The sequence below is a fragment of the Tsukamurella tyrosinosolvens genome (assembly GCF_900104775.1).
In the GTDB taxonomy this organism is placed as follows: Bacteria; Actinomycetota; Actinomycetes; order Mycobacteriales; family Mycobacteriaceae; genus Tsukamurella; species Tsukamurella tyrosinosolvens.
This window is the reverse complement of sequence record NZ_FNSA01000003.1, coordinates 3,700,812-3,756,011: the sequence shown is the minus strand read 5'-3', so window position 1 is coordinate 3,756,011 and position 55,200 is coordinate 3,700,812. Positions and strand designations below refer to the sequence as shown.

At 72.2% G+C, this 55,200-nt stretch carries 55 protein-coding genes (2 of these 55 running past the window's edge); 38 read left to right on the top strand and 17 right to left on the bottom strand.

The window, feature by feature from the left end:
* A protein-coding gene (locus tag BLW32_RS20555) for a sensor histidine kinase (RefSeq protein WP_068739541.1) crosses the window boundary here: on the bottom strand, positions 1–539 show its start. 577 nt of this gene lie to the left of the window's left edge; 539 of the gene's 1,116 nt are visible here — the first part of the coding sequence; its start codon is at positions 537–539; the stop codon falls past the left edge of the window.
* A gap of 160 nt (positions 540–699) precedes the next feature.
* Here BLW32_RS20555 and BLW32_RS20550 point away from each other — a divergent pair, with 160 nt between their 5' ends.
* The 4 genes from BLW32_RS20550 to BLW32_RS20535 all read left to right on the top strand — a co-directional run bounded on the left by BLW32_RS20550 (position 700) and on the right by BLW32_RS20535 (position 4,848).
* The gene (locus tag BLW32_RS20550) at positions 700–2,313 is read left to right on the top strand and encodes a multicopper oxidase family protein (RefSeq protein ID WP_068739539.1); all 1,614 of its coding nucleotides are present in this window, start codon (positions 700–702) and stop codon (positions 2,311–2,313) included.
* Positions 2,314–2,442: 129 nt separating this feature from the next.
* On the top strand, positions 2,443–2,886 hold the full coding sequence (locus tag BLW32_RS20545; RefSeq protein WP_068739537.1) for a hypothetical protein: 444 nt from the start codon (positions 2,443–2,445) through the stop codon (positions 2,884–2,886).
* A 46-nt stretch (positions 2,887–2,932) separates the two neighbouring features.
* Entirely contained in the window at positions 2,933–3,430 is a 498-nt protein-coding gene (locus tag BLW32_RS20540) for an HXXEE domain-containing protein (RefSeq protein ID WP_068739536.1), read from the top strand.
* Complete coding sequence (locus tag BLW32_RS20535; protein WP_068739535.1) at positions 3,427–4,848, top strand: MFS transporter; 1,422 nt, start codon at positions 3,427–3,429, stop codon at positions 4,846–4,848. Before BLW32_RS20540 ends, BLW32_RS20535 begins: the two co-directional genes overlap by 4 nt.
* Here BLW32_RS20535 and BLW32_RS20530 read toward each other — a convergent pair.
* Positions 4,833–6,143 carry an oxygenase MpaB family protein gene (locus tag BLW32_RS20530; protein ID WP_068739534.1) on the bottom strand — a complete coding sequence of 437 codons (1,311 nt, stop codon included), beginning with the start codon at positions 6,141–6,143 and terminating at the stop codon, positions 4,833–4,835. The genes BLW32_RS20535 and BLW32_RS20530 overlap by 16 nt on opposite strands.
* Positions 6,144–6,211: 68 nt before the next feature.
* Here BLW32_RS20530 and BLW32_RS20525 point away from each other — a divergent pair, with 68 nt between their 5' ends.
* The gene (locus tag BLW32_RS20525; RefSeq protein WP_231857283.1) at positions 6,212–6,796 is read left to right on the top strand and encodes a TetR/AcrR family transcriptional regulator; all 585 of its coding nucleotides are present in this window, start codon (positions 6,212–6,214) and stop codon (positions 6,794–6,796) included.
* A gap of 12 nt (positions 6,797–6,808) precedes the next feature.
* Here the strand turns inward: BLW32_RS20525 and BLW32_RS20520 are convergent, their stop codons facing one another.
* Positions 6,809–7,237: a MarR family winged helix-turn-helix transcriptional regulator gene (locus tag BLW32_RS20520; protein WP_068521647.1), complete on the bottom strand. Its 429-nt coding sequence runs from the start codon at positions 7,235–7,237 to the stop codon at positions 6,809–6,811.
* 96 nt (positions 7,238–7,333) lie between these two features.
* On the opposite strand from BLW32_RS20520, the gene BLW32_RS20515 reads away from it, so the two are divergent.
* The 10 genes from BLW32_RS20515 to abmR all read left to right on the top strand — a co-directional run bounded on the left by BLW32_RS20515 (position 7,334) and on the right by abmR (position 16,109).
* On the top strand, positions 7,334–7,699 hold the full coding sequence (locus tag BLW32_RS20515) for a hypothetical protein (RefSeq protein WP_068739532.1): 366 nt from the start codon (positions 7,334–7,336) through the stop codon (positions 7,697–7,699).
* A gap of 54 nt (positions 7,700–7,753) precedes the next feature.
* The gene (locus tag BLW32_RS20510) at positions 7,754–8,572 is read left to right on the top strand and encodes an NUDIX hydrolase (protein ID WP_068739531.1); all 819 of its coding nucleotides are present in this window, start codon (positions 7,754–7,756) and stop codon (positions 8,570–8,572) included.
* Positions 8,573–8,687: 115 nt separating this feature from the next.
* On the top strand, positions 8,688–9,488 hold the full coding sequence (locus BLW32_RS20505) for a GNAT family N-acetyltransferase (RefSeq protein ID WP_068521644.1): 801 nt from the start codon (positions 8,688–8,690) through the stop codon (positions 9,486–9,488).
* A 2-nt stretch (positions 9,489–9,490) separates the two neighbouring features.
* Positions 9,491–10,363: a lysophospholipid acyltransferase family protein gene (locus tag BLW32_RS20500; RefSeq protein ID WP_068739530.1), complete on the top strand. Its 873-nt coding sequence runs from the start codon at positions 9,491–9,493 to the stop codon at positions 10,361–10,363.
* 66 nt (positions 10,364–10,429) lie between these two features.
* Complete coding sequence (locus BLW32_RS20495) at positions 10,430–11,635, top strand: cysteine desulfurase family protein (protein WP_068739529.1); 1,206 nt, start codon at positions 10,430–10,432, stop codon at positions 11,633–11,635.
* Positions 11,635–12,732, top strand: coding sequence for a tRNA 2-thiouridine(34) synthase MnmA (gene mnmA / locus BLW32_RS20490; protein ID WP_068521638.1), 1,098 nt, complete (start codon positions 11,635–11,637; stop codon positions 12,730–12,732). Before BLW32_RS20495 ends, mnmA begins: the two co-directional genes overlap by 1 nt.
* Entirely contained in the window at positions 12,725–13,738 is a 1,014-nt protein-coding gene (locus BLW32_RS20485; protein WP_068739528.1) for a uroporphyrinogen decarboxylase/cobalamine-independent methonine synthase family protein, read from the top strand. The genes mnmA and BLW32_RS20485 overlap by 8 nt, the downstream gene beginning before the upstream one ends.
* A gap of 17 nt (positions 13,739–13,755) precedes the next feature.
* The gene (locus BLW32_RS20480) at positions 13,756–15,084 is read left to right on the top strand and encodes an ammonium transporter (RefSeq protein ID WP_068739527.1); all 1,329 of its coding nucleotides are present in this window, start codon (positions 13,756–13,758) and stop codon (positions 15,082–15,084) included.
* A gap of 26 nt (positions 15,085–15,110) precedes the next feature.
* Complete coding sequence (locus BLW32_RS20475; RefSeq protein ID WP_068739526.1) at positions 15,111–15,494, top strand: hypothetical protein; 384 nt, start codon at positions 15,111–15,113, stop codon at positions 15,492–15,494.
* Between the two features lie 93 nt (positions 15,495–15,587).
* Positions 15,588–16,109: an ATP-binding transcription factor AbmR gene (abmR, locus tag BLW32_RS20470; RefSeq protein WP_068739525.1), complete on the top strand. Its 522-nt coding sequence runs from the start codon at positions 15,588–15,590 to the stop codon at positions 16,107–16,109.
* A 7-nt stretch (positions 16,110–16,116) separates the two neighbouring features.
* Here abmR and BLW32_RS20465 read toward each other — a convergent pair whose 3' ends face one another.
* Positions 16,117–16,518: an MmcQ/YjbR family DNA-binding protein gene (locus tag BLW32_RS20465; RefSeq protein ID WP_068521629.1), complete on the bottom strand. Its 402-nt coding sequence runs from the start codon at positions 16,516–16,518 to the stop codon at positions 16,117–16,119.
* A gap of 60 nt (positions 16,519–16,578) precedes the next feature.
* Between BLW32_RS20465 and BLW32_RS20460 the strand changes: the two genes are divergently transcribed.
* Positions 16,579–17,442, top strand: coding sequence for a TIGR03619 family F420-dependent LLM class oxidoreductase (locus tag BLW32_RS20460; RefSeq protein ID WP_231857282.1), 864 nt, complete (start codon positions 16,579–16,581; stop codon positions 17,440–17,442).
* 1 nt (position 17,443) lies between these two features.
* Here BLW32_RS20460 and BLW32_RS20455 read toward each other — a convergent pair whose 3' ends face one another.
* Positions 17,444–17,869 (bottom strand): hypothetical protein, encoded by a 426-nt coding sequence (locus BLW32_RS20455; RefSeq protein ID WP_139286274.1) that lies wholly within the window; start codon positions 17,867–17,869, stop codon positions 17,444–17,446.
* Between the two features lie 123 nt (positions 17,870–17,992).
* Here BLW32_RS20455 and ligA point away from each other — a divergent pair, with 123 nt between their 5' ends.
* Together ligA and BLW32_RS20445 are read left to right on the top strand one after the other, a co-directional pair.
* The gene (ligA, locus tag BLW32_RS20450) at positions 17,993–20,095 is read left to right on the top strand and encodes an NAD-dependent DNA ligase LigA (RefSeq protein WP_068739523.1); all 2,103 of its coding nucleotides are present in this window, start codon (positions 17,993–17,995) and stop codon (positions 20,093–20,095) included.
* A 10-nt stretch (positions 20,096–20,105) separates the two neighbouring features.
* The gene (locus BLW32_RS20445) at positions 20,106–20,882 is read left to right on the top strand and encodes an IclR family transcriptional regulator (RefSeq protein WP_068739522.1); all 777 of its coding nucleotides are present in this window, start codon (positions 20,106–20,108) and stop codon (positions 20,880–20,882) included.
* A gap of 6 nt (positions 20,883–20,888) precedes the next feature.
* Here BLW32_RS20445 and hutC read toward each other — a convergent pair whose 3' ends face one another.
* The gene (gene hutC / locus BLW32_RS20440; protein ID WP_068521621.1) at positions 20,889–21,638 is read right to left on the bottom strand and encodes a histidine utilization transcriptional repressor HutC; all 750 of its coding nucleotides are present in this window, start codon (positions 21,636–21,638) and stop codon (positions 20,889–20,891) included.
* A gap of 158 nt (positions 21,639–21,796) precedes the next feature.
* Here hutC and hutU point away from each other — a divergent pair, with 158 nt between their 5' ends.
* From hutU to hutG, 3 genes are read left to right on the top strand one after another with little or no spacing between them, the layout of a single operon-like run.
* On the top strand, positions 21,797–23,464 hold the full coding sequence (hutU, locus tag BLW32_RS20435) for a urocanate hydratase (protein ID WP_068739521.1): 1,668 nt from the start codon (positions 21,797–21,799) through the stop codon (positions 23,462–23,464).
* Positions 23,464–24,642, top strand: a complete 1,179-nt coding sequence (gene hutI, locus BLW32_RS20430; RefSeq protein WP_068739520.1) for an imidazolonepropionase — start codon at positions 23,464–23,466, stop codon at positions 24,640–24,642. The genes hutU and hutI overlap by 1 nt, the downstream gene beginning before the upstream one ends.
* Positions 24,639–25,571: a formimidoylglutamase gene (gene hutG / locus BLW32_RS20425; RefSeq protein ID WP_068739519.1), complete on the top strand. Its 933-nt coding sequence runs from the start codon at positions 24,639–24,641 to the stop codon at positions 25,569–25,571. The genes hutI and hutG overlap by 4 nt, the downstream gene beginning before the upstream one ends.
* A gap of 295 nt (positions 25,572–25,866) precedes the next feature.
* Here the strand turns inward: hutG and hutH are convergent, their stop codons facing one another.
* From hutH to BLW32_RS20410, 3 genes are all read right to left on the bottom strand, one after another.
* Positions 25,867–27,402 (bottom strand): histidine ammonia-lyase, encoded by a 1,536-nt coding sequence (gene hutH, locus BLW32_RS20420; protein WP_068739518.1) that lies wholly within the window; start codon positions 27,400–27,402, stop codon positions 25,867–25,869.
* Entirely contained in the window at positions 27,402–28,778 is a 1,377-nt protein-coding gene (locus tag BLW32_RS20415; RefSeq protein WP_068521612.1) for an amino acid permease, read from the bottom strand. Before BLW32_RS20415 ends, hutH begins: the two co-directional genes overlap by 1 nt.
* A 113-nt stretch (positions 28,779–28,891) precedes the next feature.
* Positions 28,892–29,545, bottom strand: a complete 654-nt coding sequence (locus BLW32_RS20410; RefSeq protein ID WP_068739517.1) for an ACT domain-containing protein — start codon at positions 29,543–29,545, stop codon at positions 28,892–28,894.
* A gap of 143 nt (positions 29,546–29,688) precedes the next feature.
* Here BLW32_RS20410 and BLW32_RS20405 point away from each other — a divergent pair, with 143 nt between their 5' ends.
* On the top strand, positions 29,689–30,297 hold the full coding sequence (locus BLW32_RS20405; RefSeq protein ID WP_068521608.1) for an antibiotic biosynthesis monooxygenase: 609 nt from the start codon (positions 29,689–29,691) through the stop codon (positions 30,295–30,297).
* Here the strand turns inward: BLW32_RS20405 and BLW32_RS20400 are convergent.
* Together BLW32_RS20400 and BLW32_RS20395 are read right to left on the bottom strand one after the other, a co-directional pair.
* Positions 30,272–30,961, bottom strand: a complete 690-nt coding sequence (locus BLW32_RS20400) for a transporter (RefSeq protein WP_068739516.1) — start codon at positions 30,959–30,961, stop codon at positions 30,272–30,274. The two genes, BLW32_RS20405 and BLW32_RS20400, sit on opposite strands and share 26 nt — an antisense overlap.
* Before the next feature lie 20 nt (positions 30,962–30,981).
* Positions 30,982–32,280: an NAD(P)/FAD-dependent oxidoreductase gene (locus BLW32_RS20395; RefSeq protein ID WP_068739515.1), complete on the bottom strand. Its 1,299-nt coding sequence runs from the start codon at positions 32,278–32,280 to the stop codon at positions 30,982–30,984.
* Between the two features lie 223 nt (positions 32,281–32,503).
* Here BLW32_RS20395 and BLW32_RS20390 point away from each other — a divergent pair, with 223 nt between their 5' ends.
* From BLW32_RS20390 to BLW32_RS20330, 13 genes are all read left to right on the top strand, one after another.
* Positions 32,504–33,160 carry a TetR/AcrR family transcriptional regulator gene (locus BLW32_RS20390; RefSeq protein ID WP_068739514.1) on the top strand — a complete coding sequence of 219 codons (657 nt, stop codon included), beginning with the start codon at positions 32,504–32,506 and terminating at the stop codon, positions 33,158–33,160.
* A 186-nt stretch (positions 33,161–33,346) separates the two neighbouring features.
* Entirely contained in the window at positions 33,347–34,726 is a 1,380-nt protein-coding gene (locus BLW32_RS20385; RefSeq protein WP_068739513.1) for a flavin monoamine oxidase family protein, read from the top strand.
* Between the two features lie 49 nt (positions 34,727–34,775).
* Positions 34,776–35,705 (top strand): helix-turn-helix domain-containing protein, encoded by a 930-nt coding sequence (locus BLW32_RS20380; RefSeq protein ID WP_068739512.1) that lies wholly within the window; start codon positions 34,776–34,778, stop codon positions 35,703–35,705.
* Positions 35,702–36,247 (top strand): dihydrofolate reductase family protein, encoded by a 546-nt coding sequence (locus BLW32_RS20375; protein ID WP_068739511.1) that lies wholly within the window; start codon positions 35,702–35,704, stop codon positions 36,245–36,247. The genes BLW32_RS20380 and BLW32_RS20375 overlap by 4 nt, the downstream gene beginning before the upstream one ends.
* 129 nt (positions 36,248–36,376) lie before the next feature.
* Positions 36,377–37,885 carry a flavin-containing monooxygenase gene (locus BLW32_RS20370; RefSeq protein WP_068739510.1) on the top strand — a complete coding sequence of 503 codons (1,509 nt, stop codon included), beginning with the start codon at positions 36,377–36,379 and terminating at the stop codon, positions 37,883–37,885.
* Complete coding sequence (locus tag BLW32_RS20365; protein WP_068521591.1) at positions 37,878–38,777, top strand: alpha/beta fold hydrolase; 900 nt, start codon at positions 37,878–37,880, stop codon at positions 38,775–38,777. The genes BLW32_RS20370 and BLW32_RS20365 overlap by 8 nt, the downstream gene beginning before the upstream one ends.
* Positions 38,774–40,198 carry an APC family permease gene (locus BLW32_RS20360; RefSeq protein WP_068521589.1) on the top strand — a complete coding sequence of 475 codons (1,425 nt, stop codon included), beginning with the start codon at positions 38,774–38,776 and terminating at the stop codon, positions 40,196–40,198. Before BLW32_RS20365 ends, BLW32_RS20360 begins: the two co-directional genes overlap by 4 nt.
* A 70-nt stretch (positions 40,199–40,268) precedes the next feature.
* Entirely contained in the window at positions 40,269–40,913 is a 645-nt protein-coding gene (locus tag BLW32_RS20355; protein ID WP_068739508.1) for a hypothetical protein, read from the top strand.
* The gene (locus BLW32_RS20350; RefSeq protein ID WP_068739506.1) at positions 40,906–42,270 is read left to right on the top strand and encodes a glutamine synthetase family protein; all 1,365 of its coding nucleotides are present in this window, start codon (positions 40,906–40,908) and stop codon (positions 42,268–42,270) included. Before BLW32_RS20355 ends, BLW32_RS20350 begins: the two co-directional genes overlap by 8 nt.
* On the top strand, positions 42,267–43,028 hold the full coding sequence (locus BLW32_RS20345) for a gamma-glutamyl-gamma-aminobutyrate hydrolase family protein (protein WP_068521583.1): 762 nt from the start codon (positions 42,267–42,269) through the stop codon (positions 43,026–43,028). The genes BLW32_RS20350 and BLW32_RS20345 overlap by 4 nt, the downstream gene beginning before the upstream one ends.
* Positions 43,025–45,481: an AMP-binding protein gene (locus BLW32_RS20340; protein ID WP_082791171.1), complete on the top strand. Its 2,457-nt coding sequence runs from the start codon at positions 43,025–43,027 to the stop codon at positions 45,479–45,481. The genes BLW32_RS20345 and BLW32_RS20340 overlap by 4 nt, the downstream gene beginning before the upstream one ends.
* Positions 45,478–46,629: a Zn-dependent alcohol dehydrogenase gene (locus BLW32_RS20335; protein ID WP_068521579.1), complete on the top strand. Its 1,152-nt coding sequence runs from the start codon at positions 45,478–45,480 to the stop codon at positions 46,627–46,629. The genes BLW32_RS20340 and BLW32_RS20335 overlap by 4 nt, the downstream gene beginning before the upstream one ends.
* A complete protein-coding gene (locus tag BLW32_RS20330) occupies positions 46,626–48,089 on the top strand; it encodes an aldehyde dehydrogenase family protein (protein ID WP_068521577.1) in 1,464 nt (487 codons plus the stop codon). Before BLW32_RS20335 ends, BLW32_RS20330 begins: the two co-directional genes overlap by 4 nt.
* Before the next feature lie 17 nt (positions 48,090–48,106).
* Here the strand turns inward: BLW32_RS20330 and BLW32_RS20325 are convergent, their stop codons facing one another.
* Complete coding sequence (locus tag BLW32_RS20325) at positions 48,107–49,327, bottom strand: helix-turn-helix domain-containing protein (RefSeq protein ID WP_068523212.1); 1,221 nt, start codon at positions 49,325–49,327, stop codon at positions 48,107–48,109.
* Positions 49,328–49,391: 64 nt separating this feature from the next.
* Complete coding sequence (locus BLW32_RS20320; RefSeq protein ID WP_068521575.1) at positions 49,392–49,796, bottom strand: winged helix-turn-helix transcriptional regulator; 405 nt, start codon at positions 49,794–49,796, stop codon at positions 49,392–49,394.
* A gap of 117 nt (positions 49,797–49,913) precedes the next feature.
* On the opposite strand from BLW32_RS20320, the gene BLW32_RS20315 reads away from it, so the two are divergent.
* Genes BLW32_RS20315 through gatA form a run of 3 tightly spaced genes read left to right on the top strand, consistent with a single transcriptional unit; the run spans position 49,914 to position 52,617 of the window.
* Positions 49,914–50,783: a zinc-binding dehydrogenase gene (locus tag BLW32_RS20315; protein ID WP_068739504.1), complete on the top strand. Its 870-nt coding sequence runs from the start codon at positions 49,914–49,916 to the stop codon at positions 50,781–50,783.
* Between the two features lie 44 nt (positions 50,784–50,827).
* Positions 50,828–51,124, top strand: coding sequence for an Asp-tRNA(Asn)/Glu-tRNA(Gln) amidotransferase subunit GatC (gene gatC, locus BLW32_RS20310; protein ID WP_068521571.1), 297 nt, complete (start codon positions 50,828–50,830; stop codon positions 51,122–51,124).
* A gap of 2 nt (positions 51,125–51,126) precedes the next feature.
* Positions 51,127–52,617 (top strand): Asp-tRNA(Asn)/Glu-tRNA(Gln) amidotransferase subunit GatA, encoded by a 1,491-nt coding sequence (gatA, locus tag BLW32_RS20305; protein ID WP_231857281.1) that lies wholly within the window; start codon positions 51,127–51,129, stop codon positions 52,615–52,617.
* A gap of 105 nt (positions 52,618–52,722) precedes the next feature.
* Here gatA and BLW32_RS20300 read toward each other — a convergent pair whose 3' ends face one another.
* The 4 genes from BLW32_RS20300 to BLW32_RS20285 all read right to left on the bottom strand — a co-directional run.
* Positions 52,723–53,628 (bottom strand): DUF559 domain-containing protein, encoded by a 906-nt coding sequence (locus tag BLW32_RS20300; protein WP_170181035.1) that lies wholly within the window; start codon positions 53,626–53,628, stop codon positions 52,723–52,725.
* A 149-nt stretch (positions 53,629–53,777) separates the two neighbouring features.
* A complete protein-coding gene (locus tag BLW32_RS20295; RefSeq protein ID WP_068521564.1) occupies positions 53,778–54,209 on the bottom strand; it encodes a carboxymuconolactone decarboxylase family protein in 432 nt (143 codons plus the stop codon).
* A gap of 77 nt (positions 54,210–54,286) precedes the next feature.
* Complete coding sequence (locus tag BLW32_RS20290) at positions 54,287–54,766, bottom strand: RrF2 family transcriptional regulator (protein WP_068739498.1); 480 nt, start codon at positions 54,764–54,766, stop codon at positions 54,287–54,289.
* 35 nt (positions 54,767–54,801) lie between these two features.
* On the bottom strand, positions 54,802–55,200 hold the 3' portion of the coding sequence (locus BLW32_RS20285) for an alpha/beta-hydrolase family protein (RefSeq protein ID WP_068739496.1). Its footprint extends 798 nt past the window's final position; the window shows 399 of its 1,197 coding nt (coding positions 799–1,197); the start codon falls outside the window, past its right edge — the gene reads right to left on this strand; its stop codon occupies positions 54,802–54,804.

Below are 55,200 nucleotides of genomic sequence, written 5' to 3'. Positions count from 1 at the left end.
AGTTCGCGGGCGAGGGCGGCGCGCTCGTCGCGGCGGGCCTGCCGCGCCTCCTCCGCGAGCGCGCGCCGCTCCCGTTCCGCCTGGGCGAACCGCTCCCGCATGTACAGCCCGCCGACGACGGGGAGTCCGACGAAGCTGAGCGTCTCGGCCAGCACCCGGATCAGCGTGTGCTGCTCGTCGTCGAACAGCGATCCGGTGATGTAGCAGGCCGCCCACACGAGCGTCGCGGTGACCACCTGCCACCGCGGCCGCTGCGAGGCTGCGAGTTCGGCGAGGGCGAGAGCGGCGAGGTACGGCACGAGCCCGGCGGGACCCCAGGCCTCTGCGGAGAGCAGACCGCCGCACAGCACGGACAACGCGAGCGAGACGGCGAACGGCGCGCGCCCCCCAAACGCGAACAGGGCCGCGGCGAGCATCGATCCGGCGATGTAGGCGGGCGAGGCGTGGAACCTCCCGGGGTACACGCTCACCGCGAGCAACACGGGCACCACCACGAGGGGAGCGACCCGCACCCCGACGGTCCAGCTGGTGCGCGACATGGCAGCACCGTACGACACCGCGGGGCCGGGAGAGAAGCCGTGACCAGCGCACATAACGCCGGAATCAGGGAATGTCAACCCCCTCCCGGCCAGTCCTGGGCGCGGATTCCGTGTCCGAAGGGCGGAGTCGCACCGTTCCGCCGCCGACGACGCTGGAGGCATGATCACGAATACCGCCGCGCGGCCACGAGCCGGCGCAGGCACGAACCGCCGCCGTTTCCTCGCTGCCCTGATCGCCGCACCGCTCGCGGGCGCCGCCGTCGCCGGATGCCGCGCGACGGCGGCACCGTCGACCCCCGGCGCGTCCGTCCTGCCGGGCGGCCGTCGCGCCCTGCCGATCCCGCCGCTCGCACGCTCGGTCGTGGGCGCAGACGGGGTGCGCCGGTTCGACCTCGCGACGCGGGCGGGATCCACGGAGATCGTCGCGGGCCGGCGCAGCGCGACGTGGGGCTTCAACGGCGACATCCTCGGCCCCACCCTGCGCGCCCGCGACGGCGAGAAGGTCGCGGTGACCGTGCGGAACGGTCTCACCGAGGCGACCAGCGTGCACTGGCACGGCATGCACGTCCCCGCCCGCGCCGACGGCGGCCCGCACCAGATGGTCGAGCCGGGCGCGACGTGGAAGGCGGAATGGACGGTGCGGCAGCGCGCCTCGACGCTCTGGTACCACCCGCACCCGCACGGGGTGACCGAGAAGCACGTCTACCGGGGGCTCTCCGGCTTCTTCCTCGTCGACGACGACGCGCAGGCCGCGCTGGGCCTGCCGTCCGAATACGGCGTCGACGACGTCCCCGTCGTCGTGCAGGACCGGAAGTTCACGCCCGCGGGCGAACTCGACGAGACGGCGCCCGGCGAGACGGGGCTCATCGGGCCGACCGTGATCACGAACGGCATCGCCGGCGCGAGCCTCGTCGCACGCCGCGACCGGATGCGCCTGCGCCTGCTCAACGGCGCGTCCGCGCGCTGCTTCGAATTCGGCTTCGCCGACGGCCGCCGGTTCGAGATGATCGCCTCCGACGGCGGGCTGCTCGCCGCACCGGTGTCCCTGGACCGGCTCATGCTCAGCCCGGGCGAGCGGGCCGAGATCGTCGTCCGGGTGAGCGCCGGCGAGCGCACGATGTTGCGCTCCTTCCCGATCACGCAGCGCGGCAGGATCTCCGGCGAGACGGCCCGGGAGTACGGACAGGACGACACCCTGGACGTGCTCGAGCTGGTCGGTGCCGGCGCGCTCGAGACCGGGGCCGGTGCCGTGCCCCGCGATCTCGGCGTCATCGCGCCGCTCGCCGCGGGGGCCACGGCACCGTCGCCGAAGGCGCGCGCCTTCGACCTGCAGTGGTACATGATCAACGGTGAGCGGATGGACATGAGTCGCATCGATCTCGCACCCGTCGTCGACACGACCGAGGTGTGGACGGTGCGCAACAAGGACAACTGGCCGCACAACTTCCACATCCACGACGTGCAGTTCCAGGTCGCGTCGTTCAACGGGAAGACCCCGCCGGCGCACCTGCGGGGCTGGAAGGACACCGTCTACCTAGCGCCCGGCGACACCTGCGCCCTCGCGATGCGGTTCACCGACTACACCGACCTGACGATGCCGTACATGTACCACTGCCACCTCCTCTACCACGAGGATCGCGGCATGATGGGCCAGTTCGTCGTCGCGGAGAAGGGGCAGACCTCGCCCACCCGCTTGGAGATGCCGGGAATGGCGATGGCGATGCCCGCGTCGGGCGCCCCGTCCGCGCCCGCCGGATCGCACGGCGGGCATTGATCGCAGCGGTGTCCACGGCGCGCGACGGGGCCCACCGGTGTAACGATCGCAAGGCCGGGGCCGACCTCACGTCTGAGGAACCTTCGCGCCGCAACTCCTGTGGCTCGGACGAATCGGAGGAGGACGCACATGCTGAGGAAGACGCTCGTCACCGGGATCGCCGCGGCGGGGCTGGTCGCCGGGATCGCCGCGCCGGCCCAGGCGGCGCCGCTCGCCGTGCCCCAGGTGCCGCTGACCGCGACCCAGGTCGCCGGACTCGGTATCCCGCAGCCCTTCACCACCAGGATCGGCGCCGACACGACGGGCCGTCCGGGCGAGGTCCGGCTGGCCGCGCACAGCTCCGTCGGCTACAACTCGTACATGTCGCTGGTGCGCATCGACTTCCGCAACCTGCGGACCGGCGCCCGGGGTTCGGTCACCGTGAAGCCCTTCACTCTGGGGCAGGTCCCGGACACGGCCGTCGCGCAGACGGGAACCGGCCGGGTCGCCTACACCGCGCGCTTCGTCAGCTCCGGCACCGTGGCGGTCGTGCTGGCTCCGACGCCGGGCAGCGGTTCCTTCGACGTCCGCTGACCCGGGCCCGCCGCGCGCGAGTCCGGGCCGGTTCGGTCTAGTTTCGTTGTATGACGGAACGCAGTGGAGCCGTGCCCGCGCGGCGACGGTCGGCCTGTTCGTCGCGTGGGCGATCCACGACACGGAGGAGTGGTTCACGATCGGGCCGTGGGCGCGCGAGCGCGGGCTGCCGGTCTCGGACGGTCTGGCGCGCACGGCGATCGGCGCGATGGGCGTGGCGGTCGGCGCCGCAGCCCTCGACGGCGCCCGCACGGGCGGGCGATCGGCCTGGTACCAATCCGCGCTGCTGGCGTACGGGCTGCACGGCGTCTCCCACCTCGCGATGGCGGCGCGGTGCGGCGGCTACGCGCCCGGCGTCGCCACGACGCCGATCGCGGTGCTGCCGTTCTGGCTGTGGGCATCCTCGCGGCTCGCCAGGGAGGGCGTGCGGCGTCCCGCGGCCGGGCTGCTGCCCGGCGCTGCGGCGATGCTCGCCGGTGGGCTCGCCGGATCCTTCGGCGTGGCAGCCCTGGTGCAGCGCGGCGCGCGCGGTCGCGCGACATGACGGCGGCAGGTGACGGCGCGACCCCGCGCCTGGCGCTGGCGTCCGCCTCCGGTCGATGGCTCATCGCCGCCGCGGCACTCGGATCGGGCGTCGCGTTCCTCGACGGCTCGGTCGTCAACGTCGCGCTGCCGGCGATCGGACGCGATCTCGGTGGCGGGCTCTCGATGCTGCAGTGGGTGCTCGACGGGTATCTGCTCACCCTCAGCGCCCTGCTGCTGCTCGGGGGCGCGCTCGGCGACCGGTACGACCGGCGCCTCGTCTTCCTGGTCGGCCTGGTGGTCTTCACCGTGGCCTCCGTCGGGTGCGGCCTCGCCCCCACCGGCGAGGTGCTCATCCTCGCGCGCGTGGTGCAGGGCATCGGCGGCGCGCTGCTGGTGCCGAGCAGCCTCGCCATGATCGAGACGGTCATCCGGGCGGAGGACCGCGGCCGCGCGATCGGGGTCTGGGCAGGGCTCAGTGGTGTCTCGTCGGCGATCGGGCCGTTCGTCGGGGGCTGGCTGGTCGACGCCGCGTCGTGGCGGTGGGTCTTCCTCATCAACGTCCCGCTGGCGGCGGTCGCCCTGGTGCTCACGGTCCGGCACGTCCCGCGGATCCGGGACGCGCGCGTGCGGGGGCCGCTCGACGTGGCCGGCGCGGTGAGCGTGACGATCGGCCTGGGCGGGGTGACCTTCGCACTGATCGAGGCCCCGGTCCAGGGGTGGACGCCGACCGTCGTGGCGGCGCTGGTCGTCGGGGTGCTCGCTGTGGCGGCGTTCCCGTTCGTCGAGCACCGCGCGGCGGATCCGCTCGTCCCGCTGAGGCTGTTCCGGTCGCCGCAGTTCAGCGGGACGAACGTCGTGACCCTCGCCGTGTACACCGGACTCGGCGGCGCGCTGTTCCTGCTCTCGCTGCACCTGCAGGCGAACCTGGGCTACAGCGCGCTCCAGGCCGGCCTGGCGTTCGTGCCGTTCACGGCGATCATGCTGGTCCTCTCCGGCCGGATGGGTGCTCTGGCGCAGCGGACCGGGCCCCGTGCACTGATGACGGCGGGTCCACTGGTCGCCGGGGTGGGGCTCGCGCTGCTGGTCCTGGTCGTCCCCGGCGCGACCTACTGGGGCGGGGTGCTCCCCGGCATCCTCGTCTTCGGTCTGGGCATGGCCATGACCGTCGCGCCGCTCACGGCGACGGTGCTCGCGGCGGTGCCGGCGGAGTACGTCGGTGCGGCGTCCGGGGCGAACAACGCGATCTCGCGGTTCGCGAGCCTGCTCGCCGTGGCCGTCCTCCCGCTCGCCGTGGGGATCACGGACCCGAGTGGAGCCTCGCTCCAGGACGGCTTCGGCCGGGCGATGCTCGTCTCCGCAGCGCTGTGCGTCATCGGCGGCGCGGTCGCCTGGGCCACCGTCCGCAATCCGGCGGAGACGGCTCAGGCCCTCGCGTAATCGGCACCGTCGGAGACGAATTCCGGGTGGCCGTAGGTGGCGAGGCGCTGATGGATGAGCCTGGTCAGGTAGCGGTCGACCCCGTCGCGCACGAGGGGGATCCGGACGCCGATCTCCGCGGCGATCGTGCGGCCCCCGATGAACGGCGCGGTGAGCGCTACCAGCGCCACGTCCACGGGTGTGAAGTCCACGCCCATCCGCGCGGCCTTCGACGGCCTGCCGTCGCAGAAGGCGATCGCGAACGAGGTCTTGCTCCAGGCCTTCTCGACCAGGCTGGCGACCTCGTCGACGGGGCCGCGGTCCGGCCGCAGGTACGCCTCCATCGACGACCGGACGAGCGCGCCGCAGGTCTCGTCGTCGAAGTCGTCGCGGAGCAGGGCCGCCCGGGCGAGGAAGACCCGCACGATGTCCTTCGGCGTGGTGGGCAGCAGCTCCTCGGGGAGTCCCAGCAGGAAGCAGCGGTAGCGGTTGAACTCGACGATCGCGCGCTCGTGGGCGTCGAAGTCGCGCTTCTCCTTCACCGCCCGGATCGCCAGGAGGTAGCTGCCGATGGTGCCCGCGGGCATCTGGTCGACCTGGGGGATGGGGATGCCGTAGACCTCGCGGTTCCAGGCGCCGGGCCGGGTGAGCGCGTGGTACCGCACCATCGAGTGCATCAGGCGCACCATGGCGGCGGCCTCGAAGCCCTCGCGGTGCCGCTGCAGCGCGCCGGGCAGGGTGGTCACGGCGAAGAAGTTCGCGGTCTCGTTGATCCGCCGCGCGGCGCGTTTTCCCGAGAGCGCGCCGGTCAGGGCCATCGGCAGGGCGGCGTAGGTGTTGAGGAAGGTGGCGAGGAAGACGCCGCGGGTGATGAACGGCGAGGTCAGGGCGGAGCCGACGCGCGCGAGGCGAGCACCCTCCTCGACCAGGCGCATGTCGACCCAGGCGGGTGTGTCCTCCATCGCGGCGAGGAAGGCGCGCAGTTCCTCCGGGGCGTCGGGCACGGCGTCGATCCCCTCTCGGCAGGCCTCGCGCAGCATCGCGACCAGCGTCTTCGTGCCGAAGCGGGGTTCGAGCGAGGCGTAGGGGTCGGCGACGACGTCACCGAGGAGCGTGGTGGTGGCGATCAGCTCGACGGTCCGCTCGTCGTCGAGCGTCGCGGCGCGGCGGCCCATCCGGGGGTGCAGCGCGGACGGGACGTCGGGGTCGGCGGTGTGCCGATGGGGCGGGGTCTCGAAGTCGACGTCGCCGTACAGATCCGGTTGCAGGGCCGCCTGGGAGCGCACCCGCTCGGCGAGTCCGGGGTAGTGCCGCATCGTGAACGCTCCTTAACTTTCATCGCGTAAGTATCACGATGACAGGGTGTAAGTTAGCCTGTCAAGGGATGACGAGAACCCGGATGACCGCCACGGAGCGGCGCGAGCAGATCCTCGACGTGGCGCACGACATCGTCGCCGCCGAGGGGTTCCACGCGGCCACGCCGCGGCGCATCGCCGACGACGCGGGCGTCACGCGGACGGTGCTCTATCAGCAGTTCGGCGATGTCGCGGGGTTGCTCGTCGCGCTCATCGACCGCGAGGCCGACCGGATCGGGTCGCAGTACCTCGACGCCGTCGCGGAGGTCGCGCCGGAGTCCGACAACGATCCCTTCGTCTCGGCCTTCGAGGGGGCGGTGCGCGCCATCGACGAGAACCCGGCGGGGTGGCGCCTCTTCCTCCTGCCGCCCGAGGGCGCGCCGCCCGCCCTGCACGAGCGCCTCGCCGAATCGCGGGACGCCGTGGTCGCGTTCATGGAGCTGAGCCTGCGCAGCACCTTTCCCGGGATCGAGGATCCGGAGTACCTCGCGCGGGTGGTGCACGCGACCGCGCGCGAGCTGCTGTGTCTGCATCTGACGGATCCCGAGAACGCCACCGTCGAGCGGCTCACCGGCCTGATCCGGCGCCTGCGTACCTTCGCGCCGCCGCAGTAGGAGCTGTCGGGGCTACTCCGGCAGGAGCCGGGCGAGCAGGCGGCGCAGCGTCGCCGCCTCCTGGGCGGACAGTCGCGCGGCGAGGAGTTCGTCCTCGGCGGCGCGGATCCGCCGCTGCGCGTGCAGCTGAGCGGTCGCGCCCGCAGTGGTCGCGGCGACGGTGCGGCGCCGGGCGTCCTCGGCTTGCTCCCGCGCGACGAGGCCGCGGGACTCCAACTCGCCCAGGTGTTTCCCGAGTCGAGTGGTGTCGCGGCCCGTCCGCCGGGACAGCTCGACCTGGGAGACCGCGCCGCCCCGCAGCAGCGTGGTCAGGATGGCGTACTCCCACATCGAGACGCCGGCCTCGCGGAGGATCGGCTCCTCGAGCGACATCAGGCGACGCCCCAGGACGCCGACCGCTTCCGCGAGGTCCGGCTCGGGCGCGGGTTCCTCGGTGGCCATGGCTCCTCCAGGTCCTCTACCGTGGTGCATGAAAATCGTCTACCGTGGTGCACGGTAGAGCTGCACCGTCGATCATTCGAACCTACTGGGGGCGCCATGGACACGTCGGATCTGGAGCGGGCCGTGCGGGAGTACGCGGCCGTCCTCTCGGAGGCCGCGGAGGCCGATCTCGCGGCGCCCGTCGGGGAGCGCACCGTCGGGGGCCTGACCGGGGAGTTGGCCGCGCGGGCGTCGGCGCTCGCCGGGGCACTCGGCGCGGCAGCCGGACCCGACGGTGCGCCCGGCCCGCCCGACGCGTACGGCGGCGGGTTCGACCTCCCCTTCCGGCGCGCTCTCCGACGGCTCGCGGCCGCCGCGGGCGCGGCCCCGTCGGATCCCGGAACGGAGCGCGAACTCGCCGACCTGACGGGCGCCGTCGAGGACGGTGCCGGCGCCCTGACCAGGGCGCTCGGCCTCGGCTGAGGGCGGCGGCACCGAACCGGACATCGACGCGCGCGGGTCGGATACGGTGAGCGAATGTCTTCGAACATCGAATCTCCCACGGCGCCGCCCCAGCCCAAGGATGCGGCCACCGTCGTCCTGGTGCGCGACGGCGAGGACGGGATCGAGGTCTTCCTGCAGCGCCGCGTCCAGCAGATGGCCTTCGCCGGCGGGATGACCGTCTTCCCCGGCGGGGGAGTGGATCCCCGCGACGGCGAGGCCGATCTCGCCTGGCAGGGGCCGGCCGCGCGGTGGTGGGCCGAGCGCTTCGGCGCCGGCGAGCGCGACGCCCGCCAGCTGGTCTGCGCCGCCGTGCGCGAGACCTTCGAGGAGTGCGGCGTCCTGCTCGTCTCCGCGGCCGACGGCGGCGCCCCCGACGTCGCGGCCCTCGCGCCCGCCCGTGCGCGGCTCGAGGCCAAGGAGATCTCCCTGGCGCAGTTCCTCCGCGACGAGGGCCTCGTACTCCGCGCCGACCTGCTCAGGCCCTTCGCGCACTGGATCACGCCCAAGAACGAGAAGCGCCGCTACGACACCCGCTTCTTCCTCGCGGCCCTGCCCGACGGCCAGCGCGCCGACGACCGCACCAGCGAGGTCGAGGAGGCCGGCTGGCGGACCGCCGCGCAGGCCCTGGACGACTGGTCCGCGGGGCACTGCTTCCTCCTGCCGCCCACCTGGTCCCAGCTGCGCGCGGTGGCCGAGTACGGCACCGTCGGCGCGTTGCTCGCGGCCGAGCGCACGATCGCGCCGGTCGAGCCCGAGCTGCCGCTCGGCGGCGCGATCGACTCCCTGCAGTTCGCGGAGGCCGCCGAATACGTCGCGTCCATGCCGCCGAACATCCCGCGCCCGACGCTCTGACGGCGGCGCGCGGCACCGGCGCGTAGCCCGCTATTCACCCGCGTTCTCACAGGATTCACCGACCCGCGCGGTCGCGGTTCACCGGCAGGTCGCCTGACCGGCCCACTGTGAGGTCATGAGTACACCGGGAACACTGCTCACCGGCCGGACCCCCGCACGCGAGACCCTGATCCACGGAGCCGAGTACGAAGTGGTGCTCACCACCCGTGCCGACGACGTCGACACGGTGCAGCGGCTGCGCTACGAGGTCTTCGGTTCGGAGCCGGGCTTCGAGGCCTCGATGGCGGGGGTCGTCGACGGCCGCGACGCCGACCGGTTCGACGAGTTCTGCGACCATCTCGTGATCCGGCACAAGCCCAGCGACGCGATCGTCGGCTGCTACCGGATCCTCCCGCCGCCCGGCGCGATCGCCGCCGGCGGCCTGTACCTGGCCACCGAGTTCGAGCTCGGCGCCCTCGACCACATCCGCCCCGAGACGTTGGAGATGGGGCGGGCCTGCGTGCGCGCCGACCACCGCACCGGCGGCGTCCTGTGCCTCATGTGGGCCGGCCTGCTCGCCTACAGCGACCTGCGCGGCATCCGGTACGCGATGGGAGCCGTCAGCGTCCCGATGCAGTACGAGGGCTACGGCCGCGGCGCGACGGTCCGCGCCGTCCGCGAGCTGGTCGACGCCAAGCACCGCGCCCAGTGGGTGGTGACCCCGCGCACCGCGGTCGAGGAGATCACTGCGGAGCCCGCATCCCGCCGCACCTTCCCGCCGCTCGTGACCGGCTACCTGCGGATGAACGCGGAGATCCTCGGCGCGCCCAGCTACGACCCGGTCTTCGACGTCGCCGACTTCCCGATGATCATCGACCGCACCCGGTTCAACGTGCGCTACCTCGAACGGCTGCAGCAGGCGGCGGGAAGCCTCTAGCCATGATCCCCGTCGCGGAACTGGCCCGGCACCCCTGGCAGCAGGTCTCCCCGTGCGACGGGGCCTGCTCCGCCGACGAGCCGCAGGAGACCGCTGCCTGGCTGCGGGCCGTGCGCTGGGCCGCGCTCTTCACGGTGATGGTGGCCGGCCTGCTCGCACTGGCCCTCGCGTACCCCTGCGGCGCCACGGCCCGCCGCGTCGTCATCCGCGGCGGCGCGCGGGCGATGTTGTTCGCGCTCGGCATGCGCGTCGAGCCGGTGGGCAACGTGCCGCTGCGCTCCCTCGTGGTGGCGAACCACCAGTCGCTGCTGGACATCGTCGCCATCGCCTCGATCGCGCCCGCCGCGTTCGTCGCCAAGGCCGACATCTTCGACGTCCGCCCGATCGCGGCGCTGATGCGCGCCTTCGGCGCGATCCCGCTGCGCCGCGAGCGCCTGCGGGAGCTCCCGGCCACCGTCGATCACGTCGCGGACCTGCTCCGACGGGGCGGAACCGTCGCGCTCTTCCCCGAGGGCACGACCTACTGCGGGGCCCACCGCGGCGAATTCCGGCCCGCCTTCTTCCAGTCCGCGATCGACGCCCGCGCCGATGTCGTGCCGGTCTCGCTGCGCTACTCGATGCGGCTGCCGGGCCCGGCGCGGGGCGCGCGGCAGAGCGCCGTCGCCGCCTACGTCGGGTCCGACACCGAGTTCAGCACGCTGTCCCGGGTCATCGCCGCCCGCGGCGTCGCGGTGCGCGTCCACGCCACCGAGGTCATCGACGCCGGTCAGTGGGTCGGCGCCGGCCGCGGAGCGCTGGCCGCGCGAGCCGAGGCCGCGGTGTTCGCCGACGCGGAGTTCCTCGAGGCCGCCCCGGCGCTGCCGCTCGCGGCCTGAGCGCCGCGGAGGGGCGGGGTCACCCTGGAGGGAGAGGCTCGTGACCCGGCGTATCGTTGTAGCGCGATGACTCCCGACCGCGAGAACCCCGTGTACCTCGACCACGCCGCGGACACCCCGATGGTGCCCGAGGCGATGGCGGCGATGGCGCAGGCGTCCGCGCGACCGGGCAACGCCTCCTCGCAGCACGGTTCCGGCCGGCGCGCCCGCCGCATCCTCGAGGAATCGCGCGAGTCGATCGCGCGGGAGCTGGGCGCCCGCCCCTCCGAGGTGGTCTTCACCGGCGGTGGCACCGAGGCCGTGAACCTCGCCGTGAAGGGCCTGTACTGGGCCCGCCGCGCCGAGAACCCCGCCGCGGTCACCGTGATCGCCTCCGCGGTCGAGCACCACGCCGTGCTCGACGCGATCGAGTGGCTCGGCGAGCACGAGGGCGCCGTCGTGCGGCTGCTGCCCGTCGACCACCGCGGCCTCGTCGACCCGGCCGACCTGCGCACCGCGCTCGACGAGGCGGCCGGCACCGTCGCACTGGTCAGCGTCATGTGGGCCAACAACGAGGTCGGCACCCTGCAACCGATCGCCGAGCTGGCCGCCGAGTGCGCGCGCCACGGCGTGCCGATGCACTCCGACGCCACCCAGGCCACGGGCCACGTACCCATCGACTTCGACGCGAGCGGCCTCGCCGTGCTCACCAACGCCGCGCACAAGTTCGGCGGGCCCCAGGGCGTCGGCACCATGCTCATCGGCCGCAGCGTCGCCCTCGTGCCGCTGGCGCACGGCGGCGGCCACGAGCGCGACCTGCGCTCCGGCACGCCCAACGTCGCCGGCGCCGCGGGCATGGCCGCCGCGCTGACGGTGGCGATCGGCCGCATGGACGAGGAGGCGCGCCGCCGCGCCGCGCTGCGCGACCGCCTCATCGCGGGCGTCCGTGGTTTCGAGGGCGCCGTGATCAACGGCGGTGCCGCGCACGACATCCCGGCGCTGCCGGGCATCGCCCACGTCTCCTTCGCCGGCTGCGAGGGCGATTCGCTGCTCATGCTGCTCGACGCCCGCGGCATCGAGTGCGCCACCGGGTCCGCCTGCAGCGCGGGCGTCGCGCGCGTCAGCCACGTCCTCGAGGCCATGGGCGCCGACCCCGGTGTGGCGCGCGGCTCGCTGCGCTTCTCCTTCGGCCCCGAGAACACGGAGGCCGACGTCGACGCGGTGCTCGACGCGCTGGGCCAGGTCGTCGACCGCGCCCGCGCCGCCGGGCTGAGCTTCACGGGGGTCCGCTGATGCGCGTGCTGGCCGCGATGAGTGGCGGCGTGGACTCCGCCGTCGCCGCGGCGCGGGCCGTCGAGGCCGGGCACGACGTGGTCGGCGTGCACCTCGCCCTGTCCGAGGCTCCGGGGACCCTCCGCACGGGCTCGCGCGGCTGCTGTTCCAAGGAGGACGCCGGCGATGCCCGCCGCGCCGCGGACGTGCTGGGCATCCCGTTCTACGTCTGGGACTTCGCCGACCGCTTCCGCGAGGACGTGATCGACGACTTCGTCGCCGCCTACGCCGCGGGGGAGACCCCGAACCCCTGCCTGCGCTGCAACGAGAAGATCAAGTTCTCGGCGCTCGCCGAGCGGGCCTACGCGCTGGGCTTCGACGCCGTCGCCACCGGCCACTACGCGCGCCTCGAGGGCGGCGAGCTGCGCCGCGCCGTCGACGCCGACAAGGACCAGTCGTACGTGCTGGCCGTCCTCACCGCCGAGCAGCTCTCCCGCGCGCTGTTCCCCGTCGGCGACACCCCGAAGCCGCTGATCCGCGAGGAGGCCGCGCGCCGCGGCCTCGCGCTCGCCGAGAAGCCCGACAGCCACGACATCTGCTTCATCCCGTCCGGCGACACCCAGGCCTTCCTCGGCGCCCGCATCGGCGTGCGCCCCGGCGCCGTCGTCGACGGGGAGACCGGCGAGCGGCTCGGCGAGCACGCCGGCGTGCACGAGTTCACCATCGGCCAGCGCAAGGGCCTCGGCCTGCCCGGCCCGGCCCGCGACGGCGAGCCCCGCTACGTCACCGCGATCGACGCCGCCACCGGCGAGGTGACCGTCGGGCGCGGCGAGCGCCTCGACGTCACGCGGATCGTCGCCGACGGTGCCGTCTGGACCTCCGGGAGCGCGCCGTCCGGCCCCGTCGAGGCGATGGTGCAGGTCCGCGCGCACGGCGGCCTCGCGCCCGTCACCGTCCACGCCGACGGCGACCGCCTGGTGCTGGACCTCGCGACGCCGCTGCGCGGCGTGGCGCCGGGCCAGGCCGCGGTGCTGTACGCCCCCGACGCCGAGCGCGGCGACCTGGTGCTGGGCTCGGGCACGATCCGCTCGACCGCGCACGACCCCGCACATGTCTGAATCCCTCGCACCGCTGGTCGGCGGCGTGACGGGGATCGGTTCCGTCCCCGGCACGGACCCGCGTGAGGCGGCGGCCACCGTCGTGGGCGAGCTCGAGGTGCCCTTCCTGCCCGAGCTCCCGAACCGGGGGATCGGCGCCGACATGATCGGCCGCGCCGCCGGCCTGCTCGTCGACATCGGGTTCGACGTCTCCACCACGGGTTACCGCATCGGCGTCCCCGGCGGCCGGGTCGCGCGGCTCGCCGGTGACCACCTGGAGCGGGACCTGGACGCGTTCGAGGAGGCGTACGAGGTCGCCCGCCGCCGGGGCGGGGGCCTGGTCAAGATACAGATCGCGGGCCCGCTGACCCTCGCCGCCGGCCTGGAGCTGCCGAACGGCCACCGCGTCGCCCGCGACCGCGGAGCGATGCGCGACGTCGCCGCGTCGCTCACGGAGGGCCTGGTCCGGCACGTCGCCGACCTGCGGCGACGGCTCGGCGCCGACGTCGTGGTGCAGCTCGACGAGCCGTCCCTGTGGTCGGTCGTGCACGGCACCGTCCCCGCGCTCACCAAGCTCGACCCCGTGCGCGCCGTCCCGGCGCCGGAGGCCGCCGAGTTGCTCGCCTCCGTGGTCGACGCCCTCCACGACGCGGGTGCCCCGGTCCTCGTTCACCTGTGCGGGCCCATCGACTGGGACGTGGTGCGCCGCGTCCCCGTCGACGGTGCGCTGCTCGACGCGACCCGGCTGACCGCGGCCGACTACGAGGGCTTCGGTGAGCTCGCCGAGTCGCGCACCGTCGTGGGACTGGGCCTCGCGCCCGCGGTCGCCGCGCCGCGCCGCGCCGCGCCGCAGGACCTCGCGGCCCCCGCGCTCCGGCTCTACGACGAGGTCGGCCTGCCGCGCCGCGATCTGGCCCGCGCGACCGTCACCCCCGTGTGCGGTTCGCCCGGTTCGCCCGGGATTCGACCGATTCTCGACGCCTGCAAGGAGATTCGGTCGGTCTTGGCGGAGGCATCGGTGGCCTAGCCCGCTACACTTCGGCGATGTTCCCGACCACCGGGGCAGTCGATGGTGCAGATACCGCCTGGCTGCTCGCCGCGTTCGCGCTCGTGCTGTTGATGACCCCGGGGCTCGCCCTGTTCTACGGCGGCATGGTGCGCAGCAAGAGCGTGCTCAACATGATGATGATGTGCCTCACCGCCATCCCGGTGGTGTGGCTGCTGTGGGTCGCCTTCGGCTACTCCATGACCTTCGGGCCCGACCGCGGCGGCGTCGTGGGTGATCCGACGACCTTCGCGGGCCTGCGGGGCCTGCTCGGCGCGTTCGGGGCCGACGGGTCAGACGCGGGCGCGGTTCCGCTCGTCGGGCAGGTCCCGGCGCTGCTCTTCGTCGCCTTCCAGGCGGGCTTCGCGATGGTCACCGTGGCCCTCATCGCCGGCGCGGTCGCCGACCGCATGCGCTTCGTCTCCTGGCTCGTCTTCGCCGCGCTGTGGGCGACGCTGGTCTACTTCCCGGTCGCGCACTGGGTGTTCTCGGTGCCCGGCCTCACCGCCGAGCACGGCGGCTGGATCGTCGAACACCTCAGGGCGATCGACTTCGCCGGCGGCACCGCGGTGGAGATCAACTCCGGAGCCTCGGCCCTGGTCATGGCGCTGCTGCTCGGCCGGCGCGCGGGCTGGCCGCGCGATCCGATGCGCCCGCACAACCTGCCCTTCGTCATGCTCGGCGCCGGACTGCTGTGGTTCGGCTGGTTCGGGTTCAACGCCGGCTCCACCCTCGCGGCCAACGGCTCCGCCGCGCTCATCGTCGTGAACACGCTCGGCGCCGGGGCGGTGTCGATGGTCTCGTGGCTGATCGTCGAGAAGGTGCGGCACGGCAAGCCCACGTCCTTCGGCGCCGCGTCCGGCGTCGTCGCGGGGCTGGTGGCGATCACCCCGTCGTGCTCGGCGGTCACGCCGATCGGCGCGCTCGCGGTGGGTGCCGCCGCGGGCGCGATCAGTTCCTACGCCATCGAGCTCAAGTACCGCTGGCGCTACGACGACTCGCTCGACGTCGTGGGCGTGCACCTGGTCAGCGGCGTGGTGGGCATGCTCATGATCGGCCTGGTCGGCAGCGCCTCGGCCCCGGCGGGACGCGACGGCCTGCTCTACGGCGGCGGCGTCGATCAGCTGTGGCGGCAGGCCGTCGCGGTCGTCGTGGTGCTCGGCTACGCGATGGCGGTGACCCTCGTCATCGGCCTGGCGCTCAAGGCCACGATCGGGCTGCGGGCCGACCCGCAGCACGAGGCCGACGGCCTCGACGACGGCCTGCACGCCGAGTCCGCCTACGACTTCCACGTCGTGCGGGGCGGGCGGCTCGAACCGGGGCGGTGATGCGGCCGCAAAGGTATCGTTCCGCTATGACCGGATTCCGCCGTTCCTCCTCGCTCGCCGTCGCTCTGATCGCCGCGGGTGCGCTCGCGGGCTGCTCCTCGGGCTCGGGCTCGGGTGCGCCGTCGACGGCCGCCGCCCCGCCGTCGGCCTCCGCGTCGGCGCCCGCGCAGCCGGCCGCCGCGATCCCCGCGAACGTGCCCGGCACGTACGCGAACGGCGACTGGGTCGTCCGCCTCGCGGCCGACGGGACGTGGGAGGAGGACCTGCGCGGGCAGGTCAATGCCTACGGCGGCACCTACACCGTCAGCGGCGATCAGGTGGTGCTCCGCGACCGCCGCGGGTCGAGTGAGACCGCCACCCTGCAGGGCGACGAGCTGCGTCTGCCCTCGATCACCCTCACGCGCCGATAGGCGCGTTCCGCTCTCGGCGATACCCCTCGACACCCCCGCACGTCCTGAGTAATCATGTAATCATGTAATCAGGACCGATTGAGGAGGTCTCCCATGATGGCAGGACGAGGACCGCGCGGAGCGGTGCCGGACGCGAAGGACGCGGGCGAATGGTTCGCGGGCAGGTTGCCGGAGGGCTGGTTCGACGGTCCGCCGACGGTCACCGTCGATCGCGAGGAGATCGTCGTGGTCGGCGTCCTGCCGTCCGGCGACGAGGAGTCGACCGCCCAACGCGAGGGGCGCGCCGCCCGGTTCCGGGAGGAGACCCGCGACCAGCGGATGCGGATCGCGGACGAGGCGCAGGAGCGGTACCAGCGGCGCGTCTCCTGGGGCGTCTCGACGGGTGCCGAGACGATCCTCTACACGCACCAGGCGGTGCCGGTGATGACGCGGCTGCGGCAGCCGGAGCGCCTCGTGCTGGACACGCTCGTCGACGCCGGCGTGGCGCGCTCGCGCGCGGATGCGCTGGCGTGGTGCGTGCGGCTCGTCGGCGAGCACACGGAGGACTGGCTCGGACAGCTGCGGCGGGCCATGAAGGACGTCGACGATCTGCGGGAGCAGGGGCCGGGTCTCTGAGCGGGCGTCAGGCCTCGTCGAGCGCGGCGATCGCGCGCTTCGGCGCGATCTGCCGGTAGCTCGCGTCGATGAGCTCGCGCACCTCGTCCCAGTCGACGGTGCCGACCGTCAGGTCGAGCCCGAGCCAGCCCGCCGACGCCATGTACGCGGGCAGGTAGAAGCGCTCGTCCTGTTCGAGCGCCGTGCGTTCCGCGGGGTCCGCGATGAACAGGACGCTCGTGTTGCGCTGCTCGTGCGGCCGTGCGGCGGTCTTCTTCGTGCCGCCGCCGTACATCGCGAACATCTTGCCGCACCGGAAGGTGGGCCGCCCGTGCGCGATCTTCTCCGTCGACTCGGGGAAGGCGAGCGCGATCTCCCGCACGCGGGCGAGTACGGGATCGTCGTCGGAGAACATGATCGGATGGGGCATGTCTGCAGACCCTAGGGCGGATCTGCCGCGCGCGTCGATGGAACATGTTCTACTGCGAGGGTGAGTGATCAGCACCCCTCCGTGGGCATCGTCCAGTTCACCTCCGATCGCGGCCTGCCGCCGCAGCGCCTCGCGCCGATGATCGAGGCCGCGGGCTTCGCTTCCTACTTCGTGCCGGAGCACGGTCACATCCCCACGCGGCGCGACGCCGCGCACCCCGGGACCGGCACCGCGGAGCTCCCCGACGACCGCTACCTCCGCACCCTCGATCCGTGGACCACCCTGGCGGCCGCCGCCGCGGTGACCGAGCGGATCGAGCTCGCGACCGCCGTCGCGCTGCCGGTGCAGGCCGACCCGATCACGCTCGCCAAGACGATCGCCACCGTCGACCACCTCTCCGGCGGGCGTGTGACCCTCGGCGTCGGGTTCGGCTGGAACCTCGACGAGCTGGCGGACCACGGCGTCCCCGCGGGACGCCGCCGGACGATGCTCCGCGAGTACCTCGAGTCGATGCGGGCGCTGTGGCGCGACGAGGAAGCCCAGTACCAGGGCGAGTTCGTCTCCTTCGGCCCGAGCTGGGCGTGGCCCAAGCCGCCGGGCGCGGTCCCCGTCCTCGTCGGGGCCGGCGGCACGGACAAGAACTTCACCTGGATCGCGAAGAACGCCGACGGCTGGATCACCACCCCGCAGGACCGGGGGATCACCGACGCCGCGCGCAGGTTCGCCGAGATCTGGCGGGAGCACGGGCGCGACGGTGCCCCTCGCATCGTCGCGCTCGACGGCCGCCCCGACCGGGACCGGCTGGCCCGCTGGGGCGAGGCCGGCGTCACCGACGTGCTGTACCCGGCGGTCGACTCCGACGAGGTGGCCGCCGCGGAGCACCTGCGCCGCGTCGCGGACGCCGTCGCGCTCGAGCGGGCGTGACCTAGGAGATCCGCGCGACCCCGTGGCACTCCAGCGTCGGCGGGTCGATGCCGATCCGATTGGTCCGCACGGTGAAGACGACTGTGCCGCGCTGCGTGGGCACGCGGTCGAACAGCGCGACGCCGGTGCTCAGCGGCGCCTTCGATACCGAGCCCTGAGCCCCCGTGTCGACGTTGCGCCACCGGAGGCTCGCGTTCCAGTCGGTGTCCTTCCACGGCGTCGGAATGGCGGAGACGACCATCTCGCCGGGGATCACGGCGGGTGGCGCGGGCGGCTGCTGCCGCACCGCATTGCTCGCGTACGCGACGACGCCGGTGGGGTTGTTCGCGCAGACCGGACCCACGTCGGCGCCCGCCGTCGGGGCGACGGCCGCGGCGAGGAGGGCCGCGGACGCGGTACTGATCAGGGCGGTTCGAGCGATGTGCATGACGACGTCCTTCCGTCGGGTCGATCGCGGCACCGCCGGCTGGATACCCCTCGTTCCGTCATCGCGCCCGTGGTCGCCGTGCGTTACCGCTACCTGTCGGGGCGCTGGACTAATCTTCTGGGCATGGCGAAGGAGCTGACCGAGGACGACCGCCGCGCGTGGCAGGAACTCGCGGAGGAGGTGCGCGGGCACCAGTTCCGGTACTACGTGCAGGACGCGCCCGTGCTCTCCGACGGGGAGTTCGACGCGCTGCTGCGTCGCCTGCAGGAGATGGAGACCGCGTTCCCGGAGCTCGCGGTGGCCGATTCGCCCACCAAGCTGGTGGGCGGCGGATTCTCCACGGAGTTCACCGCGGTCGATCACCTCGAGCGGATGATGTCGCTGGACAACGTCTTCGACGAGGGGGAGCTGCGCGACTGGATCGCGCGCGTGCAGAAGGACGTCGGGGGCGAGGTCGTCTTCCTCACCGAGCTCAAGATCGACGGTGTCGCCCTCAACCTGGTGTACGAGAACGGCTCCCTGGTGCGGGGCGCCACGCGCGGCGACGGCCGCACCGGCGAGGACGTGACGCTCAACGCCCGCACCCTCCGGGACGTGCCGCACGTACTCACCCCGTCGGACGAGTTCCCGATCCCCGAGGTGCTGGAGGTCCGCGGCGAGGTCTTCTTCCGGCTCGCCGACTTCGAGGAGCTCAACGCCGGCCTCGTCGCGGAGGGCAAGCCGCCCTTCGCCAATCCGCGCAACTCCGCGGCCGGATCGCTGCGCCAGAAGAACCCGCAGATCACCTCGCGGCGCCGGCTCGGGATGATCTGCCACGGCCTGGGGCGGATCCAGGGTGAGTGGTCGCCGTCCTCGCTGCACGACGCCTACCGCGCCCTCGCGGCCTGGGGCCTGCCGGTCTCGGCCCACACCAAGCAGGTGTCCGGGGCCGACGCCGTGGTCGACCGCGTCTTCTACTGGGGCGAGCACCGGCACGACCCGGAGCACGAGATCGACGGCCTGGTGGTGAAGGTCGACGAGATCTCCCTCCAGCGCCGCCTCGGCGCCACCTCGCGCGCGCCGCGCTGGGCCATCGCCTACAAGTACCCGCCGGAGGAGGTGACCACGAAGCTGCTCGACATCCGGGTCAACGTGGGCCGCACCGGCCGCGTCACGCCGTACGCCTACATGGCACCGGTCACCGTCGCGGGCTCGACGGTCGAGTTCGCGACGCTGCACAACGCCTCCGAGGTGGAGCGCAAGGGCGTGCTCATCGGCGACACCGTCACCATCCGCAAAGCCGGCGACGTGATCCCCGAGGTGCTCGGCCCCGTGGTCGACCTGCGCGACGGCACCGAGCGGCCCTTCGTCATGCCCGTCACCTGCCCGGAGTGCGGCGCGACCCTCGCGCCGTCGAAGGAGGGTGACGCCGACATCCGCTGCCCCAACACCGAGACCTGCCCCGCCCAGCTCCGCGAGCGTCTGTTCTACCTGGCCGGACGGAACTGCTTCGACATCGAGGGGCTGGGCTACGAGGCCGCCTCCGCGCTCACCGCCTCGCCGGTGCTGCACAACGAGGGCGACGTCTTCTCGCTCACGGAGGAGGACCTGCTGCAGGTCCCGCTGTTCACCAACGACGGCGGCACCCTCTCGGCGAACGCGCAGCGCCTCCTCACCAATCTCGATGTGGCCAAGAACAAGCCGCTGTGGCGCGTGCTCGTGGGACTGTCCATCCGCCACGTCGGGCCGTCGGCGGCGCGGGCGCTCGCGCAGGAACTCGGCAGTCTCGACGCGATCGCCGAGGCCGGCGTCGACCGGCTCGCGGAGGTCGACGGGGTCGGCCGCACGATCGCCGAGGCGGTGCTCGACTGGTTCACGGTCGAGTGGCACCGCGAGATCGTCGAGAAGTGGCGCGCCGCGGGTGTGCGCCTCGAGGACGAGCGGGACGAGTCCGTGCAGCGCACGCTCGAGGGCATGTCCATCGTGGTCACCGGATCCCTGCAGAACTACTCCCGTGACGAGGCCAAGGAGGCGATCCTCGTGCGCGGAGGGAAGGCGGCGAGCAGCGTCTCCAAGAAGACGGCCTTCGTCGTGATCGGCGACGCGCCCGGTTCCAAGGCCGACAAGGCGGAGCAGCTGGGCGTGCCGATCCTCGACGAGGACGGCTTCACCACGCTCCTCACGGAGGGGCCGGACGCGGTGCGGCCGCCGGAGGCCGACGAAGCGGACGAGCCGGCACCGGAATGAGCGCCGGGGCATGAGCGCCTCGCCCGCGGTGGGCCGCGCCCTCGACATCCTCCTGCTCCTGGCCGGGAAGCCGGGGCCGGTGTCGGCGGCGGCGCTGGCGCGGGAACTCGACCTGCCGCGGTCGTCGGTCTATCACATCCTCACAGTCCTGCAGGACCGCGGTTTCGTCGTGCACCTGCCCGAGCAGCAGGGCTACGGCCTCGGCGTCACGGCCTTCGAGATCGGCTCCGCGTACCTGCGGCACGCCCCGCTGGAGCGGCTCGCTCAGCCGATCCTGCACCGCCTCGCGATCCAGCTGGGACAGGCCGTGCACCTCGGCGTGCTGCACGGCAACGAGACGCTGTACCTGCTCAAGGAGCGGCCGTCATCGGGGCCGGCCGCCGAGGTCTCGCTCATCACCGACGTGGGGGTGCGGCTGCCGGCGCACCTCACCGCCAACGGCCGCGCCATCCTCGCCGCCCTGCCGGACGCGCAGGTGGCCGCCCTGTACACCCGGTCCTCGGCGCTGGTGAGCCGCACCGGCCGCGGCCCACGCACGCTCGCGGAGCTGCGCCGCCTCCTCGCGGAGACCAGGGAGCGGGGCTGGGCCGACGAGGTGGAGGACGTGACGGCGGGGCTCCGGTCCGTGGGTGCCGCGGTCTTCGACCACAGCGGGCACCCGGTCGCGGCCCTGTCGACCACGTGGCGACGCCACCTGGCCCTGCCCGAGCCCGGCACCGTCGGGCAGATCCTGCGCGACGGTGCCGCCCGGCTCACGTCCCGGATCTCGGGTCGCGCACCGGAGTAGCCGCGACTACGCGTCGAAGACGCCCTCGAGCCGGTACCGCGTACCCGGGTGCAGGAGCCGGGCGACGGAGACGACTCGATCGCGGGACCACGTGCGGCGCCGGATCATCAGGCCCGCCTCGTGCTCGCCGAGCTGCAGGAGGCGGCGCTGCTCCGCGGTCGGTGTGACCGCCTCGACGACGTGCTCGCCGCGCATCAGCGGGGCGATCTCCATGAGGTAGTCGTGCGGCGTGCGCCGCGTGAAGTCCTGGCCGAGGTAGTCGGGCGCTTCCGCCGCGACGACGAGCCGGTCCTCGAGCTGGATCGCGCGGTCGTCCTCGTAGTGCACCAGCACCGAGTGGAAGACCGCGGCACCCTCTGGGACGTCCAGATCCGACGCCGCGCGAGCATCGGCGGATTCCGCTGTCAGGGTGCGGACTTCGGCGCGATGCCGGTGGCCGCGCGCGGCCACCTCGTCGGCGATGGAGTGCACCTCGAAGAGTGCGGAGCTGGCCTTCGGCTTCGCCACGAAGGAGCCGACGCCGGCGGTGCGCACCACCAGGCCCTCGGCGGTGAGCTCACGCAGCGCGCGGTTGACCGTCATGCGCGACAGGCCGAGCGAGGTGGCCAACTGCGTCTCCGCGGGGAGCTGCTGCCCCTCGGTCCAGCGGCCACTGGCGATCTGCTCGACGACGAGTTCCTTGAGCCGGCGGTACGCGGGGCCGGGCAGTCGCTGCGCGCGGTAGAGCGACGCCACCTCCGTGTCCGCAATCGTCACCGTCGAACCTCCTCGGTGAGCACACTACCCGGAGGGTCGCCCCGCAGATCGCGTCTCGGATCCGAGACGATAGCGCGGCACGCCTGGCCGCGCGGGGTGGGCGCCGTGTGTCATGGATCACGACAGCACTTCCGTCCCGCACGAGAGGACTCGCCTCCATGACCCACGACTTCTCCGCCGGCGCCCGCCCGGTGCGGGCCCCGCACGGCCTCGAGCTCGCCTGCCGCGGCTGGCAGCAGGAGGGCGCGATGCGCATGCTGATGAACAACCTCGACCCCGAGGTGGCGGAGCGCCCGGACGATCTCGTGGTCTACGGCGGCACCGGCCGCGCCGCCCGCAGCTGGGCCGCGTTCGACGCCATCGTGCGCACCCTGAAGACCCTCGCCGACGACGAGACCCTGCTCGTGCAGTCCGGCAAGCCCGTCGGCGTCTTCCGCACGAACGAGTGGGCGCCGCGCGTGCTGCTCGCCAACTCGAACCTGGTGGGCGACTGGGCGAACTGGGAGCACTTCCGGCACCTCGAGGCCGAGGGCCTGATGATGTACGGCCAGATGACGGCGGGCTCCTGGATCTACATCGGCAGCCAGGGCATCCTCCAGGGCACCTACGAGACCTTCGGCGCCGTCGCGAAGAAGCGGTTCGGCGGCACGCTCGCCGGCACCATCACCCTGACCGCCGGCGTCGGCGGCATGGGCGGCGCGCAGCCCCTCGCGGTCACCATGAACGACGGTGTCGCGATCTGTGTCGACGTCGACGAGTCGCGCATCGACCGCCGCATCGCCCACGGCTACCTGGACACCAAGGCCGCCACGCTCGATGAGGCCCTGGAGCTCGCGATCGCGAAGCGCGACGCCCGCGAACCGCTCTCGATCGGCCTGGTGGGCAACGCCGCCGAGGTCTTCCCGGAGCTGCTGGAGCGCAAGGCCCCGATCGACATCGTCACCGACCAGACCTCGGCGCACGACCCGCTGTCCTACCTGCCCGTCGGCATCGACGTCGAGGACTGGCAGAAGATGGCCGAGAAGGACGCGGCGTACTTCACCGAGGAGGCGCAGAAATCGATGGCCGCGCACGTGCAGGCCATGGTGGGCTTTCAGGACGCCGGCGCCGAGGTCTTCGACTACGGCAACTCGATCCGCGACGAGGCGCGCAAGGGCGGCTACGACCGCGCCTTCGAATTCCCCGGCTTCGTGCCCGCGTACATCCGCCCGCTGTTCGAGGAGGGCCTCGGCCCGTTCCGCTGGGCCGCGCTCTCCGGCGACCCCGAGGACATCGCCAAGACCGACAAGGCGATCCTCGAGCTCTTCCCCGAGAACGAGCACCTCAAGCGGTGGATCACGATGGCCGGCGAGAAGGTCCACTTCGAGGGCCTGCCCGCCCGCATCTGCTGGCTCGGCTACGGCGAGCGTCACCGCGCGGGCCTGAAGTTCAACGAGATGGTCGCGAACGGCGAGATCGGGCCCCTCGCGATCGGCCGCGACCACCTCGACTCCGGTTCCGTCGCCTCGCCCTACCGCGAGACCGAGGCGATGGCCGACGGCACCGACGCGGTCGCCGACTGGCCGCTGCTCAACGCGCTGGTCAACACCTCGTCCGGCGCGTCCTGGGTGTCGATCCACCACGGCGGTGGCGTCGGCATGGGCCGCTCGATCCACGCCGGCCAGGTGTGCATCGCCGACGGCACCGATCTCGCCGCACAGAAGCTGGAACGCGTGCTCACCAACGACCCGGGCATGGGCGTCATCCGCCATGCCGACGCCGGTTACGAGTACGCGAACGAGGTCGCCCGCGAGCGCGGCGTCCGCATCCCCATGCAGGAGGGCTGATGTCGGCCGGCTGGACCCTGATCGACGGCATCGGCTCCCTCGTCACCAACGACCCCGAGGAGGGGGAGGGGCGGCTCGGGCTGATCCGCGACGCCGCCGTCGTCATCGGCGACGGCGCCGTCCAGTGGGTCGGCCCGTCGGCCCGCGTGCCCGACGGTGCCGCGGGCACGCGCATCGACGTCGAGGGCCGCGCGGTGCTCCCGGGATTCGTGGACAGTCACTCGCACACCGTCTTCGGCGGCGACCGGGCGGAGGAGTTCGCGGCGCGGATGACCGGTGCCGCGTACGGCGCCGGCGGCATCCGCACCACGATCGCCGCGACCCGCGCCGCCTCCGACGAGGCGCTCGCGGCCAACGCGGCGCGGCTCGCCGCGGAGGCCAGGGCGCAGGGCACGACCACGCTGGAGATCAAGACCGGCTACGGCCAGACGGTGCTCGACGAGTCCCGCAGCCTGGACGTCGCGGCGGGTGTCTCCGACGAGGTGACCCTGCTCGCCGCCCACGTCGCGCCGCCGGAATACGCGGGGCGGCAGGACGACTACGTCGCGATGGTGATCGACGCGATGATCCCGGCGTGCGCGCCGCGGGCGACGTGGATCGACGTCTTCTGCGAGGAGGGCGCCTTCTCCGAGGAGCAGTCCCGCGCGGTGCTCACGGCCGGCATGGCGGCGGGGCTCGTGCCGCGCGTGCACGGCAACCAGCTCTCCTACGGTGCGGGCGTGCGCCTCGCCGTGGAGTTGGGCGCCGCCTCGGTGGACCACGTCACGTACACCACCGACGCCGACGTCGAGGCCCTCGCGGGCGGGAGCACCGTCGCCACGCTGCTGCCGGGCGCCGACTTCAGCACCCGCAACAAGTACCCCGACGCGCGGGCGCTCCTCGACGCGGGCGTCACCGTGGCCCTGGCGGCCGACTGCAACCCGGGCACGAGCTACACCACCAGCATCCCGTTCTGCATCGCGCTCGCGGTGCGGGAGATGTACATGAGTCCCGACGAGGCAGTGTGGGCGGCGACCGCCGGCGGCGCTGCGGCGTTGCGACGCACCGATGTCGGCGCGCTGCGCGTCGGGATGCGGGCGGACCTGACGGTGCTCGAGGCCCCGTCGCACTTGCACCTGGCGTACCGGCCGGGCGTGCCGCTGGTCTCGCGGGTGTTCTCGGCCGGAGTCGAGCGATGACGGACCGGGCACCGTCGGCTTGGTCGGGGCGCGACGACGGGCCCGGCCCGGAGCACCTGCGCTGGCACTCGGCGATGGCCTCCGGGCCCGTGCCGGGCGCGACCGCACTGATCGGCTTCGCGAGCGACGCCGGCGTGGTCCGCAACCTCGGCCGGCCGGGTGCCGCCGCGGGGCCCGCCACGCTGCGCGGGGCCCTCGGAACGCTGGCGCTCGCAGCCGATCTCGAGGTCACGGACCTCGGCGACGTGGTCGTGCCAGGGGACGAGGACCTCGAGGCGGGCCAGGAGCGGCTCGGTGCCGCGGTCACGGCCGTGATCGACGACGGCGGCCTCCCGGTGGTCCTCGGGGGCGGCCACGAGGTCGCCTACGGCAGTTACCTGGGCATCGCGGATTCGCGTGCCGTCACCGACGGGGCACGCCTCGGCGTCCTGAACCTGGACGCGCACTTCGATCTTCGTGCCGCGCCGCGCCCCAGCTCGGGCACGCCGTTCCGGCAGATGGCCGAGCGGGAGGCGACCCTCGGGCGGCGGCTGGACTACGCGGTGGTGGGCATCTCGCAGCCGGGCAATACACGCGCGCTGTTCGACGAGGCCGAGCGCCTCGGTGTGCGGTACCTGCTCGACGACGAGTGCGGCGTCCTGTCGATGCCCGCCGTGGAGCGCTTCGTGCAGGACTTCCTCGGCGGCGTCGACGCGCTGTACCTCACGATCGACCTCGACGTGCTGCCCGCCGCGGTCGCGCCCGGCGTCTCCGCTCCCGCGGGCCTGGGCGTACCGCTGGAAGTGATCTCGCGGGTGTGCGACATCGCCGCCGCCAGCGGCAAGCTCCGGCTCCTCGACATCGCCGAGCTCAACCCATCGCTCGACGTCGACAACCGCACGGCGCGCACGGCTGCCCGCCTGATCCACCGCATCGTCACCCGCTGCTGAGAGCCGGTCGCGATGGCATCGCCCGCTCCGGTTGGAGTGAGGGGCGATCGCGACAGCCATGCGTCCCGCGCATGGCGTGGAATGCGGTGTTCACAGGCTGTTTCTCCGAGTGAGGCCATGCGCCAGGCGCATAGGCCTCACTCGTGCGTGCCGCGGATCTGGCCCGCGGCGGCCGCCGTCCCCCGCGCCGCACCGATTCCCCCGTCCGGCGTTTCGTCCCCCGCCGCACGACGCGCGTTCGGTGGGGGCTCGGCCGTCCCCCGCGCGGCGCCGATTCCCCCATCGAACGCCGGCTCTACCCGAGCTCGCCCGCGACCCGCTCCGCGGCATCCACGAGCGCGCCCGACGCCGCCAGCTCGACCACGGCCTCGATCTCGGGCGCGAGGTAGCGGTCGGTGCCGGGTCCCTCGACGCGGCTACGGATCAGATCCCGGACGGCGCCGGTCGCGGCGGCCGGCTGCAGCGGCGCGCGCAGGTCGATCGCGCGGGCCGCGGTGAGCGCCTCGATCGCCAGCACGCGGGTCAGGCCGTCGATCGAGCGGCGCAGCTTGCGCGCCCCGGACCAGCCCATCGAGACGTGGTCCTCCTGCATCGCGGAGGAGGGGATCGAGTCCACCGACGACGGTGCCGCGAGCCGCTTGAGTTCGGAGACGATGGCGGCTTGCGTGTACTGCGCGATCATGTGGCCCGAGTCGACACCCGGGTCGTCGGCGAGGAACGGGTTCAGGCCGTGGTTGCGGGCCTTGTCCAGGAAGCGGTCCGTGCGTCGCTCGCTCATCGACGCCACGTCGGCGGCGACGATCGCGAGGAAGTCCAGCACGTAGGCCACGGGCGCACCGTGGAAGTTGCCGTTCGACTCGACGCGGCCGTCGAGTGTGATGACGGGATTGTCCACGGCGCTGGCCAGCTCGTAGCCGGCGACGGTCTCGGCGTGCGCGATGGTGTCCCGCGCGGCACCGGTCACGATCGGGGCGCAGCGCAGCGAGTAGGCGTCCTGCACCACGGTGGTGTCCTCGCGGTGGCTCGCGACGATCGGCGAACCGTCGAGCAGGCGCGTCATGTTCGCGGCTGCGACGGCCTGGCCGGGCTGCGGCCGCAGGGCCTGCAGGTCGGCGGCGAAGACGCGGTTGGTGCCCATGAGGCCCTCGACGCTCATCGCCGCGGTGATGTCGGCGAGCTTGAGCAGGCCGCGCAGGTCGTGGCAGGCCATCACGAGCATGCCGAGCATGCCGTCGGTGCCGTTGATGAGGGCGAGGCCCTCCTTCTCCTCCAACACCACGGGCTCGATGCCGGCGGCGGCCAGAGCCTCCGCGGCGGGGACGAGCGCACCGTCGGCCGTGCGGACCGTGCCCTCGCCGATCACCGCGAGCGCGCAGTGCGCCAGCGGCGCGAGGTCGCCCGAGCAGCCCAGGCTGCCGTACTCGTGCACGACGGGGGTGATGCCGGCGGTGAGCAGGGCGGCGTAGGCCTTCGCGACCTCGGGGCGGACGCCGGTGCGGGCGGTGGCGAGCGTCGAGAGGCGGAGCAGCATGAGGCCGCGGATCACCTCGCGCTCGACCTCGGGGCCGGAGCCGGCGGCGTGTGAGCGGATCAGGCTGCGCTGCAGCTGCTTGCGTAGTTCGGTGGGGATGTGCCGGGTGGCGAGCGCGCCGAATCCGGTGGACACCCCGTACACGGGCTCCGGGCTGTCGGCGAGCGCGCGGATGTGCGCGCGGGTGGCGGCCATCGCGTCGAGCGACTCCTGCGACAGCTCCACGGCGGCGCCCTCGCGGGCGACCCGCAGGACGTCCTCGGGGCTGACGGGGCCGAGGCCGACGGTGACGGTGCTCATCAGATCTTCTCCATTTCGATCTTCGGGGTGCGGGGGAGGAGGCGGAACGCGACGGCGAGGATGACCAGCCAAGCGGCGCCGACGTAGAGGGCCACGCGGGTGTCGGCGTGGAACGCGAGCAGGACGGTGACGAAGACGAGGAAGGCCATCGTGATCAGCTGGCCGTAGGGCCACAGCGGCACGGGGAACTTCAGGCCCGCTTCCTGTTCGGGCGTCATCGAGCGGCGCGCCTTGTACTGCGCGGCCAGGATCATCAGCCAGACGAAGATGGTGGCGAAGGTGGCGATCGACGCGATCACCGCGAAGACGTTCTCCGGGATCAGCCAGTTCAGGACGACGCCCACCAGTAGCGCACCGGCCATGATGACCACGGTGAGATAGGGGACACCGTTCCGCGAGACCTTGGTCAGTGCCTGCGGTGCCTGTCCTCGCTGCGCCATGCCGTAGAGCATGCGGCCGGCGCCGAAGACGTCGCTGTTGATCGCGGACAGGGCGGCGGTGATCACCACGACGTTGAGCACGGCGGCAGCCGGGCCGACGCCGAGCGCCTCGAAGATCTGCACGAACGGGCTGCGTTCCGTGGTGATCTCGTTCCACGGGATGATCGCCATGATCACTGCGAGGGTGAGGACGTAGAACAGCAGGATGCGGATCGGCACGGTGTTGACCGCGCGCGGGATGGTCTTCTCGGGGTCCTGCGCCTCGCCGGCGGTGATGCCGATGATCTCGCTGCCTCCGAACGCGAAGATGACGATCGCGAAACAGCCGAGGAAGCCGCCGATCCCGGTGGCGAAGAAGCCGCCGTTCGACCACAGGTTGGACACCCCCTGCGAGGTGTCGTGGAGGCCGAAACCGAAGATCAGCACGGCGATGCCGCCGGCGATCATCGCGATGATCGCCACGATCTTGACGAGGGTGAACCAGAACTCGAGCTCGCCGAAGGTCTTGACGCCCACCAGGTTCACGGCGGCGATGAAGAAGATGATCGACAGCACCCAGATCCAGCGCGGCACGTCGGGGAACCAGAATCCCATGTACACACCGAACGCCGTGACGTCCGCGAGGGCCACCACGATCATCTCGAAGATGTAGGTCCACCCGGTCATGAAGCCCGCGAGCGGGCCGAGGTTCGCGGAGGCGAACTCGCCGAACGAGCCGGCGACGGGGTTGCGGACGGCCAGCTCGCCGAGGGCGCGCAACACGATGTAGATCGCGGCGCCGCCGATGATGTACGCGACGAGGACCGCGGGCCCGGCGGACTGGATGGCCGAGGCGGAGCCGTAGAACAGGCCGGTACCGATCGCGGAGCCGAGGGCGATGAACCGGATGTGGCGCGCGGACAGGCCGCGGACCAGGGTGGAGCCGAGATCGCTCACGGGGGACTCCTTAGCGGGCGAGCGGGGGTGTGTGGCGGATCACACCCGCTATGTATAGCGCTGTCTATACAAATGCGCAAGACCGCGCCCGTGCGAATCCGGCACCGCGGGACTTAGCGGACCAGCACCGTCGCCACGATGCCGGCGAGGTAGCCCAACCGGGCCACTTCGGACGGTCGGAAGTCCGGGCCGCCCGGCCGGCCGACGAGCACGACCTTGCCGATCGCGCCCAGCGGGGCCGCGGCCAGCTTGGTGTCGAGCTGCTGCCAGGCGTCCGGCACCCAGTCCGCCTCGGGATCGAGGGCGACGGGGCCGCTGAGCGGCAGGAAGTCGAGGTGCTCGGGCGGCGTCTCGGGTAGGCCGGACGAGCCGAAGACGGGCCATTGGGTCTCCGGGGTGTTGCCCAGCACGGCGCACCAGCCCACCCGCAGCACGCGCGGGACCTGGTCGGCCAGCATCTGCAGTTGGTCGTGCCCGGCGCCGGCCACGTGGTCGATGAGCTCGAGTTCGCGGTGGGTGTCCAGGACGTCGGCGTACGGACGGATCGAGTCGACCGTGATGCCGTCCAGCGACTCCGCCGCGGTGATCAGGGTGTCCGGCAGCGACTGCGGGCCCAGGTCCACGACGATGTCGTCCACCGCGAAGCCATCGCCGCGCTCCACGACGTCGAGCGAGAGGATGTCGGCACCCACCGAGCCGAGGGCCACGGCCAGGGAACCCAGGCTGCCGGGACGGTCGGTGAGGCGGACGCGCAGGAGGTAGGACACGCCCCCGATTGTGGCACCCGGCCCCGCGTCGCGCTGATTCCGCCCGGTGTCGGGCGGCGGTCCCCGGCGTCCCGGGTCGGACGTCGGCAAGATCACACCGCCCCGGTTGGTGTCCCGGGCCGTCGGCCCCGACACTGGTACGCATGCCCCACACCGAGACCCGGTCGGAGGCAGGAGCGGCCCACAAGGCCTCGCTGACCTCCGTCGCCCGACGTATCGCCCCCGGCCGCGAACACGAATTCCTGGCCTGGACCGACGCGGGGATCGCGCTGGCCCGTACCTACCGCGGCTTCCTGGGCGGCGGATGGGTCCGGTCCGCGGACGACCCCGAGCTGTACTTCGTGATCTACCGCTTCGCCTCCGACGAGGAGCTGGACGACTGGCAGCGCTCGCGGGTGCGCAAGCACTGGCTGGAGCGGTGCGAGGGCCTCGCCGTCGAGACCGCCACCCACCGCCTGTCCGGGATCGAGGGCTGGTTCTCCCCGCAGCCCGACGGTGCCGGCCCCGTCGCCGCCCCCGTGGCGAAGGTGCCGCCGCGGTGGAAGCAGGCCGTCGCCATCTGGTTGGGCTTCTTCCCGCTGTCGCTGCTGATCAACTTCCTGGTGCTCCCGCACCTGACGTTCCTCCCCGCACACGGCTGGGGCCTGGTGGGCCGCACCCTGATCGCGACGCTGATCAACACCCCGCTCATGGTCTTCCTGGTGCTGCCGTGGGTGACCGCGCGGATCAAGCCGTGGCTGGAGCGGCGTTGACCGCCTGCGCGTCGACCCGCTTGTTGTCGGCGTCGAACGCGTCGTACGCGCGGTAGAAGACGAACATCTGCAGGCCCCAGGACGCGAGTGCGAGGGTGTAGAAGATCGTGTGCTCGGCGTCGTCCCCGGGGATCTGGACGAAGTCGTAGATCGCGGCGATGAGGAAGCTGCAGAAGGTCGAGACGCCCGCCCAGATCGCGTGACCCCGCTCGCCGATGCGCCACAGCCGCGCGGCGAAGTAGATCAGGAAAGCGCTGGTGAGCACGTTGACCACGATGAAGAAGATCTTGATGGGCGTCGCGTAGGCCGATTCCTGGTAGCCGACCAGGAGGAAGCCGCAGACGGCGGCCAGTGCGAATGAGCCGATCTCGACGGGCAGGGTCGGCTTGTACCGGTGCGTCACCTGCATCAGGCCGAGGACCAGGATCAACGTGATGCCGACGGAGCGGGAGAACGCGTCGAAGAACGAGGCGATCATGTACAGCACGCTGTCATGACTGGACTTGGTCGCGGCGAAGAGTAGGAAGTTCGTGCACGACGTGGCGACGACGATCCACTCGAGCCCCAGAAGGTAGTTGTGATGCTTGCGGATGAACTTGATGCCGTACGTGTAGCCGACGACGATCGCCCATACATCGGCGATCATGAACAGGATTTCCTTCATGGCTTCTTCTTCCTCGGGAGTCAGTGGGTGAGTGCTGCGAGACGATCGAGAGCGCGGTCGGCCAGCCAGCCGGCGTAGAGCGTGGGACCGTTGACGACGCTGGGCCGGAACCGCTTGCGGCCGTGCCAGATCGCGTCGAGGTCCGCGTGGCGCGGCGCGCCGCCGACGTGGTCGGCGAGGAGGTGGCCGACGTACTGCGCCTGGGCGAAGCCGTGGCCGTTGCAGGCCTGGGAGTACAGGACGTTGTCCGACGCCTCCCCGGCAGCGGGCATCCAGGTGCCGCTCATCGAGATCCACCCGCCCCATACGCTCCGGAATCCGACGTCGCGGAGCCCGGGGAACCGCTCGCGGAAGCCGCGGACCAAGTCGTCGGCTACTGCGGGGGAGGGCGTGCGCTCAGGGAGGGGGACACGGCCGGCCTCCACCCTGCGGGTACCGAAGACGATCGTGCCGCGCGGGGTGACGCGGTGGTTCTCCAGGATCATGTGCAGCGAGACCATCGGCGCACGACTGGTCCAGCCGATCTGGTCCAGCCTTTCGGGTGCGATCGGCTCGGTCTCCAGGAGGCAGGTGTACGTGGGCGTCGCGAGATTCTTCGGGGCGATCGCGAACGCCCCGTTGTCGGCGTTCGTCATCAGCAGGGCCCGCTTCGCGCGGACGCTGCCGCCAGGGGTGTCGACGGTGACGCCGTCGCCGGTGTCCGTCACGTCGCGGGCGGGGGTGTGCTCGTACACCCGCACGCCCGCTGCGATGGTAGCGCGCCGGAGGCCGACGACGAATTCGCCGGGATTGACCGTGCCACCGACGCGTTCGCGCACGCCGCCGAGGAAGCCCTCCGGCAATCCGGCCTCGCGGCCGTCCACGAACTCCGAGGCCGCGCCGTTCTTCTGCAGGACCTTCGCGATCCGGCGTGCCCGGCGGAGTTGGCCCTTGCTGACGGCCGCCATGACGATGCCGGCCTTCACGTGTCCGCATTCGATCCGGTGTTCGTCGATGGTGCTCTCGGCGAAGTGGACGGCGTTCTCCGCGTAGCGGTACAGCGCCCGCAAGCGGTCCGGCTCGACGAGGTGATCGAGCATCTCGGGATCGGCGGCGATGGAGTTGGTGATGTAGCCGGCGTTGCGGCCGCTCGCGCCTGCGCCGAGGGTGCGGGCCTCCACGAGGACCACATCGGCGCCGCTCTCGGCGAGGCGGATCGCCGCGGCCATGCCCCCGCCACCGCCGCCGATCACGACGACATCGCAGTGCACGTCGCCGGCCAGCTGAGGTTCGGCGGGAAGCGGGGGTGCGGCCCACCCGGTGTCGTACATGATCTTCATTCCAATGCCTCCTCGGACCGGGCTCGGACCGCACATAGAGTCGATCTATCGTCTTGGTCAACTGACCATGAAGTGAGAATGACAGTGTTCGGCGTCACAGTCAAGGGTGGTGGATGAGGAAGTGGCGTCGACCAAGACGGGTGACCGGTTTGTCCGCGAATCGGTGTAGTGTCGCCGGTGACTCCGGCTGAGTGCGTCCCGTTCCCACCGATTGGAGGCCCGCATGGCCCGCATCCCCGCCGCCGAGCGGCGTTCAGAACTGGTCGACGCCGCCGTGCGTGTGATCGCGGCCCACGGGGTCGACGGCGCCACGACCCGCCGAATCGCGGATGAGGCGAACGCGCCACTGGCGACGCTGCACTACTGCTTCGCCTCGAAGGAGGAGCTGTTCGCCGAGGTCTTTCAGTACGTCGCCGGTCAATACCGGGAAGTACTGGCGCGCAACGACTGTCATGGAGACGTGAAGGAGACTGCACGCTCGCTGATGCGCGGGGTCATGGAGTGGTACGTCGCGAACGAGGATTTCGGCCGCGCGATCATCGAGTTGATCAGCTGGGCGCGACGCCAGGCGAGCGGGCAGGCGGTCATGGTGTACACCGAGGCGAACGCCGCGCTGCGCGCCATTCTCGAGGCTGACGCAGCGGCCGCGGGGCAGTCCCCGGCCGAGGGGGCGATCGACGAGCTGGCGTACGTGGTCACCGTCCTCTCGGACGGCTTCGCCATGAACTGGTTGGTGTTCGCCGATCGGGACGCGGCTCCCGCCCAGATGGACCTCACTGTCCACATGCTGGACGCCTGGATGGACGCGAACCTGGATGCGGGCGACGACCGCGTCCCGGTGACCACGGGGCCGCTCCTGTCGTGGGTCGACCTCGGCTGATACCTGGCTGACCTGCTGTTCCGTCGGGCGCCGCGGGACCTCATGGGCCTGCGCCCGTGCACGGCGAGTGCGGCTGGCGATGGCCCTATGCTCATCAAACATGGTCAAACGACCGAGTCGTATGACTATGATGGTCCGGTGTACGTCAGACGGCGATGCCGGAACCACCGATGAAATGAGGAAGCCATGACCGCACCGAAGCCCGCCCGCGAGGAGTCCGCCCGCGTCGTCGTGATCGGAGCGGGCATGTCCGGCCTCATGGCCGCGACCACCCTGTCCGCCCACGTCGATGACGTCGTCGTCCTCGAAGCCGCCGACCGCGCGGGCGGGCGCGTCGAGACCGTCCGGCAGGGCGACTACTGGATCAACGTCGGCACGCAGTTCACTGAGGGCACGGGCCCGCTCATCGAGGCGCTGGACCGGCACGACGTCGCCCGCGGCAGCCTCGCGGGCAAGGGGGTCGCGCTCGGGCTCAACGGCGAAGTGATCGACACGTCGAATCCGGTGCAGCTCATGTTCTCCAAGGGGATGAGCTTCCTGGACCGGATCGGGATGGCCGTCGTCGGCGCGCGCGTCGTCTCGGGCGCGGTCGCTCTGGGGATGAACCCCGACGGCGCCATCGGCCGTCGCGTGCGGGCGTCCTTGGATCGCAAGTCCGGCGACGCCGTCGTGCGCGGCGTGCGATCGGCCACCACCCGCGCCGTCGTCCGGGCCTGGGCGGCCCAGTGGATGGGCTGCGAACCGGAGGAGACCGCCGCCACGCAGTTCGTCTTCTCCGTGGGGATCGCCATCGCAGATCCCGAGAAGGTGCCGAACTTCTCGCTCCCCGTCGGCGGCAACCAGACGCTGACGGACATCCTTGCCCAGGATCTGGGCGACAAGATCCGGCTGGGCGCCACGGTGAGCACGGTCGAGTGGGACGACGACGGTGTCGTCGTCGAGTACGAGGATGCGAACGGCCCCGTGCGGCTTCGTGCCGAGCGTGCCGTCGTCACCGTGCCGGCCGACATCGCCACTCGGATCCTTCCCGGCCTCCCGTCGTCGTACCGGGCCGCGTACGACGACATCGAGTACGGCCGCTACGTGGTGGTCGGGTTCTTCACGGAGGAGGACGGCGAGCCCCAGGCCTGGGACGACTTCTTCGCCGTGTCGACGCCGCTGTTGCAGTTCCAGGCGGTGTTCAACCACGCGGCGGCGCTGCGCGGACAAGGTCCGCGGACGCCGGGCGGCGCGCTCGCCTGCTTCGCGGGCGGCGCGAAGGCGGACGCCCTCCTCGACCTGCCCGACGAGGAGATCGCGGATCGGTTCAGCCGTGACCTCGTCTCGCTGTATCCGCAGCTGAGGGGCAAGCTCGGGACGCCGATCGTCCGCAAGCACCACCGCGTGGTGCCGTTCTGGGCTCCGAACAAGCGCGCGTCGCTCCCGGTGTTGCGCGAGCCGGTCGGCCCGATCCATCTCGCGGGCGACTTCCTGCTCGACGTGCCCTCGCTCGCGGACGCCGCGGCGTCGGGCGAGCGGGCGGCGACGGCCGTTCTCGCCGAGCTCGGGGTCGCCGCGACGAACTGAGCAAGAACGGTCAAGCGGCGGCGGGGTCGCGCGGTCGATACTGGTTCCCATGTCCGAACCCGCCGACCCGCTGCGCCGACTCCTCGAGGCCGTCCTCGCCGATCCGCACGACAGCCTCGACGCCATGGCCGCCGGCGCGCACAGCTCGCTGCATCATTTCGCCCGGCAGGTGCGCGCCGGCGCGGGCGAATCGCCCGTCGCGCTGCGTCGACGGGTCCTGCTCGAACGCGCCGCCTGGCAACTGCAACGCGGATCGACGGTGACCGACGCCGCCTTCGCCGCGGGGTACGACTCCGTCGAAGGATTCATCCGGGCCTTCGCCCGCGCCTACGGTCACTCACCGTCGCAGCTTCCGGCCACCGTCGGGCACTGGTTGCCCTCGCCCAACGGCCTGCACTTCCACTCGCCGACGGTGCTGTACATCGAGGACGGGCACGAGGAGTCGACGGGAGACGTACTGGCGCTGCAGGTCCAGCACGACGCGGCCGACATCGGCGCCCTTCTGGACGCGGTCGAGGGGCTGTCGGCCGAGGAGTACCGGAAGGTGCGACTCGCCGGATCGACCCCGCGACACTGGGACGGTCCGGACGAATCCCTCGCGCAGGTGATGTGGCACCTCGTGCACAGCACCGAACCGTGGCTCGCCACGATCGCGGGCGATCCCGAGCCCCGGCGCGACCCCGCCGTCGATCCCGATGTCCTTCGCGCGCACCACGAGCGGACCTCGCCGCGGTGGCTCGGCCTGATCCGTGACATCGAACGACGTAGCGCGTGGGGTGACCGGGTGATCGACGCGCTGTGCGACCCGCCCGAGTCCTTCCTGCTCTCGCAGATCGTGGCGCACGAGCTGACCTTCTCCGCGCACCGCCGGCTCCTGGCGCGCTGGATGCTGGCCGACGTCGGCGTCGCCGTCGACACTCCCGAACTGGATCCCGATCCCATCATCTGGCACCGACGCATCACCGGAGGAGCATCATGACCGCCTACTCGTACTACACCGCGTCCACCCTCGACGGCTTCCTCGCCGACGAGAACGACAGCCTGGACTGGCTGCTCAGCCAGCCGATCGACGACGGCGGCCCGATGAACATCGAGGAGTACATGGCCGGCGTGGGCGCGATCGTGATGGGCTACACCACCTACCAGTGGGTCGTCGATCGCGTCGAGGCGGGCGACGAACCGTGGTACTACGCCGACTACGCGGTGTTCGTGTTCACCCACCGGGAGCTGGACCCCATCCACCCGGGGGTGCGCTTCGTGGCGGGCGCCCCGTCCGAGCTCCGCGCGACGGTGGAGGAGGCTGCGGGCGAGAAGGGCGTGTGGGTGGTCGGCGGCGGCGACCTCGCGGCACAGTTCGCCGAGGCCGGCATGCTCGACGAGGTCGTGATCAGTTACGCGCCCGCCACCGTGGGGTCGGGGCGGCCGTTGTTCCCGCGCGCCTTCGACTTCGAATTGGTGGAGTGGGCGCGCAACAAGGCGTTCCTCTGCGGCCGCTACCGCGTGATCGGTAGCCGCGCATGACGTTCGGAACGAGTGTGCACTGTGCACCGGTGCGCCGCGGAAGAGGGAGCACTGTGCGGTAGCTCACACCGGGGCCGGGGCGGCATCGTCGAAGCATCACAGTTTCGACCGCCACCGGAAGGCCTCACGATGAACGTACCGACAAGCCGCACTGAAGATCTCGACATCGTCATCGTCGGCGCCGGGATCGCCGGCATCGGCGCCGCGAAGTACATCACCGAGGCCTTCCCGGACAAGCGAGTGGCGATCCTCGAAGGCCGCGAGAACATCGGCGGCACCTGGGACCTGTTCAAGTACCCCGGGATCCGCTCCGACAACGGCCTCCACACCTACGGCTACGAGTTCAAGCCGTGGACGGATCCCGACGCCATCGCCGAGGCGCCGAAGATCCTGAAGTATCTCCAGGAGACGGTCGACGAGTACGACCTCGGTCGGCTCATCCGGTTCGAGCACGGCGTTCGGCACGCCTCCTGGTCGAGCGCCGACGCCCGCTGGACCCTGGACGTGCGAACCCCTGACGGCGAGCGGCGGATCACCACGAAGTGGATCTTCGCGGGCACCGGCTACTACCGCTACGACGAGGGCTACACCCCGCACTTCGAGGGCCGCGAGGACTTCCGGGGCGACATCATCCATCCGCAGCACTGGCCCGAGGACTACGACTACGCCGGCAAGAGGGTCGTCGTCATCGGCAGCGGCGCGACCGCCGTCACGCTGATCCCGTCCATGCTGAACCACGACGGGGCCGCAGCGCACGTCACCATGTTGCAGCGCACGCCGACCTACGTCGTACCGTGGCCGAAGGTCGACACCTCGGCGCTGCTCTTCTTCCGACTGTTCGGGGAGAAGCGTGGATACGCGGTCACCCGGTTCGCCAGCATCTGGGCCGAGCGAGGCCAGGTGAAGTTCATCCGCGCCTTCCCGAAGGCCGCCCGCACACTCATCCGGAAGGCCAACGCCAAGTCCCTGCCGGAGGGCTATCCCGTGGACACCCACTTCAACCCGCCGTACAAGCCGTGGGATCAGCGCCTGTGCCTCTGCCCCGACGGCGACTTCTTCGCCGCGCTGAGCGACGGCGGCGCCTCCATCGTCACCGACAAGATCGAGCGGTTCACCGAGACCGGGATCGCGCTCGAGTCCGGCGACCACCTCGACGCCGACCTCATCGTCACGGCGACGGGCCTGAACATGCGGCTCCTCGGCGGGATCGATTTCGACGTCGACGGCGAGGCCGTTGCCATCCCCGACACCGTTGCCTACCGCGGCACCCTGCTGACGGGCCTGCCCAACCTGTCCATCGCGATCGGCTACACCACCTCGGCGTGGACCCTGAAGATCGGGATCGTCGCCCGCTACCTCTGTGAGCTGATCAAGCACATGGACGCCTTCGGCTACGACAGCGTCCGCGTCGACGCCGACCCCACCATGGAGCGCCGGCCGATCCTGGATCTGAGCTCGGGCTACGCCCAGCGCGCGCGCGACGTCATCCCGAAGCAGGGCACGGGCCTGTTCCAGATGTCGATGTCGTACCAGCAGGACGCGAAGATCCTGCGCGGTCCGCTGCTCGACGACGCCCTGCAGTTCGGTTCCACCCGCGACGAGGCGGGCGCGTCCACCAAGGAGCGGGTCGATGCCTGAGGACCTCGACCGGTTCGCCGTGCTCCCCGGCGGAACCCGCGTCTGCTTCCGCATCGACGGTCCTACCGACGGCCCGCCGGTCCTGCTCGTCGCGGGGCTCGCGGAGGACCTCACCACCTGGTCCGACCGGTTCGTCTCCGCGCTCGTCGCGACCGGGTTCCAGGTGATCCGCATGGACAACCGGGACTGTGGACGGTCGACGTACGCGACGACCCCACCGCCGAACACGCTGCGTCAGTTGCTCGCCCGGCCGCGGCGGGACGCGTACACACTCGCCGACATGGCCGCCGATGCGGCGCAGCTGATCGAGCACCTGGGCGTCGGACCCGTCCACCTCGTCGGACGATCGATGGGCGGCATGATCGCCCAGACCGTCGCCGCCCGGTACCCGTACCTCGTCACGACGCTCACCTCCCTGTACTCGACCACCGGCGATCCGAAGGTGGGGCAGCCGGCACCGTCGACCTGGGTCCTGCTCTCCGCCCCACCGGCGCGCGACCGGGTGGGTGCAGTCCGCTCACACCTGCGGATGACCGCGCACCTCGCCGGCGCCGCGTACCCGATCGATGAGGCGGAGGAGGCCGCGCACGCCGTCACGACGTTCGAGCGCACCGCCGGCGACGCGGTCGCCGGCACCTCCCGCCAGCTCCAGGCGATCCAGGCCTCGGGCGACCGATCCGAGGAGCTCTCGCGGATCACCGCGCCCACGCTCGTGATCAACGGCGACCGTGACCTCATCGTGGCCCCGTCGGGCGGCGACGCCACCGCGGCGGCGATCCAAGGGGCGCGACACATCGTGGTCCCCGGCATGGGGCACCACCTGCCGGACGCGCTCGCGCTGCGCATCGCCGACCACGTCGTGGCCCACCTCGAGCGGGCGGTGGCGCGGTGACCGCGACGGCCGGGCCCGCGGCCGCCCCCGGCACCGGTCTGGAGCGGACGCTCGGCGTCGGGCACATCGTGTTCATGGTCGTCGCCATGGCAGCGCCGTTGACGGTGTTCGCCGGGCTGATCCCGCTGATGCTCGGAACGGGCAACGGGATCGGAACGCCCGTCGACTTCGTGATCGTGGGTGTGGTCCTTCTGCTGTTCACCGCGGGGTACTCCGCTATGACGCCGGAGGTCCGCAACGCCGGCGCGTTCTACTCCTACGTCCAGCGGGGGCTCGGGACGGCGGCGGGGCTCGGCGCTGCGGCACTGGCGCTGGTCACCTACAGCGTGCTGATGGTCGCGGTCTCCGGATACCTCGGCGCTTCGGCGCGCACCGTGGTCGAGACCTTCTCGGGTGCGTCGGTGCCGTGGTGGCTGCTCGCCGGCGCCGGTCTCGCCGTCATCGGCTTCCTGGGCCATCGGAACGTCGACGTCAGCGCCCGCGTGCTCGGCGTCCTGCTCGTCGCCGAGATCGGCGTCGTCGCGATCATCGACCTCGCGATCACGATGCGCGGCGGAGCCGGCGGACTCACTGCGGAGCCGTTGTCCTGGAACGCCTTCGCCGGTGGTGCGCCCGCTACCGGGATCATGTTCGCGGTCTTCGGCTTCGTCGGCTTCGAGGCGACCGCGGTCTTCCGGTCGGAGGCGAAGGATCCCGATCGCACGATCCCGAGGGCCACGTACATCGCGGTGGCGCTGATCGCGACCGTATGCGCCGTATCGGCCTGGGCCATGATCGTCGGCCTCGGTGTCGATCGCGCCGCCGAGCTCGCGGCGGGCGACCCCGAGGGCCTCGCTTCCGGCCTCGCGACGCGGTACATCTCGCAGGTCGCGCACGACGCCGTGCAGGTGCTGCTGGTCACGAGCTTCTTCGCCTGCGTCCTCACTGCCCACAACGTCGTCTCGCGCTACCTCTTCGCCCTGGGCCGCCAGGGCGCCCTGCCGCCCCGGCTCGGCGAGGTCCACCCGGCGCACCGGTCGCCGTACGTCGCCTCGCTCCTCACCTCGGCCGTGACCGGCGTCCTCGTCGCGGTCACCGCGGTCGCCGGACTCGACCCCGTCATCCAGGTCTACGCCTGGTTCGGCGGCGCCGGAACCCTCGGACTGATCGCGCTGCTGACCCTGACATCCGCAGCGGTCGTCGTGCACTTCCGGCGGCGGCGCACCGCGTCCCCGTGGCACGGCACCATCGCTCCCGCGCTCGCCCTCGTGGCGCTCACCGGGATCCTCGTGCTCGTCGTCGCCGACTTCGAAATCCTCATCGGCTCCCGCGCCCTGGCCGACCTTTTCCTGGGCCTGCTCGCCGTGGCGTTCCTCGGCGGCCTCGCGTGGGCGACGATCCTGCGCCGATCCCGGCCGGCCGTCTACGCGGCCCTCGAGTGACGGAGGCCCGCGGCAGCGGGCGTCCACCTCGCAATCACCCACCACCTCGTCCGAGGAAGGAATCATCCTCATGTACACCACGACACTCCCCGCCGCCCCCGCGGCGACGGTGCGGGTCGAGATCGACGACGATGCCGCACCCGTCGTCCGGCTGATCGGTCGCACCCTGCGCGACGCGGTCCGGCTCGACCACGCCCCTGACGTCCTCGGGCGCGGGGTGGGCACCGTCGCCGTCCGCTCGCACTCCACGCCGCAAGCCGCCACCGTCACCTTCTCCGACGGTGCCGTGACCGTGACCGGCGGCGTCTTCGCCCCGACCGACGCCACGGTCGTCGTCGACCTCGCGTCCCGGTTCGCGAGCGCGGGCGTCGACGGCGATCCGGAGCTCGCCGGAGCGATGCTCCGCGCGCTGCAGTTCCCGCTGCCCGACTGGCGCACGGCCGGCGCCCGGTTCTGGGAGGCCACGCGCGCGATCCGCGGCGTGCCCGATGTCCTCGTCGCCGTGGCCACGGGGCCGGACGGGCGCGAGGAGGCCCGCTTCGGCGCGGGCGCGACGACCTACCGCATGGTCGGCACACCCGACGCGCTCGCCGGTGTCTTCACCGGCGCCGACTTCCTGTTCACCGCCCTGGAACGCGGTCTGGGCGTTCAGGGCAGCATGGCCCAGCTCTCGGCCATGACCGCCGCCTCGTGGAAGGCCCGTTACGATGTCTGATCCCATTCCGGACGCTACGACCACCGGCCGGCCGGTCAAGGCCTATCGCGTGGAGGCCACCAATCACGACGGCAGCTTCATGGGCAAGAGCGTCACGCCCGCGAAGTTCGCCTCGGGCAAGGCCGCCGGGTTCGCGTTCGCCGACGTCCTGTTCGCCATCGACATGGGCACCGACGTCGTCTTCGGTGACCCGTATCCCGAGTGGCGCGGCAACCTCTACGACATCGCGCTGCTGCCCGACATGAGCACGCTCGTGGAGTGGAAACCCGGCGTCCACTCCGTGATCGGCGACTTCTGGCTGAAGGACGGCAGCCCCAATCCGATCTGTCCGCGCAACCTCGTGCGCCGGCAGATCGATCGGCTCGCCGCCCTGGGCTACACCGCGACGGTCGCCGTCGAGATCGAGACCACCCTGTTCGAGGAGTCCATCCAGGAGGCCCGCGCCCGCGGATACCGCGACCTGACACCGCTGGGCGGAGAGACCGGCGCGACCTACAACCTCGCCCGGTCGTCGGACTGGATCGACTACATGGAGGCCGTCACCGACCGGCTCGACGAGCTCGGCATCGTCTGGGAGGCGTGGACCGACGAGGCCGCCCCCGGGCAGACCGAACTGAACATCGCGCCCGGCGCGCCGCTCGCGGTCGCCGACGCGTGGGTGCGGACCAAACAGGTCATGCGTGAGATCGCCTGCGAGAAGGGGCGGTCGGTCACCTTCATGGCCAAGCCCACCGCGGGCTTCGGACAGGGCGCGCACCTCAACGTCTCGCTGCAGCGCGACGGCGTCAACCAGTTCTACGCGCCCGACGGGCCCTCCGAGCTCATGCTCGACGCGGTCGGCGGCCTCATGGCGACGATGGCGGGCGCCACCCTGATCTCGCTCCCGCAGATCACCTCGTACCGCCGTCTGGTGGACGTCTCGGGCCCGCCCACGACCATCACCTGGGGCGTCAGCAACAAGACCGCGGCGCTGCGCGCCATCGCGGGGCATCCGAAGTACTCCCGGCTCGAGTACCGCGTGCCCGGCTCCGACGTCAACCCCTACTACGCGCTGGCCACCGTGCTCGCCGGCATCGTCGCGGGGATCGAGAAGAAGGTGGCCCCGCCGCCGCAGGTCGACGACATGGCCTGGTGCCTCCCCGACGACTGCGGCGTCGAGCGGATCCCCGACTCGATGACGAAGGCGATCGCCGCGCTCGACGCGGACGAGCTCCTCCGCGAGTACCTCGGCGACGAGTTCGTCGACTTCTGGACGGCCTCGCGCCGGTGGGAGTGGATGCAGTTCCACACCACGGGCGGCGACCCGTACGCCGAACTCTCCGAGTGGGAGTCCCGTCGCTACTTCGAGTTCTCATGAGCCGCAAGCCGTTGGTCGGGATCACCGGCCGCCGATTCCAGCTCAGCCTGCTCGCCAGCGCCGACCCCCGGTACGGCAAGGCGTGCATGGACTCGTTCATGTCCGCGTTCGCGACCCGCATCGCGGAGGCGGGCGGCGTGCCCGTGCACCTGCCCTACGATGCCGACCCCGTCGACGCCTGCGAATGGCTGTCCGGCGTGGTCGTCACCGGCGGGCAGGACGTGCATCCGGACCGGTGGGGCGGCGACGCCTCCGTGGTCCGCGGCATCGATCCCCGCACCGACACCAACGCCCACGACCCCGAGCGCGACGAGTACGAGTTCGCGCTCACCCGCGTCGCGATCGACCGCGGGATCCCGCTGTTGGGTGTGTGCCGCGGCGTGCAGGTGCTCAACGTCGCGCTCGGCGGCACGCTGATCGCCGATCTGCCGCCGGGGCCGATACCGCACCTGTCGCAGCAGGGAGCACCCACGGACGGCGACGCCGACCACGTGGTGACCTTCGTGCCCGGCTCGACCGCGGCGCGCGTCTTCGGCCCGAGCATGGTCACCAACTCGTGGCACCACCAGGCCCTGGACCGCTGCGGTGCCGGGCTCGTCGTGACCGGCCGCGCGCCCGACGGCGTGATCGAAGCGGTGGAGGTGCCGGGCGCCCCGATCCTCGGGGTGCAGTGGCACCCCGAGTGGATGGAGCGCGACGACCCGGCCATGGACTGGATCGTCGACGAATCGAGGAAACGACAGGAGGCCTGGGGATGACCATCGACACGACCCGCACCTGTGCCGCCCCGGCCATGCGGCGCGCCGTCGCCGCCGACGCGATCGGCGACACACCCCGCGTCCGGACCGTCACGGGCCTGCTCGCCGACGGTGCCGCCCGCACCCCGGAGGCCGAGCTGCTGCGCTTCGGTGACGAATCGTGGACGTACCGTCGGTTCGACGAGGCGTCGTCGCGTCTCGCGCACCGGCTCATCGAGACAGACGGGATCGCCCCGGGCGACCGCGTCGCGATCATGCTGCCCAACATCGCGGGCTGGCCGCTCACCTGGCTCGCAGTGCTCAAGGCCGGCGGGGTGGCGGTGCCCGTCAACTCCGCCTACCGCGCAGCCGATCTGCAGTTCGTGCTCGCCGATTCGGGCGCCCGGGTGATCGTGACCGATGCCGATCACGTCCCGCTGGTGCACGACGTGATCGCCGGCGATCGCGCCCTCGCAGGCGTCGCCGTGTTGGACATCGCGGACACGTCCGACGCCGCGTTCCCCGCCACGCCGCCGGCGGTGGCCGGCGCCCCCGACAGCCTCGCCAACCTGCAGTACACCTCGGGGACGACGGGATTCCCGAAGGCGTGCATGCTGACCCACGACTACTGGACGCGGATCGGCTGGGCGTGCGCCGCGGCCGTCGGGCTGGGCCAGGACGACGTCCTGCTGACCGCGCAGCCGTTCTCGTACATGGACCCGCAGTGGAACACGGTCCTGGCTCTCACCACCGGGGCGCCGCTCGTGGTCCTTCCGCGCTTCTCCGCGTCGGGATTCATGGCCGACGTGCGCCGCCACGGCGCGACGTTCTGCTACGTGCTCGGGTCGATGCCGACGCTGCTGTTCAAGCAGCCGCCGAGCCCCGAGGACCGGAACAATCGCCTCCGCGCGGTGTTCTGCTCGGCGATCCCCGCGGCGCTGCACGCCGACCTGGAGGACCGCTGGGGCGCCCCGTGGCGCGAGGTCTACGGCATGACGGAGAGCGGCATCGACCTGTTCAGCCCGTTCGAGGACACTGCGGCCGTCGGCAGCGGCACCCTCGGGCATCCCATCGCCACCAAGGAGATCCGGATCGTCGGCGCCGACGGTGCCGCGGTGCCGACCGGCACGCCCGGGGAGCTCACCGTCGCCGGCGTCCCGATGATGCTCGGCTACTGGAACCGGCCCGAAGCCACGGCCGAGACGCTCCGCGACGGCCGCCTGCACACCGGCGACCTCGCCGTCGTCGACGAGCGCGGCGGCATCCGCCTCGTGGGTCGGCTCAAGGACATGGTGCGCCGTGGCGGCGAGAACGTGGCCGCCGTGGAGGTCGAGGCCGCCCTCGAGCACGACGATGCCGTGGTCGCCTCCGCCGTCGTCGCCGAACCCGACCCGGTGCTCGGCGAGGAGGTCAAGGCCTTCGTCCAGCTCGCGCCCGGAATCGCGGCCGATCACGCGGCGGCTGTGGCGATCGTCGCGCGTGTCGCCGAACGGCTCGCGAAGTTCAAGGTGCCGCGCTTCATCGAGTTCGTCACCGACCTCCCGCGGACCCCCTCACAGCGGGTCGCGAAACCCGCCCTCAAGGCCCGTGCCGCCGAGGTGCCCGGCCCGGTCTTCGACCTGCGCGCCCCGGCGCCGGCGAGCGCCCCGGCACCGTCGAACAAGGAGAACCCCGTGGAACAGAACAACGATCCCGTCGAGCAGGTGCTCGTGGAGGTGGTGCGCGAGGTCGCGATCATCACGCTGCGCCGCCCCGACAAGCTCAACGCGTTGACGGTCGGCATGCGCCGCCGCCTCGCCGCCCTCATCCGCGAGTACGGCACGGGCGACCGCGCCCGCGGCATCGTGCTCACGGGTACCGGCCGCGCGTTCAGCGCCGGCGAGGACCTCTCCGCGCCGCCGACGAGCTTCGACGGGATGCGCGAGAGCTTCGAGAGCTTCCACGACGTGACCCGCGCGGTGATCGAGACCCGCGTTCCCGTCGTGGCCGCGGTCAACGGGATCGCCGTGGGCGGCGCGTCGGAGATCACGCTGTGCTGCGACGCGCGGATCGGCGTACCCGGGACGACGTACTACCAGCCGGAGAACGCCCGGGGACTGACGATCTCGAACGCGTCCAGCCTCCTGTTGCCGCGGATCGTCCGCGGGCACGCGATGCGGATGATCCTCGGCTCCGAGCGCATCGGTGCCGACGAGGCGCTCCGGATCGGCCTGCTCGACGAGGTCGTCGAGGGAACCGCGCTCGTCGACCGCGCCGTCGACGTGGTCCACGCGTGGACGCCGGAGGGGGCCAACACCACCGCCCTGCACCTGGAACTGCTGCGGCCGACGCTCGACGAGATCGAGCGCGCCTTCGCCCGTGAGGACGCTGCGGCCGACGCGTCGTGGAACAGCGGAGCCCTCACCGCCGGGGTCCAGGAATTCTGGGACGCCCGCACCACACCCGCCACCGCTACCACCGGAGGAGCCCGATGATCACCACCCGCGCCGCCGTCCTCACCGCCGTGGGCGAGCCGTTGCAGCTCACCGGCATCCACGTCGACGATCCGCAGCCGCACGAGGTGCGTCTCGCCGTCACCCACGTGGGGCTGTGCCACAGCGACCTGCACTACATGACCGGCACCGTCCCCACCGAGCTGCCCGTCGTGGTCGGGCACGAGGTGGCCGGGATCGTCGAATCCGTCGGCTCGGCGGTCACGGGATTGCGCCCGGGCGATCGGGTCACCGGGGCGCTCACGCCGTCCTGCGGCCAGTGCCGGAACTGCGACGCCGGGCACTCCACACAGTGCCAGCGGCAGGACGAGATCCGGGAGCGTCCGAGGCCCGCGTACGCGCTGCCCGACGGTACGCCCGTCGCGCGGCTCGGCGACGTGGGGGCGTTCTCGGAACACATCCTGTTGCGGGCCAACGCCGTCGTGAAGCTGCCCGACGACGTCTCGACCACCGTCGGCTGTCTCCTGTCGTGCTGCATCGTGACAGGCGTCGGCGCGGTCTTCCGTGGAGCGCAGGTCCGGGCGGGATCCACGGTCGCGGTGATCGGCTGCGGCGGTGTCGGTTCCGCCATCATCCAGGGCGCGCGACTGGCGGGCGCATCGGCGATCATCGGGATCGACCTCGATGACGCGCGGCTGGAGGCGGCGCGTTCCTACGGTGCCACGCACACCGTGAACGGCGCCTCGGACGTGCCGGCGGAGATCCGCGAACTCCTCGGCGACGGCGTCGACTACGCCTTCGAGGCGGTCGGATCCGCCCGCACCGCGGCCACCGCGTTGGCGGCGGTCCGCGGCACCGGCACCGCCTGCCTCGTCGGGATCGCACCGATGGGCACGGAGCTCGCCGTGCCCGCGCACGACTTCTTCTTCACCGAGAAGAAGCTGATCGGCTCGTACATGGGCTCCGGTCAGGCCCGGGAGGACATCGCGCAATTCGCGCGCCTGTACCAGCAGGGGCGTCTGATGCTCGACGAGATGGTGACCGAGGTGATCCCGTTCGACCGAATCAACGAGGGGTTCGAGGCGATGACCTCGGGCGAGGTCACGCGCATCGTCGTCGCCATGCCCACCGCCTCGGACGACCCCGCCCGACCCGACGTCCGACTCGATGCCGTGGAGGCGACCCGATGACCACCATGAACACCACACTCGCGCAGCCGCGTAGCTACATCGCCGGCGAATGGATCGACTGCAGGACGCTCGACGCCTGGAACGTCGACCCCAACACGGGCGAGCCCGTGCACCGGATGGTGACCACGGCCTCCGCGGACCTCGAGCGCGCGTTGCAGCTCGCCGAGCGGGTCTATGAGGCCACCGACTTCACCGCCGACGAGTTCCGTCTGGAGCGCGCCGACGCGCTGGAGCGGGCCGCGGCGAAGGTGGAGGAGCGGATCGAGGAGATCGCCCGCATCGACGCGCTCACCAGCGGCACCGCGATCAGCGCCACGCGGAAGGTCGCGGCGTTCCTGCCGTACCGCCTCCGCGGTGCCGCGGCCGAGGCGCGGACCATCGCCCGCGTCTCGCCGCTCGCCGCCGACGGCCGCGACGTCCGGCTGCACCGGATCCCGTGGGGCCCGGCCGCGATCCTCACGCCGTGGAACGGTCCCAGCTTCATCCCCGCGGCGAAGGCGGCCAGCGCGATCGCCGCGGGCTGCCCGGTGATCCTCAAGCCGTCCGAGCACGCGCCGTCGAGCGCACAGGCGATCGTCGAGTGCTTCGCCGACGCCGGGCTGCCCGAGGGGGCGCTGCAACTGGTGCACGGCGCGGGGGACATCGGCGCGGCGCTCACCGGCGACCGGCGCATCCAGGTGGTGTCGTTCACCGGCGGCCCCGGCGCCGGCCGCGCCATCGCCCGCGCCGCCGCCGAGGACTTCACGGTCCTCCAGTTGGAGCTGGGCGGCAACAACCCCGCGCTCGTCCTCGACGACGCCGACGTGGACGTCGCCGCCGACGGGATCCTCACGGGTATGACGAATCTCAACGGGCAGTGGTGCGAGGGGCCGGGCAAGGTGCTGGCGCCGCACCGGCTGGTGCAGCCCCTGCGGGAGGCCCTGGCCGCGCGGATCGCGAACCTGCGGATCGGGCACTCGCTCGACGAGGGCACCGACATCGGCCCGATCTCCAACGAGCCGCACTACCGGACCCTCCTGCAGCGGATCGACGGCCTGCGCGCCCTGGGCGCTCACATCGACCAGCCGGGGGAGCTGCCCGGGCTCGCGGGGTTCTTCCTGTCGCCCACCATCGCGACCGGGTCGGATCCCGATCGCACCACCGCCGAGCTGTTCGGTCCCGTCATCTCGCTGCACGGGGTGGATTCCGACGAGGAGGCGCTGCGCGCCGCGAACGCGCACCCGTCGGGTCTCGACGCCTACGTCTTCGGCACCGACACCGATCGTGCGATCGCCGTCGGCGCCCGCGTCAAGTCCGGTGAGGTGCGTGTCAACGGCGCGAAAGTGGCCGACCTCGGCGACGATTCGGCGCAGAGCTTCTGGGGACCGTCCGGCATCGGTGGGCACGGCCCCGCCGAGTCCGTCCGGGTGTTCTGCGGCGACCGGGTGGTCGGCGTCGACTCGCCGGACCTGCCCATGTGACTGCGCCCGGGCCGCCCTCAGTCGCGCAGCTGCACGAGCATGAGGGCGGCCACCACGCTCGCCGCGTTGTCGGCGAGCGGCGCGGGTAGTAGCTGATCCACCCGCGCCAGCCGTCGCTCGACGGTGTTGCGGTGCGTGTACAGCTTCTCCGCGGCCGCCGACGCGTTGAACCGTTCCCGCACGTACGTCAGCGCGGTGTCCCGGAGGCCGGCGTCCGCGGTGGCCAGGTCGCCGAGCGTGTCGGTGACGAACTGATCAGCCTGTGCCATGTCCGCGGTCAGGACCGAGATCAGGGCGACGTCCTCGTACCGCACCACCGGGCGCGCGGATCCGACCCGCGCCAGAACGCGCTGCGCGGCGAGGGCGTCGAGGTGGCTCCGACGGAATCCCTCCAGATCCCTCCCCGGTCGTCCGAAGGCGACGTGGACCCCGATTCGATCGGCCAGCGCCGCCTCCGCCGCCTCGACGGCCGGGGCCGCCTCGGTCGGCACCCACACCCAGAGCGCGGACGCGCTCGCGTTGAGCGTGAGCCGGCGGGTCGCGCCGCCCGCGCGCATCACGGCCTCCGCCGCAGCGTCGAGTCCGGCTGCGTCGTCGGTGGAGTCGCTCCAGACGATCGCCGCGAGGTGACTTCCGGTGAGGGCGTAGCCCAGCCGGGCCTCCGCCCGGTCGCGCCCGATCGGCGCTCCTTCGAGCAGGAGTTGGACCGTCGCGTGCCGCTCGGCGCTCGCGCCCCGCGCAAGCTCCGCGCGTTCCTGCTCGACGTACTCATCGAGCGCCGCGATGGAATCGTCGACGAAGGTGGACATCGATCGTTCGGAGATCTTCATCAGTTCGCGCAACTCGTCGAGGTCGCTCGTCGCCGCGAAGCACTCGTCGACCCACGCGGACCACGCGCCGTGCTGGGCGCCCCGCCACGAGCCGAGGTCGTGCATGTCCAGCCCGCGCCGCACCACGTCGCGGGCGAACTGCAGGATGTCCGGGTCGGTGCTGGGGGGCACCCGCGCGCCGGGATCCTGCAGGTTGCCCGACAACCAGTGCATCATGTTCGTCTTGTTCATCCGGCGGTCCGCAGCCACGAGCTGAGGGTCGTCGAGCACGGCGCGGTAGTCGGCCGCCTCGTGCGCCGCGGCGGTCAGCTCGGCGACCGCGGCGTCCGACGACGCGAGGAGTCGCTCCGCCACCTCACGGATCAGCGCTGCGATGCGCCGCTCGGGGCGCGGCCACGTCGAGTCCATCATCGCACTGTATCTCCGGCGGCGGCGGTCTCCGGAGGGAAGCGGCGAGCGGCTCCGCGATCTCCTAGGCGCTCGTCGCCGCGTCGTAGTCGGCGCGGGCGCGGTGCACCGCGGGCATGTTGCTCTCGGCCCACCGCTTGAGGTGCTGGACCACCTCGTGCAGGGATTCGCCCAGTTCGGTGATCGCGTAGGTCACCGTGACGGGGACCGTCGCCTCGACGTCGCGGGAGATGAGGCCGTCGCGCTCGAGGGTGCGCAGGGTCTGGGTGAGCATCTTCTGGCTCACGCCGGCCACCTCGCGCGACAGTTCCGAGTACCGCTGCGGCCGTTCGTGCAGCGCGCACAACAGCAGGGTGACCCACTTGGACGACAGCTGCTCCAGCAGCTGTCGGCTCGGGCACTGCGCGAGGAAGGCGTCGTACTCCAGTCGCTCGATCTCGCGCCGCTGCGCGGCCGTCGTGGTGGCCATCGTGATCCTCCGCGTTCCTTACGCACTCCGGGGTACGTACTTCCCAATGGAGAGTAGCGCTGCGATGGTGTGAAGGCAACGCCCCGAACCGCGGGGCGACCGGCGGAAGGAACCACCATGCAGGCAGTACACGTGCGCCCCGGCGGCGCTCCCGCGATCGTCGAGGTCCCCGTTCCCGCGGGCGAGGTCCTCGTGCGGATCGCCGCGGCCGCGGTCAACCCGGTCGATGCGTTCACCGCCGCCGGAGGCCCGCGCGACGCCGGCTGGGCCGCGCCCGACGCGGTGCTCGGCCTCGGCTGGGATCTCGCGGGGGAGGTCGTCGCCGTGGGCGACGGCGCCGCGATCGCGCCCGGCACCCGCGTCGCCGCCATCGTCGCCGACCCGACGGTCGCCACCTTCGCGGAGTACGTTGCGCTGCCCGCCGCCGACGTCGCGCCGATCCCGGACGGGATCGGCACCGTCGACGCGGCGGCCCTACCGCTGGCGTCGCTCACGGCCGCCCAGGCCCTCGACCTCGTCGGCGAGCCCGGGGGAGACCTGCTGATCACCGGCGCCGCGGGCGCGGTCGGCGGCTTCGCCGTTCCCCTCGCGGTACGCGCCGGCTGGACGGTCACGGGCCTCGCGCGTCCCGCCGACGCCGAGGGCGTGCGGGACGCCGGGGCCGAGGCGGCCACCGGCCTCACCGGCGGGTACGACGCCGCGCTGGACACCGCGTCCCTCGGCGAGTCCGTCGCCGCGACGGTCCGCGACGGCGGCGCGTACATCGCGGTGCTCCCCGGGACCGAGCCCCGGACGGACCGGATCCGGTCCGTCGCCGTGTCGGTGCGCGCCGACGGCCAACGGCTCGCCGGGCTGTTCGACCTCGCCGCGCAGGGCGTCCTGGCTCCCCGGGTGCGCGCGACCTTCCCGCTGGCCCGATTCGACGAGGCGCTGGCCGCGGCGGCGACGCGCGGTGCGCGGGGCAAGGTGGTCGTCACGGTGGCGTGACCGCCGTGTGCGGGCGACGAGCGGCGCCGCCTAGGATCAAGGGCATGTCTGCCATCTCCCGGGACGAGGTCGCCCACCTGGCGCGCCTGTCGCGCCTCGCCGTCACCGACGAAGAGCTCGACGTCTTCGCCACGCAGCTCGATTCGATCCTCGAGCACGTCAAGGTGGTGACCGAGGTCGGCGACGCCGACGTCGCGCCGCTCACCCTGCCCGAGGGCAACGTGAACGTGAACCGGGCGGACAGCCCCGTCGGGAGCCTGACGCCGGAGGAGGCGCTCTCGGGCGCCCCGAACCGCGAGGGCGACCGCTTCGCCGTGCCGCGCATCCTGGGGGAGGAGTGACCGTGACCGATCTGCGTGCATCCACCGAGATCACCGGCGCCACCGCCGCCGACCTGGCCGGGAAGATCGCCGCGGGCGAGCTGAGCTCCGTCGAGGTCACCCAGGCGCATCTGGACCGGATCGCCGAGGTCGACGGCGAGCTGGGCGCGTTCCTCCACGTCTCGGGCGAGGAGGCCCTCGCGGCCGCCCGCGCCGTCGACGAGGCCCGGGCCCGCGGCGAGCAGCCCGCGTCCGCGCTGGCCGGCGTGCCGCTGGCGCTCAAGGACGTCTTCACGACGACCGACGCGCCGACCACCTGCGGCTCCAAGATCCTCGAGGGGTGGACGGCGCCGTACGACGCGACCGTCACCGCGAAGCTGCGCGCCGCCGGCATCCCGATCCTCGGCAAGACCAACATGGACGAGTTCGCCATGGGCTCGTCGACGGAGAACTCGGCGTACGGCGTGACCCGCAACCCGTGGGCCGCCGACCGCACCCCGGGCGGCTCCGGCGGCGGCAGCGCCGCGGCCCTCGCCTCGCATGAGGCGCCGCTCGCCATCGGTACCGACACCGGCGGCTCCATCCGCCAGCCCGCGTCGCTGACGGCCACCGTCGGCGTGCGCCCGACGTACGGCGCCGTCAGCCGCTACGGCCTCGTCGCCTGCGCCTCGTCGCTGGACCAGGGCGGGCCGTGCGCGCGCACCGTCCTCGACACCGCACTCCTGCACGAGGTGATCGCCGGACACGATCCGCGCGACTCGACCTCGCTCGACGCCCCGGTTCCCGGCGTGGTGGCCGCCGCCCGCGCGGGCGCCGCCGGCGACCTCACGGGCGTCCGGGTGGGCCTGGTCAAGGAGTTCGGCGCCGACGGCACCGAGGCCGGCGTCCAGGCGTCGTTCGAGAAGGCCGTGCAGCATCTGCGCGACCTGGGTGCCGAGACCGTCGAGGTCTCGTTGCCCACACTCCAGTACTCGCTGGCCGCGTACTACCTGATCCTCCCGTCGGAGGTCTCGTCGAACCTCGCCCGGTTCGACGCCATGCGCTACGGCCTCCGGTCGGGCGACGACGGCACGCACTCCGCGGAGGAGGTCATGGCGCTCACCCGCGAGGCCGGCTTCGGCGCGGAGGTCAAGCGGCGCATCATGATCGGCACCTACGCGCTGAGCTCGGGCTATTACGACGCCTACTACGGCAGCGCGCAGAAGGTCCGCACCCTGCTGGCCGCGGACTTCGCGAAGGCCTACGAGCAGGTGGACGTCATCGTCTCGCCGACCACCCCCACCACGGCGTTCAAACTGGGGGAGAAGGTCGGCGATCCGCTGGCGATGTACCTGTTCGACCTGTTCACGCTGCCGACGAACCTCGCCGGCCATTGCGGCATGTCCGTGCCGTCGGGCCTCTCCACGGACGACGGTCTCCCCGTCGGCCTGCAGATCCTGGCGCCGGCGCAGGCGGACGACCGGCTCTACAAGGTCGGCGCCGCCTACGAGACCGCCCGCGGTCCCGTCGCCTGACGGTCGCCCGCGGCGCTGACCTCGGCCCATCGGATCGACCCGTCGGGTGACTTAACAGCGTTAGCCCAGGCGGCGTCCTGGGGAAACGTCTGCGGCGAGTGCTGGTTACCCACTGGTAGCGGGATGGTCGCGCTCCGCGAGTGCGGTGCGGACGCGGCGAAGGAGGACGTCCGGGCGGTTCGTCAACGGCCCCGACGTCACGATGATGAGGTTCCAGCCGAGGTCCTTCTCGAGCACGTTCCAGCGCTCGACGTCGGCGGCGTGCTGCTTCGCGTCGCGATGATGGGCGCCGTCGTACTCCACGGCGACCTTGTGCTCCTCGTCGGCGAGGTCGAGGAAGTACTCGCCGTCGAGCACGGGAACCTGCGGAATCATGGTCGTCAGTCCGGCGCGATGGAGCGTCAACCGGGAGAAGGTCTCCCACGGCGATTGGGCGCGACCGTCGGCCTCGTCGAGAACGGACCGGATGCGGGTGCCCCGCCACCACTCGCGTCGCGCGAGCTCGGCCTCGATCTGCGCCGCGGTCGCCATCGCCGGGCGCGACACCCAGGCCGGACGGTGCGTCGTGGCCGGCCTGCCGAAGACGCGGAGGCACTGGTCCGCGGCGGCGATGCCCTCGTCGCCGGCGGTGTAGCGAATGAGGTCCATCGTCGTGCGGAGCGGTGAGGTGCACGGCAGCCCGTAGCGGACGACGATGTCGTCCGCGTCGAACTCGGCGGTACGACTGAGGATGCCGCGTCGGCGGATCTGCTTCGGCCCCAGGACTTCGACGATCTCCCGTGACTTCGCCATCGTGTGCAGGTGCAGTCGCGCCGCCGTCCAGCCGCACAGCGCGGATCCGGGGTACTGGCGGATCATCGCCGTCGCGAGGTCTCCGACCGCGCCGCCGGCGGATCCGCGCGGAACTCGGAAGCCGGGTGTGATGCAGAGGTAGTCCTTCTCCGCCGCATACCGGCCCACGGCGGCGATCAGGTCCGCTGATCGATGCACCTCGCGCTCGAACGCCCCCATGTTCATTTTACGCGCGAGCCCTGTGTTGCGGTTCCCCTGTATCGGCTACCGGCGGGTAGCCAGCAGCCGATGCAGGAGAAGTCCCAGGAAGCGTCCTGGGCTAACGCTGTTAAGTCCGGGTGGCGGCGAGGTCAGAGGTCAGGGTGGGGTCATGGGGCGGGGTGGAGGTGAGTGGTGATGCCCAGCATGTTCCAGGTGTTGATGGTGCCGACGGCGACGAGCAGGTCGGTGCGGCGCTCCTCGCCGAGGAGGCGGCCCGCCTCGTCCCACAGGGCGTCGTCGACCGCATCGATGCCGCCGGTCAGCCGCTCCACGAAAGCCAGTGCGACGCGCTGCGTCTCGTCGAAGAAGGGACTCTCCTCCCACGCGGCGACGCCGTAGATCGTGCGGGTCGGCGTACCGAGGCGCTCCAGGTCGCTCGCGTGCATGTCGACGCAGAAGGCGCAGCCGTTGATCTGCGATGCGCGCAGTTTGACGATGTCGTACAGGACCTTGCCGAGCGACTTCGCCAGCCGGCCGTCCAGCGCGACCAGCGCCGTGTAGGTCTCGGGCGACGACGTGGCTCCGGGGGTGCGGCTCATGGATCTTCCTCTCGATAGATGGATATTGAATGTCCAGGTTTTAGGGCGGGGGTCTCGGGGACGGCGGGGATGGTGGCTCAAGCGCCGCCGAAGTGGCGGCGCGCCGCGTCGGCGACGCGGCGCGGCGTTGCGTCCGACAGGTCGGCGATGGAGGTCGCGGCCAGTTCCCGACGCCAGGCGAGCTCGGCGCCGCGCATCGCGTGCGCGATGCCGCACGGTCGCGCGAACTCGCTGCGGGGACTGCCCTCGTTCATGCCGCGCTGCCGGATCTCGGTGCAGGCGAACGCCGCCGTGCCGCCCTCGATGGCCGCGACGACGTCCATCAGGGTGATCTCCGCCGCGGGACGCGCCAGCCGGATCCCGCCCCGTCGGCCGGGGAGGGATTCGGTGATCCCGGTGCGCGCGAGGGCCTGCAGCTGCTTGCCGAGGTACGCGGCGGGGAGGTCGTAGGACTCCGCGAGTCGCGAGGCGGGGACGGGGGTGAGGTCGCCCTCGTCGAGCCAGTGCAGCAGCACGCACACGTGTGCCGCCCACTCGACGCCCTCGCTCATCCGCATGCCGGTCCTCCTTAACCTGGACACAAAGTATCCGGTTAAGCCGCGGTGGGCAAGCCCTCCCGCGCGACGAGGTCCGCGACCAGTGCCGATCCCTGGCTCTCGTCGTAGCGGTGCCCCAGGCCGGGCGGCGGAGCGGTGGCACCCAGCAGGTCGACGGTCGCCTGCACGAACGAGAGCACGGGCAGCCACGGCGGCCTCGGGGTGGCGCGTCCGGAGCCGGACGCGGCCCGTGCCGGCGGCGCGACCAGCAGTCGCGCCGACCAGATGCCCACCGGATCGGAGGCGTTGAGCTGTGCGGGCCCCGCGAGCGCCACGCCGGCGGGGGTGCCGACCTGCAGCGTCGCGGCGATCGGGACGTGGAGCTCCGCCGCCCGCTGCTGGGCGGCGAGGACGCCCACCGTGCCCAGACTCTGCCCGTACACGCGGATCGGGCT

Excerpts from the sequence above, each read along its gene's own strand:
- BLW32_RS20550 (WP_068739539.1), top strand. The coding sequence starts at position 700 with ATGATCACGAATACCGCCGCGCGGCCACGAGCCGGCGCAGGCACGAAC.
- BLW32_RS20545 (WP_068739537.1), top strand. The coding sequence starts at position 2,443 with ATGCTGAGGAAGACGCTCGTCACCGGGATCGCCGCGGCGGGGCTGGTC.
- BLW32_RS20535 (WP_068739535.1), top strand. The coding sequence starts at position 3,427 with ATGACGGCGGCAGGTGACGGCGCGACCCCGCGCCTGGCGCTGGCGTCC.
- BLW32_RS20530 (WP_068739534.1), bottom strand. The coding sequence starts at position 6,143 with ATGCGGCACTACCCCGGACTCGCCGAGCGGGTGCGCTCCCAGGCGGCC.
- BLW32_RS20525 (WP_231857283.1), top strand. The coding sequence starts at position 6,212 with ATGACGAGAACCCGGATGACCGCCACGGAGCGGCGCGAGCAGATCCTC.
- BLW32_RS20520 (WP_068521647.1), bottom strand. The coding sequence starts at position 7,237 with ATGGCCACCGAGGAACCCGCGCCCGAGCCGGACCTCGCGGAAGCGGTC.
- BLW32_RS20515 (WP_068739532.1), top strand. The coding sequence starts at position 7,334 with ATGGACACGTCGGATCTGGAGCGGGCCGTGCGGGAGTACGCGGCCGTC.
- BLW32_RS20510 (WP_068739531.1), top strand. The coding sequence starts at position 7,754 with ATGTCTTCGAACATCGAATCTCCCACGGCGCCGCCCCAGCCCAAGGAT.
- BLW32_RS20505 (WP_068521644.1), top strand. The coding sequence starts at position 8,688 with ATGAGTACACCGGGAACACTGCTCACCGGCCGGACCCCCGCACGCGAG.
- BLW32_RS20500 (WP_068739530.1), top strand. The coding sequence starts at position 9,491 with ATGATCCCCGTCGCGGAACTGGCCCGGCACCCCTGGCAGCAGGTCTCC.
- BLW32_RS20495 (WP_068739529.1), top strand. The coding sequence starts at position 10,430 with ATGACTCCCGACCGCGAGAACCCCGTGTACCTCGACCACGCCGCGGAC.
- mnmA (WP_068521638.1), top strand. The coding sequence starts at position 11,635 with ATGCGCGTGCTGGCCGCGATGAGTGGCGGCGTGGACTCCGCCGTCGCC.
- BLW32_RS20485 (WP_068739528.1), top strand. The coding sequence starts at position 12,725 with ATGTCTGAATCCCTCGCACCGCTGGTCGGCGGCGTGACGGGGATCGGT.
- BLW32_RS20480 (WP_068739527.1), top strand. The coding sequence starts at position 13,756 with ATGTTCCCGACCACCGGGGCAGTCGATGGTGCAGATACCGCCTGGCTG.
- BLW32_RS20475 (WP_068739526.1), top strand. The coding sequence starts at position 15,111 with ATGACCGGATTCCGCCGTTCCTCCTCGCTCGCCGTCGCTCTGATCGCC.
- abmR (WP_068739525.1), top strand. The coding sequence starts at position 15,588 with ATGATGGCAGGACGAGGACCGCGCGGAGCGGTGCCGGACGCGAAGGAC.
- BLW32_RS20465 (WP_068521629.1), bottom strand. The coding sequence starts at position 16,518 with ATGCCCCATCCGATCATGTTCTCCGACGACGATCCCGTACTCGCCCGC.
- BLW32_RS20455 (WP_139286274.1), bottom strand. The coding sequence starts at position 17,869 with ATGCACATCGCTCGAACCGCCCTGATCAGTACCGCGTCCGCGGCCCTC.
- ligA (WP_068739523.1), top strand. The coding sequence starts at position 17,993 with ATGGCGAAGGAGCTGACCGAGGACGACCGCCGCGCGTGGCAGGAACTC.
- BLW32_RS20445 (WP_068739522.1), top strand. The coding sequence starts at position 20,106 with ATGAGCGCCTCGCCCGCGGTGGGCCGCGCCCTCGACATCCTCCTGCTC.
- hutU (WP_068739521.1), top strand. The coding sequence starts at position 21,797 with ATGACCCACGACTTCTCCGCCGGCGCCCGCCCGGTGCGGGCCCCGCAC.
- hutI (WP_068739520.1), top strand. The coding sequence starts at position 23,464 with ATGTCGGCCGGCTGGACCCTGATCGACGGCATCGGCTCCCTCGTCACC.
- hutG (WP_068739519.1), top strand. The coding sequence starts at position 24,639 with ATGACGGACCGGGCACCGTCGGCTTGGTCGGGGCGCGACGACGGGCCC.
- hutH (WP_068739518.1), bottom strand. The coding sequence starts at position 27,402 with ATGAGCACCGTCACCGTCGGCCTCGGCCCCGTCAGCCCCGAGGACGTC.
- BLW32_RS20405 (WP_068521608.1), top strand. The coding sequence starts at position 29,689 with ATGCCCCACACCGAGACCCGGTCGGAGGCAGGAGCGGCCCACAAGGCC.
- BLW32_RS20400 (WP_068739516.1), bottom strand. The coding sequence starts at position 30,961 with ATGAAGGAAATCCTGTTCATGATCGCCGATGTATGGGCGATCGTCGTC.
- BLW32_RS20395 (WP_068739515.1), bottom strand. The coding sequence starts at position 32,280 with ATGAAGATCATGTACGACACCGGGTGGGCCGCACCCCCGCTTCCCGCC.
- BLW32_RS20390 (WP_068739514.1), top strand. The coding sequence starts at position 32,504 with ATGGCCCGCATCCCCGCCGCCGAGCGGCGTTCAGAACTGGTCGACGCC.
- BLW32_RS20385 (WP_068739513.1), top strand. The coding sequence starts at position 33,347 with ATGACCGCACCGAAGCCCGCCCGCGAGGAGTCCGCCCGCGTCGTCGTG.
- BLW32_RS20380 (WP_068739512.1), top strand. The coding sequence starts at position 34,776 with ATGTCCGAACCCGCCGACCCGCTGCGCCGACTCCTCGAGGCCGTCCTC.
- BLW32_RS20375 (WP_068739511.1), top strand. The coding sequence starts at position 35,702 with ATGACCGCCTACTCGTACTACACCGCGTCCACCCTCGACGGCTTCCTC.
- BLW32_RS20370 (WP_068739510.1), top strand. The coding sequence starts at position 36,377 with ATGAACGTACCGACAAGCCGCACTGAAGATCTCGACATCGTCATCGTC.
- BLW32_RS20365 (WP_068521591.1), top strand. The coding sequence starts at position 37,878 with ATGCCTGAGGACCTCGACCGGTTCGCCGTGCTCCCCGGCGGAACCCGC.
- BLW32_RS20355 (WP_068739508.1), top strand. The coding sequence starts at position 40,269 with ATGTACACCACGACACTCCCCGCCGCCCCCGCGGCGACGGTGCGGGTC.
- BLW32_RS20350 (WP_068739506.1), top strand. The coding sequence starts at position 40,906 with ATGTCTGATCCCATTCCGGACGCTACGACCACCGGCCGGCCGGTCAAG.
- BLW32_RS20345 (WP_068521583.1), top strand. The coding sequence starts at position 42,267 with ATGAGCCGCAAGCCGTTGGTCGGGATCACCGGCCGCCGATTCCAGCTC.
- BLW32_RS20340 (WP_082791171.1), top strand. The coding sequence starts at position 43,025 with ATGACCATCGACACGACCCGCACCTGTGCCGCCCCGGCCATGCGGCGC.
- BLW32_RS20335 (WP_068521579.1), top strand. The coding sequence starts at position 45,478 with ATGATCACCACCCGCGCCGCCGTCCTCACCGCCGTGGGCGAGCCGTTG.
- BLW32_RS20330 (WP_068521577.1), top strand. The coding sequence starts at position 46,626 with ATGACCACCATGAACACCACACTCGCGCAGCCGCGTAGCTACATCGCC.
- BLW32_RS20325 (WP_068523212.1), bottom strand. The coding sequence starts at position 49,327 with ATGGACTCGACGTGGCCGCGCCCCGAGCGGCGCATCGCAGCGCTGATC.
- BLW32_RS20320 (WP_068521575.1), bottom strand. The coding sequence starts at position 49,796 with ATGGCCACCACGACGGCCGCGCAGCGGCGCGAGATCGAGCGACTGGAG.
- BLW32_RS20315 (WP_068739504.1), top strand. The coding sequence starts at position 49,914 with ATGCAGGCAGTACACGTGCGCCCCGGCGGCGCTCCCGCGATCGTCGAG.
- gatC (WP_068521571.1), top strand. The coding sequence starts at position 50,828 with ATGTCTGCCATCTCCCGGGACGAGGTCGCCCACCTGGCGCGCCTGTCG.
- BLW32_RS20300 (WP_170181035.1), bottom strand. The coding sequence starts at position 53,628 with ATGGGGGCGTTCGAGCGCGAGGTGCATCGATCAGCGGACCTGATCGCC.
- BLW32_RS20295 (WP_068521564.1), bottom strand. The coding sequence starts at position 54,209 with ATGAGCCGCACCCCCGGAGCCACGTCGTCGCCCGAGACCTACACGGCG.
- BLW32_RS20290 (WP_068739498.1), bottom strand. The coding sequence starts at position 54,766 with ATGCGGATGAGCGAGGGCGTCGAGTGGGCGGCACACGTGTGCGTGCTG.